The organism is Janthinobacterium sp. PC23-8 (genome assembly GCF_002250505.1).
Classification (GTDB): domain Bacteria; phylum Pseudomonadota; class Gammaproteobacteria; order Burkholderiales; family Burkholderiaceae_D; genus Janthinobacterium.
The window spans coordinates 2115878-2173548 of sequence record NZ_NJGY01000001.1 but is presented as its reverse complement, the minus strand read 5'-3'; the positions used below and the strand labels follow the sequence as shown (position 1 = coordinate 2173548).

Annotated in this window: 48 protein-coding genes (1 of these 48 cut by a window edge); 22 read left to right on the top strand and 26 right to left on the bottom strand. The window is 62.1% G+C overall.

The window, feature by feature from the left end; genetic code table 11:
• A protein-coding gene (locus CD932_RS09350) for a heavy metal response regulator transcription factor (protein WP_094442398.1) crosses the window boundary here: on the top strand, positions 1 to 34 show its final stretch. The gene continues 650 nt to the left of window position 1, outside the view; only the last 34 of its 684 coding nucleotides appear in the window; the start codon falls outside the window, past its left edge; the stop codon is at positions 32 to 34.
• Positions 31 to 1434, top strand: a complete 1404-nt coding sequence (locus tag CD932_RS09345) for a heavy metal sensor histidine kinase (protein WP_094442397.1) — start codon at positions 31 to 33, stop codon at positions 1432 to 1434. Before CD932_RS09350 ends, CD932_RS09345 begins: the two co-directional genes overlap by 4 nt.
• 91 nt (positions 1435 to 1525) lie before the next feature.
• On the opposite strand, the gene CD932_RS09340 is transcribed toward CD932_RS09345, so the two are convergent.
• On the bottom strand, positions 1526 to 4750 hold the full coding sequence (locus CD932_RS09340) for a DEAD/DEAH box helicase (RefSeq protein WP_254926538.1): 3225 nt from the start codon (positions 4748 to 4750) through the stop codon (positions 1526 to 1528).
• Here CD932_RS09340 and CD932_RS29305 point away from each other — a divergent pair.
• Positions 4736 to 5041 (top strand): hypothetical protein, encoded by a 306-nt coding sequence (locus CD932_RS29305; RefSeq protein ID WP_254926537.1) that lies wholly within the window; start codon positions 4736 to 4738, stop codon positions 5039 to 5041. The two genes, CD932_RS09340 and CD932_RS29305, sit on opposite strands and share 15 nt — an antisense overlap.
• Here the strand turns inward: CD932_RS29305 and CD932_RS09335 are convergent.
• Positions 5038 to 6732, bottom strand: a complete 1695-nt coding sequence (locus CD932_RS09335) for a methyl-accepting chemotaxis protein (protein WP_094443558.1) — start codon at positions 6730 to 6732, stop codon at positions 5038 to 5040. The genes CD932_RS29305 and CD932_RS09335 overlap by 4 nt on opposite strands.
• A 166-nt stretch (positions 6733 to 6898) precedes the next feature.
• On the bottom strand, positions 6899 to 7810 hold the full coding sequence (locus CD932_RS09330; protein WP_094442395.1) for a LysR family transcriptional regulator: 912 nt from the start codon (positions 7808 to 7810) through the stop codon (positions 6899 to 6901).
• Between the two features lie 108 nt (positions 7811 to 7918).
• On the opposite strand from CD932_RS09330, the gene CD932_RS09325 reads away from it, so the two are divergent.
• The gene (locus CD932_RS09325) at positions 7919 to 9097 is read left to right on the top strand and encodes a serine hydrolase (protein WP_094443557.1); all 1179 of its coding nucleotides are present in this window, start codon (positions 7919 to 7921) and stop codon (positions 9095 to 9097) included.
• The gene (locus CD932_RS09320) at positions 9094 to 10263 is read left to right on the top strand and encodes an MFS transporter (RefSeq protein WP_094442394.1); all 1170 of its coding nucleotides are present in this window, start codon (positions 9094 to 9096) and stop codon (positions 10261 to 10263) included. Before CD932_RS09325 ends, CD932_RS09320 begins: the two co-directional genes overlap by 4 nt.
• 142 nt (positions 10264 to 10405) lie before the next feature.
• Here CD932_RS09320 and CD932_RS09315 read toward each other — a convergent pair whose 3' ends face one another.
• From CD932_RS09315 to CD932_RS09305, 3 genes are all read right to left on the bottom strand, one after another.
• Positions 10406 to 10939: a DinB family protein gene (locus CD932_RS09315; RefSeq protein WP_094442393.1), complete on the bottom strand. Its 534-nt coding sequence runs from the start codon at positions 10937 to 10939 to the stop codon at positions 10406 to 10408.
• Between the two features lie 14 nt (positions 10940 to 10953).
• Positions 10954 to 11553, bottom strand: coding sequence for a MarC family protein (locus tag CD932_RS09310; protein ID WP_094442392.1), 600 nt, complete (start codon positions 11551 to 11553; stop codon positions 10954 to 10956).
• An 86-nt stretch (positions 11554 to 11639) separates the two neighbouring features.
• On the bottom strand, positions 11640 to 12443 hold the full coding sequence (locus tag CD932_RS09305; protein WP_094442391.1) for a helix-turn-helix transcriptional regulator: 804 nt from the start codon (positions 12441 to 12443) through the stop codon (positions 11640 to 11642).
• A gap of 101 nt (positions 12444 to 12544) precedes the next feature.
• Here CD932_RS09305 and CD932_RS09300 point away from each other — a divergent pair, with 101 nt between their 5' ends.
• A complete protein-coding gene (locus tag CD932_RS09300; protein WP_094442390.1) occupies positions 12545 to 13474 on the top strand; it encodes a DMT family transporter in 930 nt (309 codons plus the stop codon).
• Positions 13475 to 13496: 22 nt separating this feature from the next.
• On the opposite strand, the gene CD932_RS09295 is transcribed toward CD932_RS09300, so the two are convergent.
• Both CD932_RS09295 and CD932_RS09290 read right to left on the bottom strand, forming a co-directional pair.
• On the bottom strand, positions 13497 to 14645 hold the full coding sequence (locus CD932_RS09295; RefSeq protein ID WP_094442389.1) for an AI-2E family transporter: 1149 nt from the start codon (positions 14643 to 14645) through the stop codon (positions 13497 to 13499).
• A gap of 150 nt (positions 14646 to 14795) precedes the next feature.
• Complete coding sequence (locus CD932_RS09290) at positions 14796 to 15683, bottom strand: AraC family transcriptional regulator (RefSeq protein ID WP_094442388.1); 888 nt, start codon at positions 15681 to 15683, stop codon at positions 14796 to 14798.
• A gap of 159 nt (positions 15684 to 15842) precedes the next feature.
• On the opposite strand from CD932_RS09290, the gene CD932_RS09285 reads away from it, so the two are divergent.
• Positions 15843 to 16604, top strand: coding sequence for an SDR family NAD(P)-dependent oxidoreductase (locus CD932_RS09285; protein WP_094442387.1), 762 nt, complete (start codon positions 15843 to 15845; stop codon positions 16602 to 16604).
• A gap of 18 nt (positions 16605 to 16622) precedes the next feature.
• On the opposite strand, the gene CD932_RS09280 is transcribed toward CD932_RS09285, so the two are convergent.
• The 5 genes from CD932_RS09280 to dnaA all read right to left on the bottom strand — a co-directional run bounded on the left by CD932_RS09280 (position 16623) and on the right by dnaA (position 27250).
• The gene (locus CD932_RS09280; RefSeq protein ID WP_176460919.1) at positions 16623 to 17666 is read right to left on the bottom strand and encodes a diguanylate cyclase; all 1044 of its coding nucleotides are present in this window, start codon (positions 17664 to 17666) and stop codon (positions 16623 to 16625) included.
• Between the two features lie 400 nt (positions 17667 to 18066).
• On the bottom strand, positions 18067 to 21924 hold the full coding sequence (locus tag CD932_RS09275; protein WP_094442385.1) for a DUF3427 domain-containing protein: 3858 nt from the start codon (positions 21922 to 21924) through the stop codon (positions 18067 to 18069).
• A 65-nt stretch (positions 21925 to 21989) separates the two neighbouring features.
• Positions 21990 to 24488, bottom strand: a complete 2499-nt coding sequence (gene gyrB, locus CD932_RS09270; protein ID WP_094442384.1) for a DNA topoisomerase (ATP-hydrolyzing) subunit B — start codon at positions 24486 to 24488, stop codon at positions 21990 to 21992.
• Between the two features lie 92 nt (positions 24489 to 24580).
• Positions 24581 to 25687 carry a DNA polymerase III subunit beta gene (dnaN, locus tag CD932_RS09265; RefSeq protein ID WP_094442383.1) on the bottom strand — a complete coding sequence of 369 codons (1107 nt, stop codon included), beginning with the start codon at positions 25685 to 25687 and terminating at the stop codon, positions 24581 to 24583.
• A 165-nt stretch (positions 25688 to 25852) separates the two neighbouring features.
• Positions 25853 to 27250 (bottom strand): chromosomal replication initiator protein DnaA, encoded by a 1398-nt coding sequence (gene dnaA / locus CD932_RS09260; RefSeq protein WP_094442382.1) that lies wholly within the window; start codon positions 27248 to 27250, stop codon positions 25853 to 25855.
• 491 nt (positions 27251 to 27741) lie between these two features.
• Here dnaA and rpmH point away from each other — a divergent pair, with 491 nt between their 5' ends.
• From rpmH to CD932_RS09225, 7 genes are all read left to right on the top strand, one after another.
• Positions 27742 to 27876, top strand: coding sequence for a 50S ribosomal protein L34 (gene rpmH / locus CD932_RS09255; RefSeq protein WP_010401996.1), 135 nt, complete (start codon positions 27742 to 27744; stop codon positions 27874 to 27876).
• Between the two features lie 23 nt (positions 27877 to 27899).
• Positions 27900 to 28334, top strand: coding sequence for a ribonuclease P protein component (gene rnpA, locus CD932_RS09250; protein WP_094442381.1), 435 nt, complete (start codon positions 27900 to 27902; stop codon positions 28332 to 28334).
• A complete protein-coding gene (gene yidD, locus CD932_RS09245; protein WP_094442380.1) occupies positions 28331 to 28591 on the top strand; it encodes a membrane protein insertion efficiency factor YidD in 261 nt (86 codons plus the stop codon). The genes rnpA and yidD overlap by 4 nt, the downstream gene beginning before the upstream one ends.
• Positions 28592 to 28602: 11 nt before the next feature.
• Positions 28603 to 30327, top strand: coding sequence for a membrane protein insertase YidC (gene yidC, locus CD932_RS09240; protein WP_094442379.1), 1725 nt, complete (start codon positions 28603 to 28605; stop codon positions 30325 to 30327).
• Positions 30328 to 30526: 199 nt separating this feature from the next.
• Positions 30527 to 31906, top strand: coding sequence for a tRNA uridine-5-carboxymethylaminomethyl(34) synthesis GTPase MnmE (mnmE, locus tag CD932_RS09235; RefSeq protein ID WP_094442378.1), 1380 nt, complete (start codon positions 30527 to 30529; stop codon positions 31904 to 31906).
• Positions 31907 to 32045: 139 nt separating this feature from the next.
• A complete protein-coding gene (locus CD932_RS09230; RefSeq protein ID WP_094442377.1) occupies positions 32046 to 33224 on the top strand; it encodes an AAA family ATPase in 1179 nt (392 codons plus the stop codon).
• A 190-nt stretch (positions 33225 to 33414) separates the two neighbouring features.
• Positions 33415 to 33915: a hypothetical protein gene (locus tag CD932_RS09225; protein ID WP_217907247.1), complete on the top strand. Its 501-nt coding sequence runs from the start codon at positions 33415 to 33417 to the stop codon at positions 33913 to 33915.
• Positions 33916 to 34011: 96 nt separating this feature from the next.
• On the opposite strand, the gene CD932_RS09220 is transcribed toward CD932_RS09225, so the two are convergent.
• Entirely contained in the window at positions 34012 to 34452 is a 441-nt protein-coding gene (locus CD932_RS09220; RefSeq protein ID WP_094442375.1) for a DUF2267 domain-containing protein, read from the bottom strand.
• Positions 34453 to 34610: 158 nt separating this feature from the next.
• Between CD932_RS09220 and CD932_RS09215 the strand changes: the two genes are divergently transcribed.
• Positions 34611 to 34814 (top strand): hypothetical protein, encoded by a 204-nt coding sequence (locus CD932_RS09215; protein ID WP_094442374.1) that lies wholly within the window; start codon positions 34611 to 34613, stop codon positions 34812 to 34814.
• A gap of 17 nt (positions 34815 to 34831) precedes the next feature.
• Here the strand turns inward: CD932_RS09215 and CD932_RS09210 are convergent, their stop codons facing one another.
• Positions 34832 to 35461: an Hpt domain-containing protein gene (locus tag CD932_RS09210; RefSeq protein ID WP_094442373.1), complete on the bottom strand. Its 630-nt coding sequence runs from the start codon at positions 35459 to 35461 to the stop codon at positions 34832 to 34834.
• Between the two features lie 10 nt (positions 35462 to 35471).
• The gene (locus CD932_RS09205) at positions 35472 to 36443 is read right to left on the bottom strand and encodes a CAP domain-containing protein (protein WP_254926536.1); all 972 of its coding nucleotides are present in this window, start codon (positions 36441 to 36443) and stop codon (positions 35472 to 35474) included.
• Between the two features lie 220 nt (positions 36444 to 36663).
• Between CD932_RS09205 and pssA the strand changes: the two genes are divergently transcribed.
• Positions 36664 to 37449: a CDP-diacylglycerol--serine O-phosphatidyltransferase gene (pssA, locus tag CD932_RS09200; RefSeq protein WP_094443555.1), complete on the top strand. Its 786-nt coding sequence runs from the start codon at positions 36664 to 36666 to the stop codon at positions 37447 to 37449.
• Here the strand turns inward: pssA and CD932_RS09195 are convergent.
• The 10 genes from CD932_RS09195 to CD932_RS09150 form a co-directional block, all read right to left on the bottom strand.
• Positions 37446 to 38372 (bottom strand): aldo/keto reductase family oxidoreductase, encoded by a 927-nt coding sequence (locus CD932_RS09195; protein ID WP_094442372.1) that lies wholly within the window; start codon positions 38370 to 38372, stop codon positions 37446 to 37448. The genes pssA and CD932_RS09195 overlap by 4 nt on opposite strands.
• A gap of 117 nt (positions 38373 to 38489) precedes the next feature.
• Positions 38490 to 39635, bottom strand: a complete 1146-nt coding sequence (locus CD932_RS09190) for a D-alanyl-D-alanine carboxypeptidase family protein (protein ID WP_094442371.1) — start codon at positions 39633 to 39635, stop codon at positions 38490 to 38492.
• Between the two features lie 114 nt (positions 39636 to 39749).
• Positions 39750 to 40403 carry an alpha/beta hydrolase gene (locus tag CD932_RS09185; RefSeq protein WP_094442370.1) on the bottom strand — a complete coding sequence of 218 codons (654 nt, stop codon included), beginning with the start codon at positions 40401 to 40403 and terminating at the stop codon, positions 39750 to 39752.
• Positions 40404 to 40438: 35 nt separating this feature from the next.
• Entirely contained in the window at positions 40439 to 40756 is a 318-nt protein-coding gene (locus CD932_RS09180; protein WP_094442369.1) for a ferredoxin, read from the bottom strand.
• A gap of 39 nt (positions 40757 to 40795) precedes the next feature.
• On the bottom strand, positions 40796 to 41998 hold the full coding sequence (locus CD932_RS09175) for a VanZ family protein (protein WP_094442368.1): 1203 nt from the start codon (positions 41996 to 41998) through the stop codon (positions 40796 to 40798).
• Positions 41995 to 42618: an ABC-type transport auxiliary lipoprotein family protein gene (locus CD932_RS09170; protein WP_094442367.1), complete on the bottom strand. Its 624-nt coding sequence runs from the start codon at positions 42616 to 42618 to the stop codon at positions 41995 to 41997. Before CD932_RS09170 ends, CD932_RS09175 begins: the two co-directional genes overlap by 4 nt.
• A gap of 11 nt (positions 42619 to 42629) precedes the next feature.
• Positions 42630 to 43589, bottom strand: a complete 960-nt coding sequence (locus tag CD932_RS09165; RefSeq protein WP_094442366.1) for an MlaD family protein — start codon at positions 43587 to 43589, stop codon at positions 42630 to 42632.
• Positions 43589 to 44485 (bottom strand): ABC transporter ATP-binding protein, encoded by an 897-nt coding sequence (locus tag CD932_RS09160; RefSeq protein ID WP_094442365.1) that lies wholly within the window; start codon positions 44483 to 44485, stop codon positions 43589 to 43591. Before CD932_RS09160 ends, CD932_RS09165 begins: the two co-directional genes overlap by 1 nt.
• A complete protein-coding gene (locus CD932_RS09155; RefSeq protein ID WP_094442364.1) occupies positions 44485 to 45618 on the bottom strand; it encodes an ABC transporter permease in 1134 nt (377 codons plus the stop codon). Before CD932_RS09155 ends, CD932_RS09160 begins: the two co-directional genes overlap by 1 nt.
• Before the next feature lie 79 nt (positions 45619 to 45697).
• Positions 45698 to 47206, bottom strand: coding sequence for a B12-binding domain-containing radical SAM protein (locus CD932_RS09150; RefSeq protein WP_094442363.1), 1509 nt, complete (start codon positions 47204 to 47206; stop codon positions 45698 to 45700).
• Positions 47207 to 47342: 136 nt separating this feature from the next.
• Here CD932_RS09150 and CD932_RS09145 point away from each other — a divergent pair, with 136 nt between their 5' ends.
• From CD932_RS09145 to CD932_RS09120, 6 genes are read left to right on the top strand one after another with little or no spacing between them, the layout of a single operon-like run.
• Positions 47343 to 48986 (top strand): DUF2138 family protein, encoded by a 1644-nt coding sequence (locus tag CD932_RS09145; RefSeq protein ID WP_094442362.1) that lies wholly within the window; start codon positions 47343 to 47345, stop codon positions 48984 to 48986.
• Positions 48983 to 49657 carry a DUF1175 domain-containing protein gene (locus tag CD932_RS09140; protein WP_254926535.1) on the top strand — a complete coding sequence of 225 codons (675 nt, stop codon included), beginning with the start codon at positions 48983 to 48985 and terminating at the stop codon, positions 49655 to 49657. The genes CD932_RS09145 and CD932_RS09140 overlap by 4 nt, the downstream gene beginning before the upstream one ends.
• Positions 49654 to 54216: an alpha-2-macroglobulin gene (locus CD932_RS09135; protein WP_217907246.1), complete on the top strand. Its 4563-nt coding sequence runs from the start codon at positions 49654 to 49656 to the stop codon at positions 54214 to 54216. Before CD932_RS09140 ends, CD932_RS09135 begins: the two co-directional genes overlap by 4 nt.
• A 23-nt stretch (positions 54217 to 54239) precedes the next feature.
• The gene (locus CD932_RS09130; RefSeq protein WP_176460918.1) at positions 54240 to 55910 is read left to right on the top strand and encodes a DUF2300 domain-containing protein; all 1671 of its coding nucleotides are present in this window, start codon (positions 54240 to 54242) and stop codon (positions 55908 to 55910) included.
• On the top strand, positions 55907 to 56704 hold the full coding sequence (locus tag CD932_RS09125) for a YfaP family protein (protein ID WP_094442359.1): 798 nt from the start codon (positions 55907 to 55909) through the stop codon (positions 56702 to 56704). The genes CD932_RS09130 and CD932_RS09125 overlap by 4 nt, the downstream gene beginning before the upstream one ends.
• 1 nt (position 56705) lies before the next feature.
• Entirely contained in the window at positions 56706 to 57461 is a 756-nt protein-coding gene (locus CD932_RS09120) for a DUF2135 domain-containing protein (RefSeq protein WP_094442358.1), read from the top strand.
• Positions 57462 to 57671: the final 210 nt, after the last annotated feature.

Below are 57671 nucleotides of genomic sequence, written 5' to 3'. Positions count from 1 at the left end.
CATGGGCTATGTCTGCGAACTCCGGGCGCCATGAAGCTGGCCGGCGCAAGCCATTCATTGACCTTGCGCGTGACGGCGGTGTTCGTGCTGATCGTCGCGCTACTGTCGGCCGGGCTGGGCCTCCATTTGTACCGCTCGTTTGTGGCCGAAATCGAGCGCCGCGACGATATCCTGTTGCTGGGCAAATTGCGGCAGATCCAGCAACTGCTGGGCAATGCGGGCACGCTGGACATTATCCGCGAGCGGCCGCAGTATTTCCGCGACACCATGAGCGGGCAAGAAAATTCCCTGGTGCGCATCGTGCGCGACGATGGCACGCGCCTGATCGACGTCAATCCCCATGGCGAAACCTTGCCGCTGCCCACGCCGGTGGCGGTCGACGCACCGGTGGACAGCGAGGCGATCCACGGCTGGACCAGCCGCGACGGCTTTCCGGCCCGCGTGGTGGCGGCCAGCGCGCGCATCGGCCAGCCGGCGCAGATGGCCGATATCACGATTGCCAGGGTGTATGGCGACCGCAGCGCCATGTTTGCCGCCTACCGCTGGCAGATCGTCATCTCGGTGGCCGTCAGCGCGCTGGTGGCGGCGATCCTGGCCAGCGCCATGCTGCTGCGCGGCCTGCGGCCCTTGCGCGCGATCGCCGCCCACGCGGCGCTGGTGCGGCCCGGCAAGCTGGAGCAGCAACTCGAGGCGCGCGGGGCGCCCACCGAACTGTTGCCTTTGATTTACGCCCTGAACGCCATGCTGGCGCGCCTGCAGGAAGGCTATGCGCGCCTGTCGCAGTTTTCCGCCGACCTGGCGCATGAATTTCGCACGCCGGTGACCAATCTGCTGGGGCAAAGCCAGGTGATGCTGGCCCGTCCGCGCAGCAGCGGGGAGTATGAGCAACTGGTGTCGTCCAACGTGGAAGAGCTGGAACGCTTGTCGCGCATGATCGACAGCATGCTGTTTCTGGCGCGCGCGCAGCAAGAGGAAATGGTGCTGGTCAAGCAGGCCTTGCCGGTGCAGGACGAGTTCCTGCGCCTGGCAGATTTTTTCGAAGGGTTGGCCGAAGAGCGCGCGCTGGCGCTGGCCTGCCACGGCAGCGGCGTGGTCGAGGCCGAGCCGCAACTGCTGCGCCGCGCGCTCGGTAATTTATTGTCGAACGCGATACGCCACGCGGCCCCAGGCAGCACCATCGTGCTGCGTTCGCAGGCCACCACGCAAGGGGTGGAACTGAGTGTGAGCAACCTCGGCCCCGCCATCCCCGCGCGCCACCTGCCGCACCTGTTCGAACGCTTCTACCGTGCCGACCCGGCCCGCAGCGATTCGGCCGCCTCAACGGGCCTCGGCCTGGCGATCGTCACCGCCATCATGCAGCTGCATGGCGGCAGCGCCGGGGTGGCGTCGGATGCGGCGGCCACCACATTCAGCTTGCAGTTTCCGCTTGCGTAACCCCGGGGTCAGACCCTCAATGCCGCAAACTCAGAGGCTTGCGTTAACGGGCGAGGGGGGCTGACCCCAGCCTTTGCTTTTGGGGTGAAAATCACCCCATCTCCACCAAAAACTCCTGCATCCCCGTATGCGCGAGCTGGGCGCAGGCCGGCGCGAAGTGCGGCAATTGTCCCCAGACCAGCGGGCTGCCGACGATATACACGTAGTGCCGGGCGCGCGTCAGCGCCACGTTCAGCAAGTTCGGCGTGCTGGCCGCCCATTGCGCAGCGCCCGCCGTGCTGTCGTCGGCGCCCAGGATCAGCATCACCACGCTTTGTTCCTTGCCCTGGAAGGTGTGCACGGTGCCCACCATCTGGCTGGCCCATTGCCGCAGTTCACGCTGCGTCGGCGCCTTGCCGTAGCCCAGGCGGCGGTCCCAGTCCAGTTCGATAATGCGCGTACGCAATTCGTTGCGCACGGCCTTGAACGGCGTGATCAGATACAGCGACGGCAGCTTGCCGTCGCGGCGGTAGATCTTGAGCAACACTTCCAGCACGAAATCAAGTTGCAGCGGCACCACCTGCTTGTGGCTGATGGAGCCGATGGCGTCGATCCAGCGGCTGGGGCCGCGCGTCAGGCCACGGCTGGCGGCGGGCGGCGTGCGTTCCGCCAGGCCATACACCATCTTGTCTTCATAGGCGATGGCGTTGGCCAGCGAGAACATCGGTTCCACGCAACGGCGGTGCACGCGCAAGGGGCTGCCTATCCACAGCGGCTGCGGGCCGCTGGCGCCGACCAGCGCGCCATAGCGGTTGGCCCTGTCGGCCAGGGTTTGCACCGAAACATGGCTCGGCGCATAGCTGCCGTCCTGCGTGTGCTCCGACAGCGCCGACAGGCCATGCACCAGGCGCGGCGGCACCGTAAATACCGGTTCGATCTGCAGCGGGTCGCCGACGATCACGGCGCGTTTGGCACGCCACAGGCTGCCGACGGCCGCTTGCGGCACCGCCTGGCCCGCCTCGTCGATAAACAGCCAGCCCAGCGATTCGGCGCCCATGCCCCGGAACTGGCGCGCGAACGAGGCAAACGTGGTCGAGACCACCGGCACCACCATGAACAGGCTCTGCCACACCATGGCGATATGCGACTGGTCGTAGGCGCGCTTGTTTTTCAGCAGTTTTGACACGGCCAGCAAATTGCCACCAAAGCCGGGGCCGCCTTTCCTGGCCACTTCGGCCAGCCACGCTTCATGCAGCGCCAGCGCCTTGGCAAACAGGCGCGAGCGCAGGCGCGCCAGCGCCGGCTCGTGCCACAGGCCATTGACCTGCAGCGCGTCGCCGTCGAGTTCCTGCAAGGTGGCCGGCGCGGCGATGGTCGGGAAACGCAGGCGCGCGCGGCGCAGCAGTTCCGTGCTGTCGTCCCATTCGCGCTCGCGCGACTGCGCCGTGCGCAGCGCCACGTGCAGGCTGTTGCGGGCCCGTTCGCAGCGCGGCTCCAGCTCGCCTTTCAATAACAGCTTGATGGCCGACACGTCGCGCGCGGCCTGGCGCTGCGCTTCGGCATTGGCCAGCACCGCATCCTTGTAGGCGCGCGCCGGCGCGGTGCGCAACAAACGGGCAAAAAAGCCGGGTTCGGTCAACGCGACGACACGTTCTTCTTCCAGCAATTCCTTCTTGCTGGCCAACAGCGTTTCTTGCTGGGCCATCGCGCTGGCCAGCGCGGCGCTGGCCGCTTCCATCTCCACTTCGGCCGCGCGCAGGGTTTCCACGCTGGCCTGCAGGAACTCCTGCTCGCTGCACGTGCCCACCGCCTGCCACAGGGCGGCGTATTGGGCCTGTTCGGCCAGCGCTTTTTCCACCACGTGCTCCGTTTCGCGGAACTCGCGCGCGGCCTGGGCAAAGCCGACGCCCTGGTAGCTGCTCAGCCACTGGCGGATGTTCTGGGCATTGGGCGTCTTGCGCGCCGTGGTCTTGTCCCAGTCGTCGTCATAAAAATTGCTGACGAAGCGGCGGCGGTTGCTGCTGTTGCCCAGGGCGCAGGAAATCAGGCCCCACGGCCTGTCTTCCTCGGCCAGCAGGCGGTTGGCGCCATTGCCGTCGGCCGCCACGCGGCGCGCCACGCTGTCGAGGTAGCGCGTGCGCGCCCATTCCTTGCCCAGCTGCTGAGGTTTCGGCAAATCGCCCGATATATTTTCCACCGCAGCATTGTTCGACGAAGCCACCACCATTTCAAAGCCCGTCAGTTCGGGCCGCAGGCGGGCAATCGTGATCGGGTCGCGCACGCCCTCGAAGGCGACCGCCACCTTGCCGATAAAGGCATCGGCGGCGCGGTCCAGGCAGGCCAGCACGCTGGCGCGGCGCACGATATTGTCGGCGAACAGCTCGCGCAGCAAGGTGGTCTTGCCGGTGCCGGGCGGGCCGTTGACGGAAAAAATGCCGCGCTCAAGCAGGCTGGTGCGCGCGCCATGGATGGCGAACTGCTGCATCAAACTCATGGCGTAACTGGCGTCTTCCAGCCAGTGGCCGCGGTGCATATTGGCCGGATTGAGCATGGCGGCCAGCGCCTGGCGTCCGGCCGGGCTGTACAGGTCGATGCGTTCGGCCTGGGCCAGCGGCGTCAGATAGGCGGCCAGGGTGGGCGGCACTTTACCGCCACGCAAGGCGCGGATGATCTGTTCCAGGTCGTCCAGGTAAAAACTGTTGAGGATATCGACGGTGGGTTCGACCGGATCGCCGAAATCGAGCACGCGGTTGTCCACCGCATCGACTCCCGGCAACATCGCCTCCCTGGACGGGCGCTTCTTGCGCGTGCGAATTTCCAGCACCGCCAGCGGTTGCGCGGAGGAGGGATGGAAATGGGCCCAGTCCATGAACAGGTGCGCCAGCGCGGCGATTTCCATGCCGGACAAGGGCGTCGACACGTTGCCGGCCGGGTCCGTGATGGTGGCCGGCGTGCGCGCGGCGGCAAAGTTGCGCAGGCTGTCCCGCAGCGCCAGCTGGCTGTCGCTCCAGGCGTCCAGGTTCAAGTGCGACCAGTCGGCCGTGCGCGGCCGGCCCAGCGCCCACGGCAGGGTTGACACCGAGACCGGATCGAACTGCGGCTCGCCTTGCGCATTGAGCGTCAAACGGGCAAAGCACGAGCGGCCGGACAGTTCCGTCTTTTCCGCCTCGGCGATGGTTTGCGCGCCAGCGGCGGGCAGCAGCTGGTTGACCTCGGCCTTGTCGAATACGCCCAGGAACAGCGAAAAGCCGTCGACCTCTTGATCAGGGGCGACGGGCAATTGTGCAAAGCTGTGCGGCGTCCACTGCGCCAGCTGTTCACGATGAAGGAGACGCACAGTGGACGGGTCTTCAACTTCCGTGATTTGATTCAGGTCAAACGGTATAAAGAATTCAATCTTGTGCCAATACTCCAGGATAGCCAGGAGGCGCTGCTGTTCTGCCTGATTCATGATGACCAATATTTTGTAAAGCGAGCGGCGATTGTAAAGCGTATGCGCGGTGCGTGTTTTACGCTTTCGTGCATTTACGTCATTCGGTCACAAAAAAAAACGTTGTCCCGGACAAAAAAAGCCAGGCGGAAACTTCTTGCCTGGCTTTTGCTGGAGCGGCAGTGGAAAGGTGCTTAAAACTCTTCCCACTCGCTGTCTTTGGCGGCCGCCCCGTTCGCCACGGCCTTGCGTTGCGCCCGCGGCAATGGCGCAGGCACAGGCGCAAGTGCCACCCTGGCTGGCGCTGCGCGGCGCACCAAGGCCAGCTTCGGTGCCACCACCGCCTGGCCGGTCTTGAAGAAGCCCACCACATGGGCCAGTTCGCCGGCCTGCTGCTGCATGCTTTGCGAGGCCGCCGCCGCTTGCTCGACCAGCGCCGCATTTTGCTGCGTCACTTCATCCATCTGTGCGATCGCCATGTTGATCTGCTCGATGCCCAGCGTCTGCTCGTGCGTGGCCGAGGTGATTTCGCCCATGATGTCGGTCACGCGCACGATGCTGTCGACGATGTCGCCCATGGTCTGGCCCGCTTCATTGACGAGGCGCGAGCCGGTGTCCACATTGGCCACCGAAGCGGCGATCAGCTCCTTGATTTCCCTGGCCGCGCCCGCGCTGCGCTGGGCCAGGTTGCGCACTTCGCTGGCGACCACCGCAAAGCCACGGCCCTGTTCGCCGGCGCGCGCCGCTTCCACCGCCGCATTCAGGGCCAGGATATTGGTCTGGAAAGCGATGCCGTCGATCACGCCGATGATGTCGACGATTTTCTTCGACGACGCATTGATGGTGCCCATGGTGTCGACCACCTGCGAGACGATATTGCCGCCACGCACGGCCACTGCCGAGGCGCTTTGCGCCAGCACATTGGCCTGGCGTGCATTGTCGGCATTCTGTTTCACGGTCGAGGTCAGCTCTTCCATGGCCGAAGCGGTTTCTTCCAGCGAACTGGCCTGCTCTTCCGTGCGCGACGACAGGTCGAGGTTGCCGGCGGCAATTTCGCTCGATGCCATGGCGATCGCATCCGTGCCGTGGCGCACCTGCCCCACCACGTCCAGCAAGCCGTCGTTCATGGCTTTCAGTGCGCCCAGCAGGCGCCCCGTTTCATCGCTGGAGTTCACCACGATCTGCGACGACAAATCACCCGAGGCCACCGTTTCGGCCACGCCGACAGCCGCATTGATGGGCCGGGTGATCGAACGCGTGATGATCCACGCCACGAAAGCGCCCAGCAACAAGGCTGCGCTGCCCAGGCCCAGCATATAGACCTGGGCCTTATTGCTCAGCGCTTCGGCATCATTGGCCGCCTGCGTGGCCTGCTGCGCTTCATAGGCCAGCAAGCTGTCGAGCGCGACCAGCACATTGTTCAGGCCGGGTGCGGCCTGCTGGGTCAGGAAGGTGACTGCTTCTTCGGTCTGTCCCGCCTTGCGTAGTTCGACCACCTTGTTGTTCATCGGCGCGCCGGCTTTCAGGGCCGCGTCGAGCTGCGACATCAGGGCCGCTTCCTTGTCGGTCGAGACCATTTTTTGCAGCACTTCCTTGGCCGCGCCATATTTCTTGCGCGCTTCGACTATCTTGCTCAAGTGTTCCTGCATCAGCGCGTCCGTCGGCGCCACCACCACGCTGGTGATCGCCAGGGTAATGCTGCGCACGTTGTCGCTCATGGTGTTGGCGGCTGCCATCTTGACGTTCTTGTCGGCGACGATATCGTGGGTGCGCGAGCGCAACTGCCCCATGGAATAGAGGCCGACCAGCAGCACGGCCACCAGCAGGCCGAGAACGACGGCAAAGCCGATGCCGAGGCGGGTGCCGATTCGAAATTGTGTGAGTGACATGATTGCTTTCGTGTAGTCGGGAAAATAACCGCCCAGGCCGCTACGTAGTAACCCGTAGCGCGGCGCGGCAGTCATTGTTCTTCAAAATTCCACACGGCAATATAAAAAACTGTATCAGGTCAGAAAAAAAGCAGCCCGTGAGACAAGTTGTCGTACGGAAACAACGTCACACGGCTGGCGAGTGAACTGTGCTGTCAGGAAACAGATTTTCTACCAGAAAATCAATAAATACGCGCAGTTTTGGCGACATATTCCGGCTACCTGGCCACAAGATATGGAAAGGCGCCGCATGCTGTGTGTGCTCTGGCAATACCAATTGCAGACGGCCCGCCTGGCGCGCGGCGCGTGCGGCAAAGTCGGGCAGGGCAGCGATGCCCAGGCCGCTTTCGGCGAAATGCAGCAGGGTGTCCACGCTGTTGCAGCTGAGGCTGGCCTGCAGGCCGGCCGCCAGCAAGGCGCTCCACTGCGCCAGCGGCCACGCTTCGATCTTGCCGCTGCTGGGAAATTTATACAGCAGGCAGTGATGCCGCGCCAGATCTGAGGGCACGGTGGGCGCGCCATGGGTGGCCAGGTAGACGGGCGCCGCCACCAGTTGCAAATGAAACTGGCCCAGCCGCCGGCTCGTCAAGCTGCTGTCGGCGCTGTCGCCGGCACGCACCACGGCGTCATAACCTTCGTCGATCAGGTCCACGCGGCGGTTGCTGAAGTCGAGATCGAGTTCCACCAGCGGATAGGCGCGCGCAAACGCGGCCAGCACCGGATTGAGCAGTTCGCCCACCAGTGGCATGCTGATGCGCAGCCGGCCGCGCGGCACGCTCCTGCTGCTCGACAGCTCCAGCTCGGCCGCTTCGATCTCGCCCAGGATGCGCCTGCAGCGTTCCAGGAAAATCGTCCCTTCGCTGGTCAGCGCAATGCTGCGCGTGCTGCGGTGAAACAGGCGCACATCCAGGCGCTGTTCCAAGCGCGCAATACTCTTGCCAACGGCCGACGCCGAAATGCCCAGCGCGCGGCCGGCCGCCACGAAACTGCGCGTATCGGCCGCCTGCACAAAAGCCGTCACACCTGCCAGATTGTCCATAAGCTCTTTCGATTACGTACGCCAACGTCCGTTCAGACAGAAACTATAGCCTGTTTTTCTTTGATCCCGGCCGCCTTACGCTGGGCCTTTCCCTTCGAAAGGCTGAGCATGAACACTGATTTTCCCGTTGCGCCACTGGCGGCGCGTATCGATACCTTGTTGCATACCGTGCTGCGCGAGCAGCGGCTGGTGGGGGCGGTCGTGCTGGTGCGCTACCAGGGCCGCGACATTTACCGCCGCGCGGCCGGCCATCTGGACCGCGAGGCAGGCACGCCCATGCGCGACGACGCGCTGTTCCGCCTGGCCTCGGTCAGCAAACCGATCGTCTCGACAGCGGCCTTGGCGCTGGTGGGGCAGGGCCGCCTGCAAATGATTGATCCGGTGGCGCGCTGGCTGCCGTACTTCCAGCCGCGCCAGCCTGGCGGCCAGCTGGCGGCCATCACCGTGCGCCACTTGCTCACGCATACCGCCGGCCTCGACTATGGCTTTTTCCAGCCGCCGGGCGGTGCCTATGCGCAGGCGGGCGTATCGGACGGCATGGACGCCGCACCGGTTTCCATGCCGGACAATCTGCGCCGCCTGGCCAGCGTCCCATTGGCTTTTGCGCCGGGTGAGCGCTGGGCCTACTCGATTGCCACCGACGTGCTGGGCGCGGTGATCGAGCAGGTCACTGGTTTGCCGCTGGCGCAGGCTGTGCGGCAGTTGGTGACCGGGCCGCTGGCCATGCACGACACCGGTTTCGTGGCGGTCGATCCCACGCGCCTGGCGGTGGCCTATGCCGACCGCCAGTCTGGCTACGCGCGGCCGCGCCGCTTGCGTGATGCGGGCGAGGAGCATTTGCCTTTTCTTGATGGCATGGCCGGTTTTACCCTGTCGCCGGCGCGCGCGCTGGACGCTTGCGCGTATGCCTCGGGCGGCGCCGGCATGGTCGGCTCGGCGCCGGACTTCATGCACTTGCTGGAAACCCTGCGCCTGGGTGGCGCGCCGCTGTTGCCCCTGGCGCTGGCAAGCGAGATGGGCCGCAACCAGACCGGCATGCTGGAACTGCCCTCCTGGCCCGGGCGCAGTTTTGGCCTGGGTTTTACCGTATTGACCGATCCGCTGGCGGCCGGCACGCGGGAAAGCGTAGGTAGCTGGCGCATGGGCGGTACTTATGGCCACTCCTGGTTTGTCGATCCGGTCCGTGAATTGTCGGTGGTGGCGTTCACCAATACGGCCATCGAGGGCATGGCCGGGCCGTTCGTCGCGCAACTGTGCCACGCCGTGTATGGCGAGGCGCTGGCATGAAGCGCCCGCATCCCGTCGTCTTTCTCGCGCTGGGGCTGTTCGGCGTGTACTGCATCGAGTTTGGCGTGGTCGGCATCTTGCCCTTGATCATGCAGCGCTTTGGCGTGACGGCCGCGCGCGCCGGCCTGCTGGTGGGGCTGTTCGCGCTGGTGATCGCCGCAGCCGGCCCCTGGCTGGTGCTGCTGGCCACGCGCTGGCGCCGCAAGCCGGTGCTGCTGGTGTCGCTGTGCGTGTTTGCGCTGGCCAGCGTGGCGTCCGGGTTTGCGCCGCGTTTCGAATGGCTGCTGGCACTGCGCGTGGTGCCGGCCCTGTTCCATCCCGTCTATTTTTCGCTGGCGATGGTGGCCGCCGCCGCCCTGTATTCACCGCAAGACTCCGCCCGCGCCGGGGCGCATGCGTTCACGGGCACCAGCATGGGCATGGTGCTGGGTATTCCGCTGACTACGTGGATCGCCGACCAGTATGGCTATGAGGCATCGTTTTTGGCCTGCGCCGCCGTCAATCTGCTGGCCGCGCTGGGCTTGTATCTGTTCCTGCCCGACACGCCACACAGCGCGCCACTGGCCTATGGCCGCCAACTGGCGATCCTGCGCAAGCCTGCCCTGTGGCTCAATATCGCGGCGGCCATCTTGGTGTTTGCCGCCATGTTTTCCGTCTACGCCTACGCGGCCGCCTATTTGCAAGAAATAGCCGGCTTGACGGCGCGCCAGACGGGCATGCTGCTGGTGGTGTTCGGGGTGGGTGGCGTGGCCGGCAATCTGTTTGCGGGGCGCCAGCTGGGCCGACACCTGCTGCGCACGGTGTTGCTGCAGCCTATGTTGCTGTGCCTGGCTTACGGGCTGCTGTACCGCTACGCCGATGCGGCAGGCTGGACCGTTGCCGTGCTGGCGCTGTTCTGGGGCGCGGCGCACACGAGCGGGCTGATCGTCACGCAAGTGTGGCTCAGTTCCGAAGCGCGCGAAGCGCCGGCCTTTGCCATCGGCGTGTATATCGCCGCCATCAACCTGGGCGTCACCATCGGCGCGCTGGCGGGTGGCGCAGCGATTGCCCGTTACGGCATGCAAGGCAGCCTGGGCAGTGGTGTGCTGCTGGCCGTGCTGGCGCTGGCCGTCATCGCGCTCAAAGCCATGCTCTACCGCGCGACGATGCTAAGTAAGTACGCATAAATTCTTGTGGATTCTGACTTCCATAACCGGCGCTCTGCGGCGTTGCCCGCTGCTAGCAGTGCTCGCACTGCGTCGCATCGCGCGCCTTGCAGCGCATCCGGTTCTGTTCGTCATAATTTCACAATAATTTCTTGGTACTTACTTAGCTATGGTTGGGAATGCACACCAGCAGATCCGTGTCGCCCACGTCCACCCCGGCCTGCGACAGCAGGGTCGTCGCCTGGCCCCGGTGATGGGTCTGGTGGTTAAAGAAATGCATCAACAGCGCAAAGAACTGGCGCCGGTTCTCGCCACGGCTGTTGCGGTAGTCGAGCAAATGGTCAAGATCGCTTTCCGTGATGGCGGCGGCCCAGTCGATAATCACCTGGTCGAGCCAGCGGCGGTGCGCCTGCATGGCCGCGAAATCGTCGAACAGGGGCTGCGTGAGCGAAGCCGGCGGCGTGATGGCGCGGACCGGATCGAGCAAGGGAAACTTGGCCGGGTGTTTCGCGTAGCGTTGCAGCCACAGGGTGTCGCCGACCATGATGTGGTTGAGGGTAGCGAGCAGCGAGCCGAAGAAGGCGCCCCGCTCGCGTTGCAGTTCGCCGGGCGCCAGGCCCGCCGCCGCCGCATAGACCCTGGCGTTCATCCACTGATTGTATTCGGCCATCATGCAGATATGCGCGCAGCGGCTCATGGTGTGTCCTCCGGTCAGATTGATTTCAAAAAGGCCCGTATGCCGGCCAGCAGCATCTCGATGGCCATCGCCGTCAGTATCAGGCCCATCAGGCGTTCGAACGCCGTCATCACCCTCGGCCCCAGCGCGCGCTGCAGGCGCTCGGCGCAGAGGAACACCAGCAGCCACACCAATGCTACCGCAGTCAAGCCCGCCACATGGGCGATGACCTCATTGACTTCGTGCGAGGAAAACAGCAGCACGGTGGCCAGCGCCGACGGGCCGGCCAGCGCGGGTATGGCCAGCGGCACGATAAACGGTTCGCCGGCAATATCATGGTCGCTATTGCCGTTCGATGGTTGCGGAAACACCATGCGCATGGCGATCAGGAACAGAATCACGCCGCCGCCGATGCGCAGCGCGACTTCCGACAGTTGCATGGCTTTCAAGAAGTGGCGGCCGAAAAACATAAACAGCAGCAAGATGCCGAAGGCGATCGCGCATTCGCGCACCACCACTTTCCAGCGCCGCTCGACGGGCACGCTTTTCAGGGCGTTGACGAACAGGGAAACGTTGCCGAACGGGTCCGTCACAAGCAACAGCAGGATAAAAGTCTGGAAGAAATTCTGGGTCATGTCAGTGTGGGTCGGTTTGCCAGCCGGTATAGACAACTTCGGCTTCAGGCCGCGATGATAACAAGCCGTGCCGCAATCGCCCATGATTATTGATGCGTAGCAGCATTTTTCTTGAGCATCGCTGGCGCCGTGCGATAAAACTCGGTCGGCGTGGTGCCGAAGTGTTTTTTGAACATGGCCGCAAAGGCGCTCTGGCTGGTGTAGCCATTGTCCAGCGCCACGTCGATTACCTTGGCTCCATGGGCCAGCTGTTCCAGCGCCCGCAGCAGCCGCGCCTGCTGGCGCCAGTGGCCGAAACGCATGCCCGTCTGCTTCTGGAACAAACGGTGCAGGCTGCGCTCGGTGATGTCCAGTTGCTGCGCCCAGTGCGCCACCGTCAGCTGTTCGCCGGGTTCTTGCATCAGGCGCTCGCAAATGCCGCGCAGGCGCGCGTCCTGCGGCAGCGGCACGTACAGGGGCAGCACCGGCAGGCTGTCGAGCTCATGCAGCAGCAGTTGCAGCAAATGCCAGTCGCGCCCGCCGTCAGGAAAATCGGGCGCGATATCGACGGCCGCCACGATCAGCTGGCGCAGCAGCGGGCTGATCTCGAGCACGCAGCTGTGGCGCGGCAACAGCGGCGAGTTGGCGCAGTGGATGAACACGGTGCGCATCCTGACGGCGCCGCTCATGCGGATCTGATGGTCGACGCCGGGCTGCAGCCATACGCCGCGCGTGGGCGGCACCACCCAGCGCCCGCCTTGGGTGGCGATGGTCATCACGCCGTCGATGGCGTAGATCAGCTGGGCGTGCGAGTGGCGATGCACGGAAATCACATGGCCGTGCTCATAGTCGACGGCCAGCGCCATGGCGCGCGCGGTGACGGGCAGCAGTTCCTGATAGTCGGTTTGCATGATGGTTGCGTCAGTTTTGCGACAGGTATAGTCATCTTAGCGCGAGAAAGCGCAGCGTGCCTGCTGCATCATGGTTGCCCCTGTCACCACCGGAGCCCTGCATGCCTGCGCGCGAACCTGTCCACCCGTCGTACTACCTTTACCCCTTGGTCGCCATGCTGTTGTGGGCCGGCAATGTGGTGGTGTCCAAGCTGGCCGCCGCCAGCATCGCTCCCACCGCCATCACCTTTTACCGGCTGGTGCTGGTGCTGCTGGTGATGACGCCGTTCGTGGCCCGCCCGTTGTGGCGCAACCGCGTGGCGATCCGCCGCCACTGGTGGCAGCTGGCGCTGTGCGGCGTGATGGCGATGGCGCTGTTCCAGAGCCTGTCGTACCGCGCGGCCGAGACCACCACCGCCACCAATATGGCCATCGTCACGGCGCTGGCGCCGTTGATGACGGCGATCCTCAGCGTGCTGCTGCTGGGCGAACAACTGACGCTCGGCATGGCGGCGGGCGGCGTGCTGTCGTTTGGCGGCCTGCTGTACCTGGTCGGGCGCGGCGACGTGCTGGCGCTGCTGCATGAAGGCATGCACGCGGGCGACGCGCTGATGCTGCTCGCCTGCCTGATCTTTGCCCTGTACGGCGTGCTGCTGCGCCGCTGGCGCCTGGCCGTGCCTGCCTGGCAGTCGATCTACTGCCAGGCCTGGGCGGCGCTGCTGTGCATGCTGCCGTTTTTCCTGCGCCTGCCCGCCGGCAGCGCGCCCCTGAACGGCGCCACCTTGCCGCTGATCGCCTATGCCGGCATCGCCTCGTCCATCGTATTGTCGTATTTGTGGATCGAAGGCGTAAAGCGGCTGGGGCCGAACCGCTGCAGCATTTTCGTCAACCTGCTGCCGATCCTGACGGCGCTGCTGGCGATAGGCTGGCTGCATGACACCCTGCATGCTTTTCACTTGATCGGCGGCGGTGTGTCGCTGCTCGGCGTGTTGCTGGCGCAGACGGTGCCGCGGCCCTTGTTCGCGCGCGGTGCCGGCGCGTCGCGGGCCTGATGATGTTTCGAGCCGGAGAGTATTACAGATCGAGCGCGGGCGGGGTGCGCTGCGCCTGCAGCAGCGCTGCTTCCTCGGCCGCCTTGACTCTCGCCGCCTCGGCCGCCAGTTCCGCTTTCTCCAGGGCGTCATGGCGTGCCTGCAAGGCCGCCTTGGCGCGCACGAACACGATCTTGATGGCCGCCATCACCGGCACCGACAAAAAGATGCCGACCACGCCACCCAACTGGTCGCCTGCCAGCAGGCCGACGATCACCATCAGCGGCGACACTTCCACGCCTTCGCTCATCAGGTAGGGATTGAGCACATAGTCCTGGAACAGGCGGTAGGCGGCGATAAAGCCGATCAGCCAGAACACGTGCTCGTAACCGCTGAAGCCGGCCACCACCACGGCGATCACGGCCGCGCCCAAAGGCCCCGCAAACGGGATGAATTCCAGCAAGGCGGCGGCGCCCGCCAGCAGCAGGCCATACGGCACGCCCATCAGCGAAAACGCCACGCTGTATGAAATGAAGGTGGCGATCGACAGCAGCAGCAGGGCGCGCACATAGCGCGACAGCAGCACGTCGAGGTCGTCGATGATGGCGCCCCACAGTTTTTTGTTCGGGCGGTTCAGTAAGGCCAGCAAGCCGTCGCGCATGTCCGGGCCTTCCTTGATCAGCAAAAAGCTCAGCACCGGCACCAGCACCAGGTAGATCAGGTTGCTGGCGGCATGCATCACCGTCAGGCCCAGCTCCTTGGCCAGCGGCATCGCCTGGCCGTTGTCGCCGCCCAGCTGCGTCTGCATGAAGGCCAGCAGGCGCGCGCGCAGCGGCTCCATGAATTCCGGCAGCGGGATGCGTTCGGCAAAGTTGTTGCCCTTGAGCAGGGTCGGCAACTGGTCGCTCAGTTTCACGGCTTCATCTTCGATGCGCGCGCCGAAAATCGAACCCAGGATGGCGACCAGCACAATCACCACCAGGAACACGAGGCCGATGGCGGCCGTGCGCGGCAGGCGCTTCGGACCATGACGCTCCAGCAGCCCGATCAGCGGGTACACCAGATAGCTGAAGAACACCGCAAACACCACCACGATCAAGGTCGACGACACCTTGTAGATAAGAAACAGCAAGAAAGCGACGACAAACGCCGTCCACACCATCTTGGCGACGCGCAGATTAAAACCGAACATGACAGGTCCTTGGACAAAAGCTGGCCGCGCCAGGCGAGGCGAGGCCAGGAATAAAGAAGTGCGCGTGGCGGTGGGCAGGGCGTGGCGGCACGGCGATAAATCATACCGCAAAGTAATAAAATGCCATTTTCATTTGTGCCAGGGAAATGATCAGCTGGCCGTGGCCTCGCGGCTCGGTGGCGTGCCGAACATGCGCGCGTATTCCCGGCTAAATTGCGACGCGCTTTCATAGCCCACCTGGTAGGCCGCCTGCGACACATTGGCCGCGCGCGCCTGCAACAAGCGCCGCGCCTGCAGCAAGCGCAATTGCTTCTGGTATTGCAGCGGCGTCACCGACGTGATGCTCTTGAAGTGGGCGTGGAAGGACGAAGCGCTCATGCCGGCGCGCGAGGCCAGGCGCTCGATGCCGAGCGTGGCGGCAACGTCGGCCTGCATCAGATTGATCGCCTCGGCAATGCGCAAGGCGTGGCTGTCGGGCGCGACCAGCCGTCGCAAGGCCTGGCCCTGTTTGCCCTTGAGCAGCCAGTAGTACAGCTCGCGCACGATCGACGGCGTCAGCATGGCCAGGCCGCGCGGGTCGTCCAGCAACTGCATCAGCCGCAGCAGGCAGTCGGCGGCCTGGGTGTCCAGTTGCCCGACAAAGACGCCGTGCGCGGCATGGTCCGCCGCGCTCATTTCCGTGCCGGCGTCCAGCTGGGTGATCACTTCCTGCAGCAGCTTGATATCGAGCGACAAGATCAAGGCCAGGAAAGGCACCTCGCTGCTCGCCTGCGTGACGCGGCCCAGTATCGGCAGGTCGACGCTGACGATCAAAAATTCCATCGCGCTATAGTTAAACAGCGCGTCGCCCAGCATCGCCTGTTTCGCCCCTTGCACGGTCAGGCACAAAGTTGGTGTGTACAGCGCGTATTGCGGCAAGGTTTGCCCGGCAACGCGCATCAGCCGCAGCGGCGCAAGCTCCGTGGCGTAAAAGCCATCGGCGCTGTGGCGCCCGCGGGTGTAGGCGTCGATGGCGGCGGCAAGGGGAGAAGTCGGCATGCTGATCCTGACGGTAGGAAGTTGATTCAATGCTAGCGCGCCTGGCGACGCGCCGCCAAGCGGCTTGGAGTTTTAGGCATGAAATGTGGAGTTTTTCCGCTTCACCGCGTGCCCGGCCACGGCCACACTGAAGCCCTTATTCAACGCAAGGAGATATCCATGACCACCGAGCAAACCATTGCCCTCGTTACCGGTGCCAGTCGCGGCCTGGGCCGCAACGCCGCCCTGCACCTGGCCCGCCAGGGCGTCGATGTCATCATCACCTACCATGCCCAGCGCGCCGAAGCCGAGGCCGTCGCCGCCGAAATCACGCAGCTGGGCCGCCGCGCCGCCGTGCTGCAGCTCGACAGCGCGCAAGTGGCGTCCTTCGCGCCGTTCGCCGCCCAAGTGCGCACGGTGCTGGCAGGTTGGGGCCGCGAGCAGTTCGACTATCTGGTCAATAACGCCGGCATCGGCCTGATGGCGCCGTTTGCCGAGACCAGCGAGGCGATGTTCGACCAGCTGATGAATATCCATTTCAAGGGCGTGTTCTTCCTCACGCAAACCTTGCTGCCGTTGATCGCCGATGGCGGACGCATTCTCAATATATCGAGCGGCCTGACCCGCTTCAGCATGCCCGGCATGTCGGCCTATGCGGCCATGAAGGGCGCGGTGGAAGTGCTGAGCCGCTACCTGGCCAAGGAACTGGGCGCGCGCGGCATCGCCGTCAATACCCTGGCGCCCGGTGCGATTGCCACCGACTTCGGCGGCGGCGACGTGCGCGACAATCCGCACATCCAGCAGTACCTCGCTGCGCAAACCGCGCTGGGCCGCGTGGGCGAGCCCGACGATATCGGCCCGATGATCGCCGCGCTGCTGTCCGACAGCCACCGCTGGGTCAACGGCCAGAGGGTGGAAGTGTCGGGCGGCATCTACCTGTAAGGCGGGTGGCGTAGCGGCTCAGGACACATACAGCACATAGCGGTTCTTGCCGTTCTTCTTGGCCAGGTACAGCGATTCGTCCGCGCGCCGGTAGGTGTGCGACAAATCCGCTTCTTTGATCAGCTCGGCCATGCCGATGCTGATCGACAGCACCCTTTCCTGCCGGAAGGCCGCTTCCATGCTGCACAGCAGCTTTGCCGCAAACGCACAGGCGGCGTTTTGTTCGCCCTGGTAAATCACGGCAAACTCCTCGCCGCCCAGCCGGCCGCACAAATGCCCGGCGGACAATTGCGCGATCACCGCAGCCGTCTTTTGCAACACCTCGTCGCCCACCTCGTGCCCATCGGCATCGTTGATCTTCTTGAAGTCGTCGATATCAATCATCAGGAAAAACGCCGTGCCCTTTCCCCGCGCCTGCAGCGCGCGTGCGCATTGCGTAAACATGCGGCGGTTGTTCAGGCCCGTCAGGCCATCGGTGTACGCCATCACCGTCAGGTCGCGCCGTGCGCGGTAGTTATGGATGCGCAAGAACAGGAAATAAATATTGAGCGCCAGGCCGATCAGCGCGCTGACCACCACCGCCAGCGCCGGCCAATAATGGTCGGTTTGCTGCGCATGATCGGGAAACTGCCCCAGCCCCAGAGTGAGCCAGACGCACAGCGAAATGCCCAGGTAATACGCGATGCCGCTGAAAATGGGGGCGATGGTCAGCGTGATCATCACGCCCAGCGGCAAGACCCAGAACGCTGGGTCGTCCGTCGCCATGATCATCACGCGAAAACCGAAGGTGATGAACAACACGCTGGCCGCGCCGTGGACGACGATGGTGCGCAGCGAGCGCGACATCACCGTCAGCCCCAGCCCCGCCAGCATGCCCGCCAGCGCCAGTACCGCTTGTGCCTGGTCGAGCATCTGCCGATGCCGCATCAGCCCCACCGTGGCCAGCCAGCTGAGCACGCCAAAGACCAGGATGGAGATCGCAATAAAACGCAATTCCTTGAAAAAGCGCCGCTGCTGCTCCGCTTCGCCGAGAGAGAACAGATAATAAACGGCGGCAGACATGTCGCGCTGGTTAAACATGGCAGACATCCACACAGATTACAGGCCTTGCGGCAAAACGCACCCCGTCCACCAGGGGCAGCATGGCATGCGCATGATCAATTTGCATCTTGGAATGAGTGTACTGGTTTATAGGCGAAAATGGGGTGCCGAAGGAAGGAAATAGGGTGCGTTGTACGACGCGCGCCACAAGCTTGAGCCCGGCTGCTCAGGTGCTGCGATACGCTCAGGTATTCATCCATGCACAACGCAAGAATTGCTGTACCTCTTCTTCGCCAAGCTTGCCGCCTGACAGTTCGATGCTCGCGCGTGCATGCGCTGGAACGCGGCAGCGTCGTTTTCCTTGGCAGTGGTGATTATTTTTCTCTCGGTGTTAGCGTTCCCGCTGCGATAGATCAGATGCTTATAGCGTAGCCAAGCTAAATACGACACTCATTGGACTGCTGCCTTCGTGGCTTACGTAGCGTACCGGACCGTGATAAACGAAGGGCGCACCTTTGCCGTTGTGTAGCTTAGATTCACGCACAAACAGATGGATTGTGAGTCCTTTTTGCTCGTGCTCGATAATATCGCGTCCCTTTTTATTGGTCGGCGATGTGGAATTTTGGCTTTGCCAATGGAAGGTGCTGTCATCGATCCAATGATCGAGATAGCGATGATCTGCAGCTTTTCCTTGCTTATTGAGCGTTACCAGCAACACCATCGCATTCTTGCTAGCGACCGTCACATGCCCGACATTCCAATTGCCGATGCTATAGGTTTCGCCAAATAGTGGCGCAATATCCTCGCGCTTGAATGCCTGGCCGATGGCCAAATCGAGCGGACTGACAATGGCTTTGAAACGCGCCAAGGTGTGCATATCCTCGGTGGCATCCATATCTTGATAGTCTGGATTGGCGGCTCGCAGCACATAGCCGCCGTCAGGTGTCTTGACAATATGGCGCAGTAAATACTGGAAGCCATCGCCAGACTCATCTTGACGCTCGATCGCCATCACCGAGCCAGTAATCGAGCCCGCATTGGTGGGCGTAATATGTTCCAGCAGCAGGTAGTCGCCATCTTGAATCGGGTGTTTGCCACCGTTCATGGAATTGCCCGATGCGCGGGCGATAAAGTGCCGATGCGGATCGATATTTCCGTAGCTGCTAGGCAGGCTGCGGTACTCTTCCGCATCCACAGTCCCGGTCTTAAAGTGGCCGCAAGCGATTTTCAAATTCGGAAAATAGGGTAAGGGCGTCAGATTGTTCGCCTTTTCGCTACGAACAAACGGAATCACATTATTTGGTAACTCTGCTTGGATGCGACGGATTTCATAGGCGGCCAAGCGGTAGTCAATAATCTCTTGCACCATCAGTTCGAAGTTCGCCCGATGGCCGTCATGAAGCGTAAACACGGCTTCAAATCGCCCATCTTTCATCCGGAAATCACTATTTTTTCCAGTGCTGTTGCCGCCTATCCAAGCGTTGATGGGATTGCTAGACCAGTAGCGCAGCCATGCTTCGCTTTGACCATTGCCTGCGCGCAGTGGCTCTGGAAGATCTGCCAGCAGCGCGCGCCGGCGTTGCAGCACTTGCCATGAGCGCTCAGCCAGTGCTGCTGCTGTTGGTGGCGTATGCCAACCATCCATTTCCTGTAATGCCTCAAGCAATACCATCTTGAAGCTCTTGTTCATCGAGGTTATTTCCAATTCGCGCAAGAAGCTGCGATGCTTGGCCGCGATGACTTGCTCGTTTGCGTCGAGGTCATCCATTGCCTGGACGAGAGCGTACCAATCACCGTACTCCTTGCGCATCGCTGGCATGCTGGCGCCAGCCCGGTAAAACTCGGCCAAGGTCGGGCGCCGGCCTAAGCTATCGCGCAAGGCGATGTACTCGTTTTTCGTTCCTTCGCTGTCCAAGGACTTGAGAAACTCGATCAATTTCAAATCGTAGTTGACGAAGCATCCCTCGGGCAGATCAAGCTGGTTCGCCTCTGCCTTGCGTGCGAAATCCGCCAATTTTTTATAGCTGGCGTCGATCTCAAACAAGGCCTCGGGTTTATGCAGAAAGCTTTTGTGATTGCCGATAAAGTCCAAAATAACCAAGCGTTCCTTGCCTTCGCTTTTGCGCAAGCCTCGGCCCAATTGCTGGAGAAAGAGGATTTTGGACTCGGTAGGGCGCAGCATCATGACCGTATCGATGGCCGGCAAATCCACGCCTTCGTTAAACAGATCAACAGAGAAGATCACCGCGAGCCGTCCGTCACGCAGGCGCTCCAGCGCATCGGCACGGCTCAGCGGCGAACCGGCATACACCGCAGCACAAGCGATACCGGCTTTGGCAAACTGGGCTGCCATAAATTCGGCATGCGTGACCGAGACACAAAATGCCAGCGTGCGTTGCTGCTTATAGCGCTGCCACTCTGTCAGCGCATGCTTAGCACGAGCCAGCGTCGCCAATTTATTGCTCAATTGCTCAAGATCGAATCGGCCGCTGCGCCAAGGAAGTTCAGCGTAATCTACCGAACTATCGAAGATGCCGTAGTAGTGAAACGGCACCAGAAGCTTGGCTGTGATGCCATCGAAAAGACCACGCGTGAAGACAAGATTGTCATCGCAGAGTGACAAAATATCGGATTGATCTGAGCGATCCGGCGTCGCCGTCAAACCCAGCAAAAACTTCGGCGCAAAATAGGCAAGTAGGCGGCGGTAGGTCGGTGCCGCCGCATGATGAAATTCGTCAACGACGATATAGTCGAAATGCTCTGGCGAGTATCGCTCCAAATGGGCTTCTTTCCCCAACGTTTGGATCGAAGCGCATAAAATATCGGCCTCGCTGTCTCTGGTTTGGCCAGCGTAAAAGCCGACGCGTGCATCGGGCCGAATGCGTAGGAAAGTCTCGGCGGCTTGATTCAAAATCTCCTCCCGGTGAGCGACAAACAACACCCGTCGCGCTCCGAGTTGTTTGGCGTCGAAGGCGGCAAGCCATGTTTTTCCAAGGCCGGTTGCCAGCACAACTAAACCGCGTCGAAACCCTTCATCGCGTGTCGCTCGTAGCGCGAACAATGCCTCGATTTGGACGGTAGTTGGAACGGGGGGCGCATCTTGTTCCAGGCTGCCTGGCGCTACAGCCATCGGCAAGGGGATGCGGCGGGCATCATACTGGGCGATCCACTCATCCGTTAGGGGGGCGCAGCGAGGATGGGCGAACAACTCCTCAAATCTGGAGCGCGCTTCAAGATAGCCATTGTCACCCGGATAATTGATGCGATAGTTCCACTCAAGGCCATTCGTTAGCGCTTGCCGGCTGATATTGCTAGAGCCAATAAATGCCGTGCCGCTTAGAACGCTCTGGTCATTGAGTTGAGCGAACAGATAGGCTTTGAGGTGAAAACTGCTGCCAGCCGATTCGTATACTTTGACCTGCGCCCCTTGCGCCTGCAGCAGCATCAACAAGCGCAAAGCTTCGGTGTCGGTCACGTCTAAATAGTCGCTCGTCAGCACACGTACACGCGCCGGCTGGCGATTCGATTCCTTGTCACCTTTGAGTGCGCTTTGCAGGTCTGGCAGCAGCAAGCGCAGTCCCGTCGTCTTAACGAAAGCGACAGCTAAATCGACCTCGGACGCTTGGTTAATGGAACTGCTCAGGTGCGGCAAAAACGGATCGCTGCCGCCCGTAATCAGATGATTTTGCGGCGCGACTGCACGGCGTACCAGAGCGTTGAGCCATTGCTCATTGCGGCCCGGCCGCTGATCGATGGATTGCCAGCATTCGATCCGGTCAACATCAGGCAAGCCATCAAACCATGCGCGCAATTGCGGTTCTTCAACGTCCGTGAAATGACGGCCATCCTGAACCCGCTCGCTGGTGCCAAGCTTAAAACTCAGATAAAACGCACCGCCGGGTTTCAACGCATTCCATAGGCTGGCGAGTGCGGTCGGCAACTCTGCTTGCGGGACGTGCAGCAAACTAGCGCAAGCCCAAATGCCGTCGTAGCAGGCCTGCTCTTTGACATCGGTGAAAGTGCGCAATTGAACGTCAAGGCCCGTATGCTTCTTGGCTAACTGTACAAGCTCTTCTGACGCATCGAAGGCGGTAACACGATATCCTTTGTCGAGAAAAGCCTTGGCATCTCTTCCTGATCCACAGCCAGCGTCCAACACGCTTCCACCGGGGCTCACCGCAGACAAAAATCGATCATGTAATACAGACATATCGACATTGGCGGTATTGCTAAAAAAAGCGGTCGCGTTTTGATTGTAGTAGCTGAGGGTGGATGTCATCGTGCTATTCAATATGATCAAAAAAAAGGCGACACATCGTGTCGCCCCTCTATCAACAATACCGCTTAAACGTCGATATTGCCTGCACGCAACGCATTATTCTCAATAAACGCCCTACGTGGCTCCACATCATCGCCCATCAGGGTGGTAAAGATCTGGTCCGCCGCAATCGCGTCCTCGATCTGCACCTTCAGCAAACGGCGCACGGTCGGGTCCATGGTGGTTTCCCACAGCTGCTCCGGGTTCATTTCGCCCAGCCCTTTGTAGCGCTGTTTCGAAACTGTCCGTTCGGCTTCGTCGCGCAGCCATTGCATGGCCTGGTGGAAGTCGGTGACGGCGATTTCTTTCATGCGCTCGCCTTCGCCACGGCGGACAAAAGCGCCTGCGCCCATCAGACCTTCGAAGGTGGCGGCGCCCGTGCTCAGCACGGCGTAGTCGGGGCCTTGCACGAAGTCGGCGTCGATGGCGCTCACTTTCACGTTGCCGTGGTGCATGCGTTCGATGCGCAGCATGTGTTTTTCTGACAAATCATCCGAGCGCACCAGCACTTTGACGGCCGTGTCGTTGATCGCCGCTTGCAGGGCCAGGGCCGAGGTTTCGGCCAGCTCCAGGGTCGACAGGTCGAGCTGCACGCCGGTCATGATGGCGGTCAGGGCGGCGCGGTCGATCACGCGGGTCAAACGGGTCATGATGGTGTTCGACAGGTTGAACTTGCGCACCAGTTCGGCCAGGGTGTCGCCGGAGATGCCTTCGGCGCCTTCTTTCGGCACCAGCACGGCCGTGTTCAGGGCCACCGTCATCATGTAGGTGGCTTCTTCGGCGTCGTCTTTCAGGTAGCGCTCGTCGCGGCCCGACTTCACCTTGTACAGCGGCGGTTGCGCGATGTAGATATGGCCGCGTTCGACCAGTTGCGGCATCTGGCGGTAGAACAGCGTCAGCAGCAGGGTGCGGATGTGGGCGCCGTCGACGTCCGCATCGGTCATGATGATGATGCGGTGGTAGCGCAGCTTGTCGGCGTTGAATTCGTCCGGGCCGATCGAGGTGCCCAGCGTGGCGATCAGGGTGGTGATCTGCTCCGACGACAGCATTTTCTCGAAGCGCGCCTTTTCCACGTTCAATACTTTGCCGCGCAGCGGCAAAATCGCCTGGAACTTGCGGTCACGCCCCTGTTTTGCCGAGCCACCTGCCGAGTCACCCTCGACGATGTACAGTTCGCACAGGGCGGGGTCTTTTTCCTGGCAGTCGGCCAGCTTGGCCGACAGGCCCAGGCCGTCCATGATGCCTTTGCGGCGGGTCAGGTCGCGCGCCTTGCGGGCCGCTTCGCGCGCGCGCGCCGCTTCGACGATCTTGCCGCAGATGATCTTGGCGTCGTTCGGTTTTTCCTGCAGGTAGTCGGCCAGGGTCTTGGCGACGATCTCTTCGACCGGGCCGCGCACTTCAGAAGAGACCAGCTTGTCCTTGGTCTGCGACGAGAACTTCGGTTCCGGCACTTTCACCGACAGCACGCAGGTCAGGCCTTCGCGCATGTCGTCGCCGGTGATTTCCACTTTCGCCTTCTTGGCGAACTCGTGTTCATCGATGTATTTGTTGATCACGCGCGTCATCGCCGCGCGCAAGCCCGTCAGGTGGGTGCCGCCGTCGCGCTGCGGGATATTGTTGGTAAAGCACAGCACCTGCTCGTTGTAGGCGTCGTTCCACTGCATCGACACGTCGACCGTGATATTGGTGTGCTGGTCCGACATGCGTTCGCCGGTGGCCTGGAAAATGGTCGGGTGCAACACCGATTTGGCCTTGTTGATGTATTCGACGAAGCCGCGCGTGCCGCCTTCGAAGGCGAATATTTCTTCCTTGCCGGTGCGCTGGTCGGACAGGCGGATATTGACGCCATTGTTCAGGAACGACAGTTCGCGGATGCGCTTGGCCAGGATTTCGTAGTGGAATTCCACGTGCGTGAAAATCTCTTCGTCGGCCCAGAAATGCACGTCGGTGCCGCGCTTGTCGGTGTCGCCGATCACGGCGATAGGCGAGGTGGCCACGCCATCGACCGTTTCGATGATGCGGTTTTGCGGCACGCCACGCACGAATTCCATGTAATGGACTTTGCCGTTGCGGCGGATGGTCAGTTTCAGCAGTTTCGACAGGCCGTTGACGCACGATACGCCCACGCCGTGCAGGCCGCCCGAGACTTTATACGAGTTCTGGTCGAACTTGCCGCCGGCATGCAGTTCGGTCATGACGATTTCGGCGGCCGAGCGTTTCGGGTCGTGCTTGTCGTCCATTTTCAGGCCGGTCGGCACGCCGCGGCCGTTGTCGGTGATCGAGATCGAGTTGTCGCTGTGGATGGTGACGTGGATCTCGGTGCAATGGCCGGCCAGCGACTCATCGATGGAGTTGTCCAGCACTTCGAACACCAGATGGTGCAAGCCGGTGCCGTCCGAGGTGTCGCCAATATACATGCCCGGGCGTTTGCGTACGGCTTCCAGGCCTTCCAGGATCTGGATGGAGGAGGCGCCGTATTCTTCCGTTTTGGCCTGGATCGGGGTGTCTTGTGGATTCTCGGACATGGACTGCTTTCTCAAATAGCGATTGCTGATTGGGAGCGGACTTTTTGGGTCCGCCCCCAGTTTTTGCATTGGGTCTGGTGACGCCTGGATCCTTAGATCCGCATCGGCATGACAACGTACTTGAAGTCGGCGTTGTCAGGGATGGAGACCAGCGCGGACGAGTTAGAGTCGCCCAGCGCGATGTTGACGTGTTCGCACTTCAGGTTGTTGAGTACGTCGAGCAGGTAGGTGACGTTGAAGCCGATGTCGACCGAGTCGCCGCCGTAGTCGATTTCCAGTTCCTCGACCGCTTCTTCCTGGTCGGCATTGGTCGAGCTGATCTTCATGCTGCCCGGGGTGATAATGCAGCGCACGCCCTTGAACTTGTCGCTGGTCATGATGGCGGCGCGTTGCAGCGAGCGCAGCAGTTCATCGCGGCTGATCGTGAAGTCGTTTTTGTAGCCTTTTGGAATCACCCGCGTGTAGTCGGGGAACTTGCCTTCGACCAGCTTCGAGATCAGTTCGATGTCGGCAAAGGTCAGTTTCACCTGGTTGGCGGCGATGTCGAGCTGCACCGGCTCGTCGTTTTCTTCCAGCAGGCGCTGCAGTTCGATAATCGTCTTGCGCGGAATAATCACTTCCTGGCGCGCGAAGGTTTGCTCGGTGGCGACCTGGCAGAAGGCCAGGCGGTGGCCATCGGTGGCCACGGCAATCACATTATTGCCATCCAACACCAGCAGCAGGCCGTTCAGGTAGTAGCGGATGTCTTGCTGCGCCATCGAGAAATGCACCATGTTGAACAGGTGCTTCAGGGTTTTCTGGGGCAGGGTGACGGAGGCGTTATAGCTTTCCGCCTGTTGCACGGTCGGAAATTCTTCGGCCGCCAGGGTCTGCAGGGCGAAGCGCGACTTGCCGGTTTGCACCGTCAGGCGCTTGTTGAGCAGGGTCATGGTGACGTCGCCCGATTCGGGCAGCGCGCGCAGAATGTCGAGCAGCTTGCGCGCGGCCACAGTGGTGCCGGTAATATCAGCGCCAGAGCCGATCTGGGCGTGCGTGGTGATCTGCACTTCGGTGTCGGTCGACAGGAAGGAGACATTTTCGCCGTCTTTGCGGATGAGGATATTGGCCAGAATCGGCATAGTGTGCCGACGCTCGACAATACCGCTCACGATCTGCAGTGGCCGGAGAAGCGTATCTCGGGTGGTTTTGACCAATTGCATAGTTATCCTCAGGTTGGGTATGAAGTTGAAGGTAATTAAGTTGAAAGTAATTATGCACAATCATTGCAAGGGGAACCGGCAAGACTCGCTGATCGCTGTCGCGGGCGCCCTATCAGATCATAAGGCCAAAGCACGTTTTGAGCCAGCTTTGCCAAGATGCCGTGCTTACCCCTTCAATGTTTGCTCCAGCACATGCAACTCGTGGTTGCATTCCGGGTTTTTAGTGCGGTCCAGGGCGATCTTGCGCACCGCGTGCAGCACGGTCGTGTGGTCGCGCCCGCCAAACAGTTCGCCGATCTCCGGCAAGCTCTTCTGCGTCAATTCCTTGGCCAGGTACATGGCGATCTGGCGTGGCCGCGCGATATTGGCGGGGCGGCGCTTCGAATACATGTCGGCGACCTTGATATTGAAGAAGTCGGCCACGGTCTTCTGGATGTTTTCCACCGAGATCTGGCGATTCTGTACCGACAGCAAGTCCTTCAGGGCTTCCTTGACGATATCGATGGTGATATCTTTGCCGTGGAAACGCGAGTACGCCAGGATCTTGCGCAGCGCGCCTTCGAGTTCGCGCACGTTCGAGCGCAGGTGCTTGGCGACAAAAAACGCCACGTCATCCGAAAACGTCACGCCTTCCTGCTTGGCTTTTTTCAGCAGGATGGCCACGCGCATTTCCAGTTCCGGCGGTTCGATCGCCACCGTCAGGCCGGAATCGAAGCGCGAAATCAGGCGGTCGTCCATGCCGGTGATTTCCTTCGGATAGGTATCCGAGGTGATGATGATCTGTTTCTTGGCTGCGATCAGCGCTTCGAAGGCATAGAAGAATTCTTCCTGCGTCCGGCTCTTGCCGCCAAAGAACTGAATATCATCGATCAACAGCATGTCGAGCGAGTGATAGTAATGCTTGAAGTCGTCGAAACCCTTGCGCTGGTAAGCGGTCACTACGTCGCGCACATACTGTTCGGCGTGGATGTAGCGAATCTTCGCGCCCGGGTTGTCGGCCATCACCTGGTTGCCGATGGCGTGGATCAAGTGGGTCTTGCCGAGGCCCACGCCGCCATAGAAGAACAGCGGGTTATACGACACGCCCGGGTTGTTGGCCACCTGGATCGCGGCGGCGCGCGCCAGCTGGTTGGCCTTGCCGGTCACGAAGCTGTCGAAGGTCAGGTCGGTATTGATGCGGCTTTGCTCGCGCCGTGGCGCCGCGCCGATGCTCATTTCCGGCACGCTCGGCTGCGGCTCGGCCGGGCGGGCACTGGGCGCGCCGCCGTTCGGGTCGCTGGCCGGCGCGCTGGTGGCGGCAACCGGCTTTTTAGGCATGGCCAGGCGCGGGTCGAGCACGAACTGCACTTCGGTCGGCGCTTCGAAATACTGGATCGCGAGGGCGGTGATGCGGCTGGCGAACTGGGTCTTGACCCAATCGAGCTTGAATCGATTGGGCGCGGCGATGCGCAACTTGCCCTCTTCGTAGTCGAGAGGGATAAGCGGTTTTATCCACGCACTGAATTGTTGCGGTGTCAGCTCCAGTTCCAACTGCGCGGAACAGGCCTGCCAGAAATTGTCCATGAATCGTCTATGTGAAAAGGTGTGGGAGGGCGTATCGATCAGCCCTGCGTGCACCGTGTTGCAAGGCCGGCGTCGCGCGAGGGCTCGCCACACGTAACGCGCTATTCTACTCCCGACCGTCAAAGTTATCCACAGGCACGACTGTTATTTTTGCGACCGGGGGCTGGCCGGGCATGTGTACAAGTCGGCACTTATCCTCTGCCACGCAGCGGCAATGCGGCATTGCGGACACATGAGGACGGCTGCGAAAATTTCCACCCGATCACGGCAATCCTTGACAGCGGGGGGGGTTATGCTGAATAATTCAGGGTTCCCCGCCCGTATTCCGTGTTTATTCATTTGGAACGACAATATGGACTAAGCGTGGATTAAGCGGGCGATGAGATTGGCCAGCTTGTGCCTTGGCATAAGTGCGCGATTGTCATTGGCACCAAAAACTGACGGGACGTCAGACCCGATTTTGCATTTTTTTTGTTTTTAGCGAGACCAACATGAAACGTACTTACCAACCTTCCGTCGTTCGCCGCAAGCGTACGCACGGCTTCCGCGCTCGTATGGCTACCCGTGGTGGCCGTGATGTGCTCAACGCACGTCGCGCAAAAGGCCGCAAACGCCTGGCCGTCTAGGCTTGTCGTTGACAGCTGATCGCGTGGCTAGCTGTACTCCAGTCGGCAATCAACGCGAAGGTTCACACGACTTCGCGCGCGTTCGGCGTATCGTTAAAACGGATGAATTTTCATCCGTTTTTCGTTTGCGCCCTTCGCAAAAAACAGCGCATTTTGTGCTGTATACCCGACACAATCTCTTGCCGCACGCGCGGCTGGGCGTCGTTGTGGCCAAGCGTTTCGCGCCACGCGCGGCGACCCGCAACACGATCAAGCGCGTCACGCGCGAGCTGTTTCGCAACAGCGCGCTGCCGCCGGTCGACTGTGTGGTGCGCCTGTCGCGCCCAGTCAACAGCAAGGACGGCCCGGCCACCACGGCCAGGCTGAAAGCCGAGCTGCGCGATGAACTCGGCCGGCTGTTCGCGGCGCAAGTGGCCGCGCAAGCGCGCTCTGTTGCGTTTCCACCGTCCGCGCCATGAAAACCGTGCTGCTGTTCCTGTTGCGAGCTTATCAATTGCTGATCAGCCCCATGCTGGGACAGAATTGCCGCTTCTATCCAAGTTGTTCGCATTACGCGATGGAAGCGTTGCGCGTGCACGGCGCCGCCAAAGGCAGCCTGCTGGCGGCCAAACGCGTGTGCCGCTGCCACCCCTGGAATGATGGGGGCGTCGATCCGGTGCCACCGGCCGACGGCAAATCATCTTCAACGACCGCTTGCGGTTGCAACCACTCCTGACCAATACCCTAATGGATATCAATAAACGTACCATCCTGTGGATCGTGTTCTCCGTCTCGCTGGTAATTCTCTGGAACGAATGGATGATTTCGACGGGCCGCCCATCGATGTTCTCCGCCAATACCGCCCAGACCGCCACGGCGCCGACCACTCCCGCACCGACCGCCCTGCCGGCCGCCGGCGCGGCATCCTTGCCTGGCGTGAATGCCGATCCGGGCGCTTTCAAGAGCGAGCGCATCACCATCACCACCGATGTCATCAAGGTCGATATCAACACCTTGGGCGGCCAGGTCAAGCGTCTGGAATTGCTGAAATTTAAAGGCGCGGGCAATCCGGGCTGGTTTGGCGGTTGCTTCGGCCTGTTCAAGTGGTGCCAGCCTGACGAAGGCAAGCAAAACGAAGTGCTGTTCGACGAAGGCGTCAACCACACTTACCTGGCGCAAACCGGCCTGGTCGGCGGTCCTTTCCCGACGCACAACACCGGTTTCACGGTGCGCCCTGGCGTGCGTACGCTGGCCGACGGCAAGCAGATCGAGCTGGTAATGGAAGCGGTGCAAGGCGGCGTCAAGCTGACCAAGACGTTTACCTTCAAGCGCGGCGACTATGTGATCGATGTGCGCCATGACGTGGCCAACGTCGGCACGGCGGCGGTCACGCCTCAGCTGTACATGCAACTGGTTCACGACGGCAACAAGCCGGTCGGCGACTCGTTCTTCAACAGCAGCTACACCGGTCCGACCCTGTACACGCCGCAAGACAAGTACCAGAAGATGACGTTCGAGAAGATCGAAAAAGCCGCTGCCGAAGATGAAAAAACCGGCAAGGATACGGCCATGAAAAGCCTGCATCCGGTCAAGTCCGATGGCGGCTGGTTTGCCATCTCGCAGCATTTCTTTGTGTCGGCTTTCGTGCCGCCAGCGAATATCTCGCGCGACATTTTCACCAAGAAGCTGGCGGCCAACACCTACGCCATCGGCAATCTGGTGACCTTGCCGTCGCTGGCGCCTGGCGCCTCGGCCGCGATCGACGCCAGGCTGTACTCGGGTCCGCAGATCGCGCATCTGCTCGAACCGGTGTCGCCTGGCCTGGAACTGGTCAAGGATTATGGCTGGCTGACGATTATCGCCAAGCCGATCTTCTGGGTCATGGAACAGATCCACAGCGTGCTGGGCAACTGGGGCTGGACGATTATCGCCTTCACCATCCTGATCAAGCTGGCCTTCTTCCCGCTGTCGGCCGCCGGTTACCGCAGCATGGCCAAGATGAAACTGGTCACGCCGAAGATGCAGGCGATCCGCGAGCGCTACAAAGGCGATCCGCAGAAGATGAACCAGGCCACGATGGAGCTGTACAAGACCGAGAAGATCAACCCGCTGGGCGGCTGCCTGCCGATCCTGATCCAGATGCCGGTGTTTATCGCCTTGTACTGGGTGCTGAACGCGTCGGTGGAAATTCGCGGCGCGCCGTGGATCGGCTGGATCACCGACCTGGCCCAGCATGACCCATGGTGCATCCTGCCCGTGCTGTACGCGATCTCGATGTTCATCACGACCAAGCTGAACCCGGCGCCTGCCGATCCGATGCAAGCGAAGATGATGCTGTTCATGCCACTGGCGTTTTCGGTAATGTTCTTCTTCTTCCCGTCGGGCCTGGTACTGTACTGGGTCGTCAACAACGTCCTGTCGATCGGCCAGCAATGGGTGATCACCAAGAAATACGCGCCGTCCACTGTGTAAAACCGGCCAGCGCACCGAAAGCCCGCCTCGCGCGGGCTTTTTTTTGAAATCGGTCCCTGTGGGACCAGGCGTCCCCGTCCGATTTCAAAAAAAAGTGGGTTTGCCGGCATCCTGCGCAACTCCCCCTTCCTGTGCATCGGCTTGTCGCTGAAAATATCGCGGCTCCTGCCGTCTTCCCCGAATACACTACAATTACTCCATGAAACTCGACTCCTCCCCTATCGCCGCCATCGCCACCGCTCCCGGACGCGGCGGCATCGGCGTGGTGCGCGCCTCCGGCAAGAATCTGGCGCCGTTGATGGCCGCGCTGTTCGGCGACCAGGCGTTGAAACCGCGCCACGCCACCTATGTGCCGTTTACCGAAGCCGATGGCGCCATCATCGACCAGGGCATCGCCATCCATTTCAAGGGCCCGCATTCGTACACGGGCGAAGACGTGCTGGAGCTGCAGGGCCATGGCGGCCCCATCGTGCTGCAACTGTTGCTCGCGCGCGTGCTGGAAGCGGGCCGCGACAGCGGCTTGCGCCTGGCCGAGCCTGGCGAATTCACGCGCCGCGCCTTTTTGAACGACAAGCTCGACCTGGCGCAGGCCGAGGCGGTAGCCGACCTGATCGACGCCTCGACGGAGGCGGCCGCCAAGTCCGCTTCGCAATCGCTGTCGGGCGCGTTTTCCAACACCATCCATGCACTGGTGGAACAGGTGACGGGACTGCGCATGCTGGTCGAAGCGACCTTGGATTTCCCCGAGGAAGAAATCGACTTCCTGGAAAAATCGAATGCGCGCGGCCAGCTGAAAGCCGTGATCGAGGCCCTGAATAAAGTGTTTGCGCAGGCGGCGCAGGGCGCGCTGCTGCGCGAAGGCTTGAATGTGGTGCTGGCCGGCCAGCCCAACGTGGGCAAGTCGTCGCTGTTGAACGCGCTGGCCGGCGCCGACGTGGCGATTGTGACGCCCATCGCCGGCACCACGCGCGACAAGGTCAGCGAAACCATCCAGATCGAGGGCATTCCCCTCAATATCATCGACACGGCAGGCATCCGCAGCGCCGGCGACACGGTCGACGCCGTCGAGCGCATTGGCATCGAGCGCACTTGGGGCGAAATCGGCAAGGCCGACGTGATATTGCATTTGCTCGATGCCGATCACGGCCCGACCCTGGCCGACGAAACCATCGTCGCCGCCTTTCCCGAAGGCGTGCCGGTGGTGCGCGTGTGGAACAAGATTGATCTTTCAGGCCACCAGCCCGGCGTCGACATGCTGCCCGACGCGACCCATGTCTACCTGTCGGCGCACGAACATCTCGGCATCGACCTGCTGCGCGCGGAGCTGTTGCGTATCGCCGGCTGGCAGCAGACGGGCGAATCGCTGTACCTGGCGCGCGAACGCCATCTGATCGCGCTGAAGTCAGCCGGCAAGCATCTGAATGTTGCCGCCGAGCACGCGGCCCAGGACGACCAGTCGCTCGACCTGTTCGCCGAAGAGCTACGCCTGGCGCAGGTGCAGCTGTCGAGCATCACGGGGGAATTTTCGCCCGACGATTTGCTGGGGGTGATTTTCAGCCGGTTTTGTATCGGCAAATAGACTATAGTGTCACACGCTTGCTAATGAAGAAAAAAAAGTAGAGGTGCGCTATTCCTTTCTTCCTTACAACAACTGCGGCATAAGCGAACAACGATAATAGTTTTATAGCGGATATACGCAAATTTTTTTCGGAAATTCCATGATAAAAAAAATACATATAGACGGCTTTAAATCTGTTGTTGCCCAGTCCCTGGATTTGGGACGAATAAATTGCTTTATTGGCGCAAATGGGGTTGGCAAGAGCAATATATTGGAAGCGATTGGCGTACTGGGTGCTGCCGCGAGCGGCAAAGTTGATGATGAGTCTCTCTTGCGCAGAGGTGTTCGACCTGGCGTTCCAAGACTGTACAAAACATCTTTTGCATCGGTAACTGTGCCAGGACACATTGGACTTTCCGCTGAAAGTACTCGTAATGCCAGTTATAAGGTATCGCTATTGAACCCTCTGGAAAATCCGGATCCCGCCTGGTCATTCAAGACCGAGAGGCTGGTAGAGGGCGATATTGAGATTGTATCTGATGGCGTCAGAAATAAACGCAATTTAACGCCATCGGCGGGCCTCGCTGCATTGAAAGCTGTGGAAATTGAAAGGGATAGCGCAGCTGCTGATTTAATGGAGCGCTTGCAGAATTTTGCCATCTATTCTCCGAATACTCCTACTCTTCGGGCCATGATCAGCGATCCGCAATCGCGTAATCCATTGGGGCTGGCCGGAGGGCGGTTGGCGGAAGCGTTTGCCGATTTCCGAAAGCAGGTACTTGAAGACGACGATGATTTGATGGACAGTGTGTATGAGCTTGTCGATTGGGTGGCCGATATACAAACGACTTCCTCCGCTGGCTCCCTCCTGTCGCCTTCTGTGTCACGCACGCAGGTAGTGCTGAAGTTTACCGATCGGTTCATGCGCAAGAGCCGTAACAGTCTGACTGCCTATGATGCCAGTGAAGGTGCGCTGTATGTGCTGTTTTGCGCCATCTTGTGCATATCGCCTCACTCCCCGAAGATTTTTGCCATTGATAACCTGGACCAGGCCTTGAATCCGCGATTAGTTGGTCGCTTGACGGCGAAGTTGTCGGATTGGCTGGAGAAAGGTGGAAGTGGACGGCAATTGCTGTTCACCGCTCACAATCCAGCCGTCCTCGATGGTTTGGATCTGGATGATCCTGATACGCGGCTGTTCGCAGTGGAGCGTAATAGCGAAGGCCATACTGTGGTTCGACGTATCGAACTCAATCCTGAGCTGGCAAAGCTCCACGCGACTTACCCATTGTCTCGTTTATGGTTGATGGGGAATTTAGGGGCTATGCCAAATGTCTGAGCCGAGGATTGCTTTGGTGGCGGAAGGAGACACAGACTACGTTGTGATACAGGCAGCATTGAAAGCGATATTGCAACGGCCATTCTTGCTTGATCAGTTGCAGCCCGAGCCTAGCAGGCCCAAGCTTGGCACCGGATGGGGTGGCGTCTTCAAGTGGTGTCATGAATTTCGTCAGAGGGCAGCTCCAGGCATGGAAACCGACCCAACGTTAAGCGACTATGACCTGGTCATTGTCCATATTGATGCGGATGTCGCGGATAAAAGCTATGCCGACTGCGGTGATGCGGTGGTGCAAGCCGCTGTCAATTTGCATGCACTTCCTTGCTCGCTTGCGTGCCCGCCTCCCGCCGACACTGTCGGAAATATGGAAGCGGTGTTGTCAAGCTGGTTAGGTATTCCGGGGACTGGCGCAAAAAGCATTTTTTGTATTGCGTCGAAAGCTACTGAGGCGTGGCTTGCGGCGGCAATCCTTCCAAACGATCATGCTTTGTTGCAAGGTCTGGAATGCAATCTGAATCTTGAAGCGCAATTGGCGAGACTGCCCAAGCGCTTACGGGTCAGAAAAAGTGTCAGGGCATACAGAGACTTGGCTGATGTCGTGACCTTGCGGTGGGGCGCAGTGACGCAATTGTGTACTCAGGCCGATCTGTTTGATCAACGTATGCAGGTGATGAAGGCCGCTTGGCCATAATGGATATCTGATGCATGTGACATGGCCGAAAGCAGTGCTCGTTTTGCTGGGAGCGGTGAGTTGTCGGTCTTTGGCGGCAGACTGAATACTGACGCCTCAGCTTTGGCCAACATTGCACTCAGATAACCAATAGTCCTGGGCTGCCGGCGGCAGTTGCTTGAGCGCGCGAAGAAAGGTCACCATGTCAATATTGTTACGCAGTGCAGTTGCCACTGCCGCAATGGCGTCAGGCGTGGAAAAGTTATGCCTGCTGCGCACGCTGCGTACATCAGCCAGCATGGATTGAACCGTGCCAAATTCTTTCGTTGGCAAGGTCGGGTCCCAATTCTCGACGAAGATGGCTCTCGCCACAGGAGGCAGGGCATCGGCGAAGATCAGCGCCTGCTCCAGCGATAGCCTGCTGCGAAAAGCGTGGAACACGCCGACGACCATATTCCAGGTCATGTTTGTCGTCGCCAGGCCTGCATTGTCCCGGCTTTCTATCATGAACTGATCAAATTGCCTGGAGGCATTCTGATATTCAAAAGGAATCGGCATCAGGTCTCCGGCCAATGAAAGATGGATTAATCATACTTGGCAGCAACAGATACTGTCCAGACGGTAACGTGCCTGATTGAGAATTGTCATGGACTCCAGATTACGCTGAAGTAATCTTGCTTAGCGGCCATAAGGCGCCGCTGGCAAAGGAGGCATGCATGGACAGCAAACAGCCGCAAGGGCAGCCGGCGCCAGGCTTGATGGTCGCGCCCACGTCCTTGCCAGAGGGCTTGCGCCTGACCGCGAGCTTGCCGCCCAAGGGCGCTTGCTGGTATTGCGACAAGCCGCTCGATGCGGTGCGGCGCTTTTGCTGCAAGGGCTGTAGCGAGGCCTATGCGGAAGAGGCGCAATACCATCGCTAAATTGAACTTGTCGGCGCTTATCGGCGCTTCAGCAGCGCTTGCAGCGCACTGTCAAAATCGAATTCATGGGCGGCAGCCGCCACTTCCTGGTACACATGCACGCCCAGGCTGGCGGCGAGCAGGCTGGCCGAATTTTCCAGGATATCGATGGCCGCGCCGTCGCCTTCGCGCAAGTGGCTGGCCAGGCGCGCCAGCAGCAGCTGGATGGCGGGCGCGGCAGGGTCGGGCGCCATGTCCTGCGCGGCCGTATGGCGCTCTTCCGGCGTGCCCAGCATGGCGCTGATGGCGCCCAGCAATTGATCCTGCGCCAGTTCCAGTTGGGCGATCTGCTGCGCCAGGCCGGGGGCGTGGGCGCGCAGCGCCATTTCCAGCGTGGTGGACAAACCATGCACCCGGGCCGCGCCTATCATGCCGGCCGCGCCCTTCAAGGTGTGCACGCGCAGGCGCGCGCCGGCATAGTCGCCGCTGTCGAACTGGCTGCGGATCTGGCGCGGCGTGGTGCCGTGGTCGTGCAGGAAGCGGCGCAGGATTTTCAGGTACAGCGGGCGGTCGCCCATGATGCGGCCCAGTGCGCTGTCCACATCGAGCACGCACTGGTCTTGCGCCGCGGTGGCGGCCTGGGCATCGGTGGCGTCAGGTGTGCTCATGCTGTCGCCGCTAGCGGGTGGCAAACGACCAGCTGCGCGTGACGGCCGTGCCGTTCACGCGGCCGTTGAAGCTGACGTCATAGGTGGTATTGGCCGTCAGCGGCGCCAGCGGAATGATGGCGGCGGCGGACAAGGGCGTTTGCGCATCGGTGGCGCGCTGCATCAGCAGTACCGTCAGGTCGCTGGCGGCGCCGCGCTGGCGCACGGTAAAGCCTGTGACGGCCAGCACGTCGTTGATATTGGCGTGCACGCTGATCGGATAGCCGACGATATCCTGGTTCGGCACCGGATCGGGTTCCTCGTTGTTGCTGGAAAAGCTGGTCGCCACTTTGGCCTGGCCGTTGACGGGATAGGTGACGATTTGGCCGGCACCCAGGCCCGGGCCATAGCCATTGTTGGCGGCAAAGTCGGCGGTAAAGTAGGCATAGCCGCCGTTGCCCATGGCGGCGCCGGCGCCCGCTTCCTTGAAAATCGGTTCAAGGATGGCGAAGCGGTGATAGATGGCGGTGACCAGTTCTTCCGCCAGGTAAAAGCCGGAGTTGCTGGCCGCGCCAGCGATTACTTCGCCATAGGCATAGGAATTGGCGCGGTTCAGGATATAGCCCGCATTGACGAAGCGGTCGGCCAGCGTGGCGCCCGTAAAGCCGCTCTTGCCGGCGACCTGGTCATGCGACACCGTGCTGTTCGCCTTCAGGTAGTCGGAATGGCCTTGCGCCGCGGTGTCGATCAGGCTGTTGCGCCCCAGGCTGGCCAGGCCGGCCTGGCCGCGCCGGTAGTTGATCCAGTTGTAGCCATCGGTGGCCATATTGCCGGTCAGGGCGGGCGCGCCCGGCTCCTGTACCAGTTGCGGCCCCGGGGTGGCCGTCGAGGGCGTGGAGGTGCTGCTGCTGCTGCTGCTGCCGCCACCGCCGCAAGCGGCGAGCAGCGCCGCGAGCAACAGGGCGGGAATCCATGATGTGCGATGCTGAAACGAGGCGATCAAGCTGACTCCTGTAGGAAAGGCAACGGCTGCTCGGTTGACGATGGCGCCTGTGGACCGATTCTAAGGTATTTTTGCCCCCGGTAGCACACGCAATTTACTGCCGTGTGCACTTGGCCGCCGTTAGGGTGCACCGCCGGAGCAGGGTAGAATGGACGCCATGCTTGTTTGCCATGCCACTGTTTTTTCACCGATTTTTTTGATTGCCCATAATTTGAACACCTTGCCCAAGTCGCGTTTGCAGCGCGCCAAGTACGCCTTGCCCAGTCTGGTGACTTTGCTTTCGATAGCATGCGGCTTTGCCAGCATTGTCATTTCCGTCGATAACGCGGGTACCGGTGACCCGCAAGACTACCGGCTGGCGGCGGCGCTGCTGGTGCTGGCCGGGGTGTTCGATGCGCTCGATGGCTACGTGGCGCGCCTGACCAACACCGGCTCGGACTTCGGCATGCAGCTCGATTCGATCGCCGACGTGATGAATTTCGGTTGTGCCCCGGCCGTGCTGCTGTACTGCTATGGCTTCGTGCAGATGGGCGTGCATGATCCGCTGCTGCTGCGCTTTGGCGGCATGGCCAGTTTCTTTTTCGTTGCCTGCGGCGCCATGCGCCTGGCGCGCTTCAATGTGAATGTCGGCAAGACCGACCCCATGTATTTTGTCGGCATGCCGATCACCGCCGGCGCCGCCTGCGTGGCGGCCGTGGTGGTGGCCTGGCCGGCGCCCATCGACAGCCAGCTGCACAGCTATCTGCTGATGCTGCTGCTGGTCGGCGTGGGCAGCCTGATGGTGTCGACCCTGCGTTTTCCAAGCTCCAAGCAAAAGAAAAGCCTGGCCCTGCTGCTGGTGGTGGCCGTCGCCATCGGCATGCTGGTGTGGCTGAAGACCAGTTTCTTTGCCTTCTTCTTTGCCGCGTATATTGGCGCCACCCTGGCGCTGAACCTGGCCTGGCACCTGGGCTGGCGCGGTATTGCACTTCCGCAAGTATTTACGGACATTGACGAAATGGATTAGGCCACTTCGTGCCCTCTTGCCGCGCGCAGGATGGCAAACCAGTCGCTGCGGCTGAGCGTGAATTGCGTGCCTTCGACGGCCACGGCCACCGCTTCGATGCGGCCGGTGCCCGTCAGCGGCAGCGGCTTGCACGGCACTTGCATGATCCAGGCGAATACCACGCTGGCAAACGGGCGCTGCAGTTCGTCGGCGATCTCCTTGATGACATTGCGCAAATTCTCCACGTTCGCGTCGCCCCCGTGGAACAAGCGGCCGCCGGCCAGCGGCGACCAGGCCATCGGCGCCACGCCCAGGTCCTGCAAGCCATCGAAAGTTTCATCGAACATCGGCGCCGCATGCAGCGGCGAAAATTCCACCTGGTTGGTGGCCAGCGCAAAGCGCCGATTCAGGCACTCGAACTGGTGGCGGCTGAAATTGGATACGCCAAAATGCAGCACCTTGCCCGCCTGTTTCAGTGCGGCAAATGCGCCAGCGATCTCGTCGAACTCCATCAGCGGATCGGGGCGATGGATCAGCAGCAGGTCGAGGCGGTCGGTGCGCAACTGGCGCAGCGACTGTTCGACCGAGCTGGTGAGGTGCGCCGCGCTGGTGTCATAGTGCTGGATGGCATGGCCGGGACGGTGCGGCGACAGCAGCTTGATGCCGCATTTGCTGACCAGCTCCATCTTGTCGCGCAGGCCCGGCTGCAGTGCCAGCGCTTCGCCGAACAGCCCTTCGGCGCTGTAGTCGCCATAGATATCGGCATGGTCGAAACTGGTGACACCCAAGGCCATGCATTGCCCGATAAAGGCGAGGCGTTGCTGCGCCGTCATGTTCCATTCGCCGATGCGCCACATGCCGGCGACGATGCGCGACAGTTCCGGGCCGTGTGGCGCGAGGCGGCTGCGCGGTGCTTGCAGGCTGGCGGGGAAAACATGATTCATCGATAGGCTTTCTGATTTTTTCGAGATGGGCGGCGGCTTGGTCCGAATGATTATAGCCTTGCCGAAAGCAAAAAAAAGCCCGCATCGCTGCGGGCTTCATGTTGCCAGTTTTGCTGCTTATTTCAGCCACAAGCGCATCGAATCCCAGGCGCGGCCGAAGATCGAGGCTTCGGTGATGGGTTCGAGCGCCACCACTGGCAGTTCCAGCAGGGTCTTGCCGTCGACCACCATTTTCAGCTTGCCGACCGGGGCGTTCTGCGGCAGCGGTGCGACCAGCGGGTCCTTGCGTTCCAGCACAGGTTTCATTTTGGCGGCCATGCCTTTCGGTACGGTAACCAGCACGTCGTTGGCAAAGCCGATTTTCACGGTGCTCTTCGAGCCTTTCCACACTTCCGGCGTGGCTACGGCCTGGCCTTTCGAGTACAGCTTGACGGTGTCGAAGTTCTGGAAGCCCCAGTTCAGCAGCTTCTGGCTTTCTTGCGTGCGGGCCTGGTCGGAACTGGTGCCCAGCACCACGGAAATCAGGCGGCGCTCGCCGGAGGCGCTCGGGCGGCGTGCCGAGGCGATCATGCAGTAGCCGGCCGCTTCGGTGTGGCCGGTTTTCATGCCGTCAACGGTCGGGTCCAGCCACAGCAGGCGGTTGCGGTTAGGCTGGGTGATCTTGTTGTAGGTAAAGCTTTTCACGGAATCGATCTTGTAGAATTCCGGATAGTCGGCGATCACGCGCTTGGCCAGCACCGACAAGTCTTGCGCCGTCGAATAATTGTCTGGGCTGGGCAAGCCATGCGGATTGGCAAAACGGGTGTTTTTCATGCCCATGCGCTGCGCTTCGCGGTTCATCAGCACGACAAACGTGCCTTCGTCGCCGGCAACGGCTTCGGCCAGCGCGACGGCGGCGTCGTTACCCGATTGAATCATCAGACCATGCAGCAAGTCGTCGATCGACACCGGCGTGGCCGGGTCGATGAACATTTTCGAGCTGCTGGCGTCCACTTTCCAGGCGCGCACGGAGACGTTCACTTTCTGGTCCAGCGACAATTTCTTTTCGCGCAAGGCGGAAAATGTCAGGTAGGCCGTCATGATCTTGGTCAGCGATGCCGGTTCGATGCGCGCATCCGGATCTTGCGACGCGATGATCTGGCCACTGGTGGCGTCGAGCAAGAGCCAGGACTTGCCGGCGATGGTCGGCGCCGGAACGGTCTGCGCCATGGCGGCGGATAGGAAAAATACACTGGAGGCCAGTGCCGCTAGGAGTTTTTTCATGGAGGCTGGTCTGCGAAAAAAAGTGAAGGCTGAGGGCCATGCCGCTGTGACATGCATGGCCGCGTGGAAAAAACGGATCAATTATAGCCGCGGAAACGGCAGTAAGCCCACACTTCAAGCATCGTCGAGCGCGCTGGCGGCTTTGTCGCCCTGCCATAGCGCGATCACCAGTTGCTTGATGTGATTGAGCTTGCGGTGGAAAAAGTGGTCGGCGCCGGGGATCACGATCACGGGAACGTCCTGTGGCCGCGCCCAGTCGAATACGGCCGACAGGGGAATGGTGTCGTCGAGTTCGCCATGGATCAGGATGGTGTCGGCCGGAATGTCGGCCATCGCCCATTTGCCGGCCGCGCTGCCGATCAGCGCCAGGCGCTCGGCCGGCGTACCGGCGGCGCTCAAACGCTCATTCAATTTCGATTGCACGAAGGTGCCGAAGGAAAAGCCCGACAAGGCCACCGGCAAGCCTGGATACAGGCCGCGCATGTGTTCGTAGAGCAATTGCATGTCGTCGGTTTCGCCGGCGCCATGGTCGTGCACGCCTTCCGAGGCGCCGACGCCGCGAAAGTTGATGCGCGCCACCACGTAACCGAGGGCGACAAAGGCACGCGCCAGGGTTTGCGTGACCTTGTTGTCCATCGTGCCGCCGTACAGCGGGTGTGGATGGGCCACCAGGGCGATGCCACGCGGCGTGTCGGCAGGAAAGTCGAGCAGGCCTTCCATGCTGCCCGCATGGCCGGGCAGGGTAAATTTTTCGGAATGTCGGTTCATCAGGCTCATGTTGGTGCTTGTCGCTTAAATTGAGATTAAATCTTGAGGCGGTCGACCACCTTGCCGCCCACCAGATGCGTATCGATGATGTCATCGATATCGCTGTTGTCGACATAGGTGTACCAGGTGCCTTCCGGGTAGATCACCAGCACCGGCCCTTCTTCGCAGCGGTCCAGGCAGCCGGCCTGGTTGATGCGGATCTTGCCCGCGCCACTCAGGTTCAGGTCCTTGATGCGGCGTTTGCAGTGCTTTTGGGCCTTTTCGGCACCATGGTCGCCGCAGCTGTTGCGGCCGTCTTCACGTTTGTTCATGCAGAAAAAAACGTGGCGTTCAAAATAGGGGGCGTCGCTCATTGTGTGCTCCTGCGGTTGTGCTATGCGTCATGATACCGCTTATGGTGGGTCTTCGCGCCGATGGCGCTGCAGTTCTTCCTGCCGGTTCAGCTTGTGCGACGGCAGCCACAGGAACCACAGCGCCATGAACGGCCACAGCAGGGCGAGGAACTGGGCCGCGCCGTTGAAGTTGAGAAACTTGCCTTGCACCCAGCCTTGCAGGGTGGACATGAAGTAGGGATTGATCGGCGTGATATTGACGATTATCAGGCTCAGCAGCAAGGTGGCGACGGCGATGCGGCGCTGCGCCACGTGCGGCGCGAAGGCCAGGCCACCGAGCATGAGCAGGCCGATCAAAAAGCCGCCCTGGGCGCCCGGCGTGATCCACACAAAGGCGTTTTTCGGCGAGAACAGCAGCGCGCTGGCCATGGAGCGCACCACCAGCGCGGCGGCGATCAGTATCACCACCATCAGCACGCGCGGCGCGGAGCGGCGCATCAGGCACAGCAGCGACAGCACGGCGCCCGTCATGCCGCAGGCCGTGATGATGGTCTCGGACAGCCAGTATTGTTCCACCGTCAGCACCGCATCGGGCCGCAAAAAGGAGGCCAGGTCGATCTCCATGCCCATCAGCGCCGACAGCCAGTCCGACAAAATGGGCAGCAGCTGGCCCAGGCCGAACAGATAGCCTTGCGGATAGATTTGCGCCAGCGGCCACAGCGCAACGAGCACCAGGCCCTGGCTCGCATGCTGGACGAACCAGCGCTGGCGCACATGCATCAGGCGGCTGTGGTCGAGCAGCTTGCGCGCCGACAGGGCGCCAAAGATGGCCCCCAGGCAGCAGCCGGCGGAATTGGTATAAAAATCGAGGTTCGACGAGACGCGGCTGGGCAGATAGGTTTGCACCGCCTCCATGCTGCCGGAAATAAACATGCCGCACAAGGTGGCGATCAGCACGGCGAAAAAGCCGCTGATGCGCGGAAACAGCGAATACACGATCAGCGTGCCCAGCGGCATATAGCCGACGATATTGACGCCCACGTCAAAGCCCGTCCAGTAACGGGGCATCTTGGTGTTTTCAAGAAACAGCAACGGCGACAGACCATTGCTGTGCCAGCCAGTAAACGGAAACCAGCTGGCGTAGATGATCAGGAACACATACGCCAGCAGCGTCGCGCGCGAGACGGGCGAAGAGTGACGAGGCGCAGGCGCAGGCGGTGGTGGCTGTGGCGCCGGGCCGGCGTGATTTGCGTCTGCCGTCATTCTTTCGGTATGTTCAGCGTGCCCAGCCAGGCCAGCAGGTCGGCGGCGACGGCGTCCGAGGCCAGGGCCAGCGCCTGGGCGCCGCCTTGCGCATCGGCGCTGGCGGCCTGGCTGTTGCGGCTGAAGGTTTTCTGGTCCAGCAGCTGGTGGCCACGGAACAGCGAGGCGCGCACGGTGACCTGGCCGCTGCTTTTCTTCTCGGTATCGAAGTTTTGCGAGAAATCATCGACATCGATACGCAGCAGCGGTATGCCGGCCGCCGCGTCGGTGGTCGACAAGACCTTCACGCCGCCCTGGGCGATGCGGGTTTTCAGGCGCTGGCTCAGCAGTTGCAGCGGCGGCGTGTTCCAGCGGTTGTAGGCGTAGGGCCGCGATTGCTGGGCGTCGGCGTACAGCAGGCGGTAATACATGCGCTGGGAATCGAGCCAGGACGGGCCGTTGACGTCGGCGATTACCAGCACCGGCAGCGGTGCGGCAGTCGTTTGCGCCACTGGCGCCGCTGGTGGGCCGAAATCATAAAAGGTCGGCAGCGGGCTGCGGCTGGCGCAGCCGCCCAGCAGCAGCGCCGCCGCCAGGGTCACTACGCCGGCGCTGGTGCGCCAGGGACGGGGAAAATGCATCGTGGATCTCCTTATTTTGCCGGTGCCGCGAAGCCGGGCTCGCCCGGACCGGGTGGAATATCGGGGGCGCCGAACAGGATGCTTTGCGGTTGTTCGTTCAGGGTGCTCATGGTGGTTTTCAGGGCGCGCATCGACGAGCGCGCTTCACCGCTCAATTCGATCACTTGCGGCAGCACTTCCAGCGACACGCCACTGGCGACCGTCTCGACCGAGCGGCCCACGCGCGCCACCGTGCCGTTGACATTGTCGAGCATGCCGCCCGGCGCCTGCAGGTCGGTACCGAGTTTTTTCCAGGTGTGCGACAGCGCCGTCACGTTTTCGCCGGCATCCTTGATGGCGGCGATGCTCTTGCGCGTTTCGTCCGTCAATTGTGGCAGTTGCTGCAAGGTCGGCTGCAACTGCTTCGGTATTTCACCGAAAGCCTTGGCCGTCTTGCCCACTTCCGTGAAGGCGGCCAGCATGGCGGCCTGGTTGTCGGTGCTGAGCAAGCTGTTGACCTTGCTGGTGATCTGTTCGGCCTGGTCGAGGATGCGCTTGCCGCGTTTTTCCAGTTGATCGAGCAAGCCCGCGCGCAGCGGGATCAATGACGGCTTTTCCCTGGTCGTGCCCAGCAGTTTGGAGCCCACCTGTTCATCGTCGAGCTGGATATAGGCGATGCCCGTCACGCCCTGGTAGCCGAGGGTGGCAAAGGTGGTGTTGGTCACCGGCGTGTCGGGCGCGACGCTGATATGCACGAGGATTTGCCCGGCTTTTTGCGTATCGAAGTCGATCGCGTCGACCTTGCCCACTTCCAGGCCCCGGTAGCGCACGGCCGCCTGCGGATTGAGGCCCGGCACCGACAGGGTGGTGGCCAGCAAATAAGGCACGCGCTCGACGCGGTCGCGGTTGAACCAGACGCCGAACAAAATGGCGGCAACCAGCAGGGTGAGCGTGAAAAAGCCCGTCAGCAGGGCGTGCGATCTGTTTTCCATTAATTCTCCGCTTTCTTGTCAGTGCCGGGGCTGGAGCCCGGCGGCGCCTCGGCAGCCTGTTTTTCATCGAGGACGGCCAGCGCGCGCTTGCCGCGGTCGCCCAGGAAAAATTGTTTGATGAACGGGTGATCGACCGCGATGACTTCGCGCGTCGAGCCGAGCGCAATCACATGTTTTTCCGCCAGCACGGCGATGCGCGTGGACAGGGCGAACAGGGTGTCGAGGTCGTGCGTCACCATCACCACCGTCAGGCCCAGCTCGCGGTGCAGCGACTGGATCAGGGTGACGAAACTTTCGGACAGGTCCGGGTCCAGGCCGGCCGTGGGCTCGTCGAGAAATAATAGCTTCGGTTCCAGCGCCAGGGCGCGCGCCAGGGCCACGCGCTTGATCATGCCGCCCGACAGGTCCGACGGCATCTTCAAGGCATGTTCCGGCCCCAGCCCCACCATATTCATTTTCAGCAGCACCGCGTCGTAGATCAGCTCTTCGGGCAGCACGCGCAGTTCGCGCATCGGTTGCGCCACATTGTCGAATACGGTCAGCGCCGAATACAGCGCGCCTTGCTGGAACAGCATGCCCCAATGGTTGCGCAACAGTTGCAGATGGTCGCGGTCGGCCTTGTTGATGTCTTCGCCAAACACCTTGACGCAGCCGCGCGAGGGATGTTCCAGGCCCAGCATCTGGCGCAGCAGCACCGTCTTGCCGGTGCCGGAGCCGCCGACGATGGACAGGATTTCGCCGCGTTCGATTTCCAGGTTCAGGTCCTGGTGCACCACGGTGCGGCCGAACTTGGTCCACAGATTGCTGATCTCGACCACCGGCGTATCGCCGTGGAAGTCGAGCTTGCTCTCGCCATCGTTTTCCCTGAGGCCGCAGCTGGCGTTTGTTTCACTCATCAGTAGCCCACTCCATTGAAGACGATGGCAAACACGGCGTCGGCCAGGATCACCACCGTAATGGCGGTCACCACGGCGGTGGTGGTGCCGCGCCCCAGGCTTTCCGTATTGGCCTTGATGCGCAGGCCGAAGTGGCAGGACACCAGTGCGATCAGCATGCCGAATACCACGCCCTTGCCCAGGCCGATCATGTAGTTGGCCAGCGGCACGGCGTCCGGCAGCTTCTGGATAAAGTAGCGCGCCGACAAATTCAGTTCGACCTTGGCCGCCACCATGCCGCCGATCAGCGCGGCCGTATCGGTCCAGATCACCAGCAGCGGCATGCAAACGGCCAGTGCCAGCACTTTAGGCATGATCAGGCGGAAACCGTGTGAAATACCCATCACCAGCATGGCGTCGAGTTCTTCGGTCACGCGCATCACGCCCAGCTGGGCCGTGATTGACGAGCCCGAGCGGCCGGCCACCAGTATCGCCGCCAGCAGCGGCCCCAGTTCGCGGATCACGCTCATGCCCAGCAGATTGACCAGGTAGATGTCGCCGCCAAAGGCGCGCAACTGCTGCGCCGACAGGTAAGACAGCACCACGCCGATCAAAAAGCCGACCAGCGCCGTGATGCCCAGCGCCTGGAAGCCGGCATGGAAGATATTGGCGGAAATTTCGCGCCACGGCCCGCGCAGCGGGTGGCGGGCAAAGCGGCCCACGTCCTGGGTGACCTGGCCGACCAGGGCGATAAAGCCCTTCAGATGCTCGAAAAACACCAGAATCGCCATGCCCAGCTTCATCACGGGCGTCAAGCGGTTTGCGCGCGACTGCGCCGTTTTCAACGGCCCGGTCTCTTCGATACGCTTGAAAAATTCTTCCTGGCCTGGCGCCAGCGTCAGTTTGGCCGGGCGCTGCTTGCCCCAGGCATTCCAGAACAACTGGGCGCCGATATGGTCCATGCTGTCGATGTTTGATAAATCCCAGCGGACACTGGCGTCATCCTTGAGCGGCTGGAGCTGGGCGTTGATGGCCTTGATCGCATTGTCCTGCGCCAGCGCGTGGACCTGCCAGGTGCCGCTGGCGGCGACCACGGTTCCCTGCCGGGAGTCGGCCTGGTCCAGCTTCAGTTGGGGCGATTGTAGAGTGGGCATCACGCCAGTTTAAGGGAGAATGGCCCTGACCGCCACAGATGTTCCATTCTGGCGGCCCTGCTATGTGGGCTGGCGCGCTCTAGGAGGCCAAATGGCGGGCCTGGCGCTGTGGCAGGGTGGCCAGGGGCGGTACTTTTGGATGTTCGGCAGGGCTGGCGTGATGTGCCGCTTTCGCGCCGCCCGCATAGTCGCTGGCGACCAGGGCGTTGGCCTGCTCGGCGGTGAGGCCGCGCGTTTGCAGCCACTGCGCCACCAGCTTGGCCAGCTTTTCCATGGCGATGCGGTGGGTGGCGTCGGTATTGGCGTACAGCCAGTTCGAAAAATCCATGAAGTTCTCGAACGGCGCCTCGCCCAGCATCCATTGCACCGTATTGGCAAAGCGGCCCGAGTTGGCCACCAGGTCCCAGTAGCGGGCAAAGCGCACCAGGCGCTGCATGCTCATGAAGTCGAGGTGCTTGTTGGCCAGGATGGTGTAGGGCGGATGCGGGTCGAACACCATGCCGAAGTTTTCCGTGTGGCGGATGATGGGCGTGCCGCGCAGGCGCTTCAAAATGCCGAACTGGATTTCATGCGGCTTTAACGCCACCAGCTTGTTGAAGCCGGCCGCAAAACTGGCTTCATCCTCGCCTGGCAGGCCGGCGATCAGGTCGACGTGCAAATGGGCGTTCGATTCTTCACACAGCCAGCGGATATTGTCGGCCGCCTTCTGATTGTCCTGCCGGCGGCTGACCAGCGCCTGCACTTCCGGATTGAAGCTCTGGATGCCGATCTCGAACTGCAGCGCGCCCGGCGGAAACTTGCTGATGCCCTCTTTCAGCGCGTCGGGCAGGTGATCGGGCACCAGCTCGAAGTGGGCGTAGACCGGATCGTCCGGGTTCGCCTCGATTTTATCGAGAAAAAACTGCATGATCTTCAGGCTGGTCTTGATATTGAGGTTGAACGTGCGGTCGACGAACTTGAACAGCCGCGCGCCGCGCGCATGCAGGGCCTCCATCTCGGCCAAAAAATTGTCGAGCGCGAACGGCCAGGCCGTCTTGTCCAGCGCGGAAAGACAAAACTCGCACTTGAACGGGCAGCCGCGCGACGCTTCCACATACAGGGTGCGGTGTTTGATGTCGTCGTCTGTATACAGCGAATACGGCGTTTGCAGTTCGGCCAGCGGCGCCTGCACACCGGCGTGGATCTTCATGAGGGGCTTGGGGCCGTTGAGGATCTCGCCGCACAGCTTGGGGAAGGTGACGTCGCCCCAGCCCGTGATCAGATAGTCGGCCAGTTTGACGATTTCCTGCTCGCCCGCCTCGTGCGACACTTCCGGCCCGCCCAGCACGATGATGACTTCGGGCGCCACCCGCTTGAGCATGGCGACCAGCTTCGTGGTTTCTTCGACGTTCCAGATATACACGCCAAAACCGATGATGCGCGGCTTGTTGACAAGGATGCGTTCGACCAGTTCCGTGGTTTTCGCGCCAATCACGAATTCCTGCAGCCGGGTCTGCGCCTGCAGCGGCCCCATGTTGGCCAGCAGGTAGCGCAAACCCAGCGAGGCGTGGGTGTAGCGGGCGTTCAGGGTGGAGAGCAGGATGGTCATGGCGGCGATGGAAACGGCGAAACCGCTATTTTACGCTGTCGTGTCAGCGGTGCGCTGCGCCCGCAAACGTCATGTTACCATTTGTCAATAATTACCAACTTGGCAATGCTACGGCAAAGTAACAAGGGGATACACGGTGCTGGCAAAAAAAGGTTTCAATAAAAAAGTCCTGTTCGGCGCACTTGCCGGCGTGGCGGTGGTGGCGGCCGCGCTGGTCGGCTATCGCGTGTTTGGCTGGGGTGCGATGGGACCGGTCAACAGCCTCAAGCTTGACTTGTCGCGGCCCGATGCACTGGTGCGCACCAACAGCCTGTCGACCCTGCCGCGCGACCTGCTGACGGTGCCGCTGGCGCGCGACGTGCTGCGCGAGGAGTTCCTGTTCTATTACGAGCAAAGCGAAGACCGGCTGGGCCTCAAGGGCAGCCTGCGTCGCATCGCCTATGAACATCAACTGGGGTGGGGCGACCAGCTGCTGCGCATGGTGCTGGACCAGCCGGCCGAAGTGGCCCTGTGGCGCGACGCCGACGGCTCGCTCAAGCACTTTGCGATTGCCGTCTCGCGCAAGCAGTTGACCCGCATCCTGGAAGAAGCGGCCAAGGTGGCTCTCAAGGATACGCAGATGAGCGTGGCCGGCAGCCTGCGCGTCGATGGCGACAGCGTGCCCGTCTACGCGCTCAATTACGCCTGGCAGCGCACTTTGCTGTTTGCCGCACACGGCCAGCGCCTGGTGATTTTGTCCCATCCCGGCATGCTGTATGGCGGCGCAGACCACAAGGACGGCGACGGCACGGCCGAGAAGACCGTGGTCAGCCTGCTGGGCAAGGATGCGGACAAGCAGAACGTGTTTCATCCGCAATTTCATCTCGACAATGCCGCGCCCGAAGGCCACAGCATCGCCGTCAAGGCGGACTTCCTGTCGTTTGGCTACCAGCCGTTCTTTGGCGCCTTGGAGGCGCTGCGTTTCGATTTTCAACACGGCGCCTGGCAGTCAAAAGTACTGCTCAATGGCGACAAGCTGAAAAACGGCGGCAAGGATGGCTATGACAGCAGCGCCCTGTGGCCGGTGCTGCCGCACAATCCGAGCGCCTGCTTCAGCGTGCCGGTGGACTGGTCCGCGCTGCAGCCGGTATTGAAACGCCTGGGCAGCAAGACCACCGAACCGGTGGCGCCGCTGGCGGAGCATCTGCAAGGCCCGGCCGCCGCCTGCTGGTATGGCAATTCACGGCTGCATACGCCCGTGTTTGTCGCCACCCGCAAGCCCCAGGCGGGCGATGATGCCGCAGTTGTCAATATCTATGGCAGCCTGTTCGAGGCGGCCATCGGCGGCAAGGACCCGGTGCGCAAGAGCACCGGCAAGGACGGCGCGGGTGAGTTCGTGCGCTGGGAACGCACGATTGCCACGGCGCTCGGGCCAACCACGGCGGCGCTGGCCGTGGCCGGCAATACCGTCGTTTTCTCGGCCGATGGCAAGCTGGTCGACCAGGTGCTGGCGGTGCGCCGCAAGCAGGCGGCAGCGGCCAGCGACCTGCTGCCCGATGGCGCGCACACGGTTGGCCTGATCGCGCCCGCCTCGCTGGCCAGATTGATCCAGTTTGAAGCTTTTGACACCCTGCCGGCCAATAACGAGCCGGTCTTGCGCGCGGCTGCCAACGAACACCTGGTGCCGCGCCTGGACGCGCTGAAAAAATACCCGCCGCTGCGCATGGTGCTCAAGCGCCAGCCGGCCAGCGGCACAGGCATGGTATGGGAAGCGCTGGAATGGCAGGAGGCGGCGCGATGACGCAGTTACATGGTCGACGTGCCTGCCTGCGGGTGATGGCCGCTTGCGCCGCCACGGCGAGCTCGCCCCGGGCCTGGGCCCTGCGCGAACTCGCCGAGCCGCAAGTGCAGCTGTCGCAGGCGCAAAGCCGCGCCTTCCAGGCCTGGATGCTGCGCATCGTCAACGCGCAGATCGAACGGGGGCCGTCGCCGCGCTGGACGCACCGCGATTGCGCCGGCCTGGTGCGCTTTGCCGTCAATGAAGCGCTCACCGTACACGATGCAAAATGGCTGCATGCGAACGGCATCGCCAGCGACCGGCGCCTGCCGCCCGAGCTGGAGCTGACTGCGGCGCAGGCGGCTTTGCGCAACCGCTGGGTGCAAACGGGCGGCAGCGTCGGCCACTTTGTCACGGCGCTGGCGCTGGTGCAGCACAACAGCCGCTTTATCGCCCGCGAAATCAGCCAGGCCCTGCCCGGCGACCTGCTGTTTTTCGACCAGGGCGACGAACAACACCTGATGGTCTGGATGGGGGCGCGCATCGCCTACCACACCGGCACGGTCAGCCCCGACGACAATGGTCTGCGGACCGTCGATATCCAACAACTCACGACCTGGAAGGACACCCGGTGGCAACCTGTGCCCAACAATCCGAATTTCGTCGGAGTGTTCCGGCTGGCGTTCCTGTCATGAAGCCGATTTCCATCATGAAGATGCTCTTTGCCGGCCTGCTGGCGTTACTCATGCTGGGCAGCGCTTCGGCGCAGGAACGCGAACCGAGCAACTACGCGCCCTTCAAGGGCGAACCGTTCTTCCTGCTGTCGGACGCCAGCTACGGCAGTGTCGATGAAGCGCGCGTGCGCCTGGAAGTGCCGGGCCGCGACATGGGGCGCATGAACCTGGAAGCGTATTCGGGGGCCGATATCGTCGTCTACCGCGTGCCCGAACCGATGGAGTTCTTGAAAAAGCAGCGCAATCTGCACCGCATCGAGGTCGAGGGCAATTACCAGGGCGAAGGCCTGGCCAATACCCTGAGCTTTTTGTGGGACAGCTGGTGGAAGCAGTCGCGCCTGGCCTGGCGCAAGCTGTTTTCGGGCGAGGCGCGCCTGGCCGTCACGAAAGAACAGCCGCAGCTGGCGACCAACGACGCGATCCGCCGCCGCACCGTGTTCGCCAACCATCCGCAATATAAACCGATCAAGGGCATGGAGCTGGTCGACAGCTTCCGCTATCCGCTGTGGCAGGCCAAGGCCATCGAGCCGCCCAAAGGCGTGAAACTCGACGGCTCCAGCAGCGAATTTATCGTTGCCGGTGCCGGCAATGTGATGATCCCGCTGGGCAAACGCAAGCCGGGCCTGTACCTGATCGAAGCGATCATCGGCGAGCACCGCGCCACCACGCTGGTGTTTGTGTCCGACACGGTGGCGGTGACCAAGGTGTCGTCCGGCCAGATGCTGGTCTGGACCGCGCGGCGCGACACCAGCGCCGCCGTGGCCGGCGCCAATGTGGCGTGGACCGATGGCACCGGCGTGCTGCAGTCTGCGGTCACTGGCGCGGACGGCGTCGCCTCGCTCGAGCGCGGCAGCCCCGAACACACGTATGTGCTGGGCCAGGACCGCGCCGGCGGCGTGTTCGTGTCCGAGAATTTTTACTATGACAGCGAGATCTACAACACCAAGATCTATGCCGTCACCGACCGGCCCCTGTACCGCCCGGGCGACGAGGTCAACGTCAAGTTTCTGGGCCGCGAATTTACCTCCGCGCGCAATTCGCAAGCTGCCGCAGGTGCGCCGCTGAGCCTCACCGTACTCAATCCCAACGGCACGCCGCTGCTGACGCAAACGCTGCAGCTGTCTGGCGACACGGGTGCCGACACGCGCTTCCGCCTGCCTGCCGAAGCGACGGCCGGCGGCTATGAGCTGCGCTTCAACTACAAGGACGGCGTGTATGGCGCGGCCTTCCGCGTGGCCGACTATGTCAAGCCGCACTTTGAAATCAATGTCCAGCCGGCGAAACCGGAATTCAAGACGGGCGAAGCGGTCAAGGGCAGTATCGCGCTGCGCTACCCGGACGGTAAACCAGTGAAAAACGCGAAGATGACCCTGTCGCTGCGCAGCCAGCAAAACACCATGGTCGAGGGCGAGCTGCGTTACAGCGGCCTGTTTCCGGTGGCTTTGAAAACCGAGGAAGTGACCAGCGACGGCAGCGGCAATGTGGATTTTGCGCTGCCGCCGGCCACCGATCCGTCGCGCTACATCTTGACCGTGCTGGCCACCGATGGCGCGGCCTACCGCGTCAAGGCGACGCGCGAACTGATGATCGAACGCTCGACCAGCAGCTATCAGCTGAAGGCGGCGCGCCAGTTTTCCGACCCGGGACAAAACGTGCATTTCGACCTGCTGGCCGATGGCCAGGGCGCGGCCAAACCGGTGCGCTGGGAGATGGTGCAGCTGGAAAAACAGAGCAAGACCGAAGGCGCTTTCGACCCCGCCGCCAAGGGCTGGGACGTGACATTCCCGGCCTCGGGCTCGTATCAGCTGACCCTGCGCGACGAGCGCGGCAACCTGCTGGCCGCTGCCAGTCACTGGGTCTCGGGCGACGGCGTGCAGGCCACGCCGGGCAGCATCGAGATCGTGCTTGACCGCGCCCGCTATCGTCCCGGCGACACTGCCGAGGCCCTGATAACGTTTTCCGACAAGGTCGACCAGGCGCTGTTCACGCTGGAGCGCGACAAGGTGGAACATTATGGCCTGATGGCAGGCGGCGCCGACTGGTACAAGGCGCAGCGCGTGGCGCCGCGCCAGTGGCGCGTGCGCATTCCCGTGAAAGAAGAGCATGGCCCGAACATGACGTTCTCGGTGGCCTACACGCGCAATGGCGACTTCGTGTTCGAAAATGCCGGTCTGCAGGTGATCGAGCCGCGCATCGCGCTGCAGTTCAAGGCTGACAAGGAGGTCTACCAGCCGGGCGAAAAAGTCACGCTCGATGTGAAGGCGACGCTGGACGGCAAGCCCTTGAGCACCATGGTGGCGCTGGGCGTGGTCGATGAAATGATCTATGTGCTGCAGCCTGAAATCGCCCCCGACATCGGCGACTTTTTTTATCATCCGCGCCGCAACAATGTGCGTACCACGGCCAGCCTGTCGTTCATCAGCTACGACATGGCGCAGGGGCGCACTGCCGGCGCGCCGGCACGCCACAATTACAACGAGCGCGGCGTCAAGGTGCTCGAGCGCCCGCGCCGCGACAATATCGATACCGCCTACTGGGCGCCGTCGCTGAAGACCGACGCCAATGGCAATGCGCGCGTGAGCTTCACCATGCCCGACGCGCTGACGCGCTGGAGGATTACCGGCCGCGCGATGGACGAGCAGGGCCGCGTGGGCCAGCGCACCGGCTATCTGCGTTCCGATAAAAACTTCTATGCCAAGTGGACCGCGCCGGACTGGATGCGCGCCGGCGACGCCCCGCGCGCTTCGGTGGCCGTGTTCAACCAGACCGGCAAGGAGCAGGCGCTGGAGGTTACGCTATCGGGTGGCACGCAGCCGAAAACGGAAAAACTGTCGGCCAGGCCCGGTGTCAACTACGTCGAATTCCCGCTTTCAGCCGGCACTGCAGGCAGTGGTCCGCTGCGCCTGGAAGTGAAACAGAACGGCAAGCTGGTCGACGCGCTCGATACCTCCATGCAGACGCTGCCTGCCGCCTGGAGCAGCCCGCGCTCGCTGGTGCTGCCACTCGATGGTACAAGCGGCGAGCTGGCGCTCAAGCTGCCGGCGGACGCGCGCAATATCCGCGTCTCGTTCGCGCAAGGGGCGGCCAGCCAGTTTGCGCGCATCGCCGACGACCTGATCGACTATCCGTATGGCTGCGTCGAGCAGACGGCCAGCCGTTTGATTCCGCTGGCGCTGGCCACGCAAAGCCTGGGGCCGGACGCCGGCGCGCCGTATGAACGCTTGCAGGCGACCTTGACCGCGCAGCGCTTGCGCCTGGTCTCGATGGCCGGCCCGAAAGCCGTCTTCGGCTGGTGGGGCAACGCCACTGCCGGCAATGCGCTGATGACGGCCTACGCCTATTACGCCGACTGGTACGCTTCGCGCGCGCTGCGCATCGAGCTGCCGGCCGAGCATTGGAACAAGCTGCTGGCCGTCTACAGCGAAAGCGGCTTGAAGGACCCGATGGGCGAGCGCGCGCTGGTGCTGTGGATGGCGCACGAAATGGGCCTGCCCACGCAGACGCTGGTCTCGGGCCTGGTCGACGACAGCGCGATGGCCACCCTGGGCGGCAAGCCGCGCCAGCCTGGCGACAGCGGCAGCCTGCTGCTGGGCGGCGCGCTTGACCGCGAGGCGCAGGCGATGAGCTTTGGCCTGGTGGCGATGGTGGCCGGCCAGAATGGCGTCGCCTTGCCGCACTCGCTGCAGCTGCAAGTGGCCAGCTCCTGGCAGGTGCTGAGTGTATCGAAAGCGCCGGTGGCGCAGGCCCTGCTGATACTGGCCGGCGAAGTGCCGCCGGCCCAGGCCGAGGCCGTGCTGGCCAGCGTGCGCGCCGAGATGCCGACCCTGGACCGCGCGATGACCTTGCTGTGGGTGCAGAAGAAACTGGGCGGCCCGGCTTTCGGCAAGGGGCCGGCCGTGGCGCTGGAAGGCACATGGCAAAAACGTGACAGCCGCAGCGGCCAGCCGGTGTGGCGCTGGACGGACACCAAGGCAGTACCGGATCGCCTGCGCATCGGTGCCGCTGGTGCGCCGGCCGGCACGCTGGCCGTGGTGCAGTACGACAGCCACGCCGTCGAAGCGCAGACGTTGCCGGTCACCGTCGAGCGGCGCATCCTGCGCATGAAGGCGGGCAAGGGCGGTTACACGACGGAGCTGGTCAAGCCGGGCGAGACCATCAGCACCGACGCGCTGTACCTCGATGAAATCACCTTGACAGCGGCGGCGGGCACGAAAAACCGCTTTGGCTTGCTGGAAGTGGCGCTGCCGCCAGGCGCCATGGTCGAGTCGACCACCTGGGGCATGGTCATGGCCGGTGACAAGCCGGCCGCGCTGGAACGCGCGCGCCACACCGAGCGCCGCGACGGCTATGCGGTGCCGATCGAGCCTTTGGACGGCGAGGTGACGGTGCGCCATCTGATCCGCTTTGGGCAGAAAGGCAATTATGTACTGCCGCCGGCGCGCTTTTACCGCATGTACCAGCCGGAGCAGAAAGCCTTCGAGGGCGGCGGCAAGACCATGCGCGCGCTGAGAATCGAGTGATGGGCTGCGCACGTCCAGCGTTGATGTTGGCCACGCTGCTGGCTACGCCTGCCTGGTCGGCCTCATTGGACGTGGCCTGGTGGCGCGACGGCAAGATCGAGGTGCGCCAGTTGCGCCAGGGTGGCGCGCCGCCGCCGTTTGACGGCGCGCGGCAAGTGCCGCTGGCCAGCCTGTGGAAGCTGTTCGTGTATGTCTACGCGAGCGACAACAAGGTGGCGATGCCAGACTACCGCTGCGGCGGCCGCGATCCTGAAGAGGCGTATTGCTGCGATGCCGGCCAGAGCGTCGACCACGACGCCGCGCTGGCGCAGTCCTGCGGCCTGTTCTTTTCGCCCAAGCGCCTGATGATCATGGCGGCGCCGTGGCGCAAATACTGGACCGCCCGCTTGGGCGGCGCGCCGGCGGGCGACTTTGCCTGGCTGGCTGATCCCGCGCAGCTGGCGCCAAAGCGCACCGTGCGCCTGGATAGCCTGCTGCGCGCGCTGGCCAGCATCCCGGCCGCCAGCCGCCAGGACGCCGAAGCGGCGCTGCTGCGCGTGGTGCTCGATGGGCGCGCGGGGCGCGGCACCGGTACTGCCCGCTGGTTCGGCAGCCAGTTGCGCGTCAAGACGTATTCCTGGCACGAGCAGAAAAAGGGCGGGGGGGACGAGCGGATCGGCGGCGCGGCCGGCTGGCTGGCCGACGGCACGCCGATCTGGTTTGGCGGCGCCGGTGGCAGCAGCAATGTGTTCGAACAGTGGGCGCCAAAACTGGCCGCCAGCTTGCCGCCGGTCGGCGCGGCCGACGATGGTGGCTGCGTGGTGGTCGATTACTTCCAGCGCTATCCGATTCGCGCCGTGCGCGGTGAGCGCGGTATTGCCACACCCGGCCCGCTCAATGGCCGCTATCACGTGCGCTTTGACAATGGCCAGAACCTGGCCTTGCGCAGCAACGGCGAACTGATGCTGGTACAAGAGAAGGGCGGCCGTCCGCAATTGCGCGGCCGCTTCGGCGTCAATGAATATGTGGCGCGCGTGCTCGACCGCGAAGCCAATGCCGGCGAGCCGGAAGCGGCCAAGGCTTTGGCGATCGCCGCGCGCACCTATCTGCAGCAGAACGCGGTGACCGTGGCCGGCTGCCAGCAGATCGCCGACAGCAGCGCCACCCAGCGCGTCAGTCCCAGCCCCGCCACGCCGGCGGCGCTGGCGATTGCGCGCTGGACCGATCAATTGATCGTCGATGGCGTGACCGTGCGCTATCACAGCACCACGCCGTCCGAAGGCACCATGGCCTGGAGCGAGGCAGTACGGCAGGCAAAACAGGGCAAGCACTATGATCAATTGCTGGCGGCGGCCTATCCGGGCGGCGCGCTGAGCACCTTTGGCAATGCCGGCGCGCGCTGCCAGCGCCTGGCGCAAAATGAGGACTGGCTGGCGCGGTCCATGCCACGCTGGCGGCGCGTGCTGCTGCGCGAGGCCGGCTACGAGGCGCCATCGCAGGCGCCGCTGGTGTGCGCCTTGCAGAACGGCGCGCCGTATTCGGAGCAGTCGCGCAACCGCATCTACATGCGGCCCTTGGCCACGCGCGAAGACCGCATCACCCTGGCCCATGAATACCTGCACCTGGGCTTGCGCAACCATCCGCGCGGCCAGGATGAAGAATACGTTGAGCAGTTGGCGCGCCGGCTGGTCGATCTGAACCTGGAGGCGATATGAATGTATTCTTCCCGCTCGCGGGCGCAGTCGTGCTGGTACTGGCCGGATCTGGTGCGCAGGCCGCCGACAAGAGCATGAGTACGCCCATTGGCGGCTGGAACCGCGCGGGATTGACCGACAAGTCCGATGAACTGGCGGTCAACTATCCGTATTCGCTGATCGATCGTGGCGCGCAGAGCGGCCGGCGCATGATACGCGGCGAGCTTGAAAAGGCGGGCAAGGAACGCGGCGTCCACAAGCTGGTGGTCAATGGCAATCCGACGCCGCTGTACACGGACGATGAGGGCCGCTATGCGCGCGCCTATTCCTTCGGCTCTGGCTCGAACAGCATCGAGATCCGCTCGCCCGACGGCAAGCTGGTCAAGCGCGTGCAGTTTTATGAAGCGGACCGCAGCCGCCCGCAGCCCATGATCCGCATTATCGCCGCCTGGGACGACAGCCAGGCCGAGGTCGACCTGCATGTAGTCACGCCCGATGGCCAGCATGCGTTCTGGTCGCATCCGGCCCTCTCCAACGGCGGCGGGCTCGACGCCGATACGGTGGACGGCCCGGGGCCGGAAAATTTCATGATGACCTCGTCCATGCACGGGCTGTACCAGGTGTGGATCAATTACTGGGGCAATTTCAGCGGCGACGGCTATCACTTCGACGAGAAGACGCGCCAGCGGCCCGTCATTACCAGCCGCATTACGCTGGTATTCAACGAAAACACGGCGCGCGAGCGGCGCGAGGAGTTTGTCGTGCCCTTGCGCGGTATCGGCGAGCTGACGCTGGTCAAGACTTTCAAGTATTGAGATGATGAAGACACTGCTGATTCCCTTGTTGTTGCTGCCACTGTGGGCCCAGGCCCAGGTCACCATCGACGCGCCCAGGAGCGGCTGGCGCAATTCGGCCGGTGCGCAAGAGGACTATACGCAAGCGGTCAATTACCCGGCCGCCTCGGTCAACCTGCAACCGGGCCAGGCCGAAACGGCGCAGATACGGGGCCGCATCGCCGGCGCCGTCAAGGGCAAACCCGCCACTCTGGTGGTCAACGGCGTGGCCATGCCGATGGAAGTGGGCGAGGACGGCAGCTACGCCCGGCCCTATGGTTTCGGCAGCGGCTCGAACAGCGTGGAAGTGCGCTCGCCCGACGGCAAGAGCCGCGCACGCACGCAGTTTGTCGATAGCTACCAGGGCAAGACCCAGGCGCGCTTGCGCATGGTGCTGTCGTGGGACAGCGCCGGCACCGACCTCGATCTGCATGTGATCACGCCCGACGGCGGCCACGCCTGGTATGGCAACCGCGTGTTGAAGGATGGCGGCGCGCTGGACGTGGACGTGACCACTGGCTACGGCCCGGAGATCTTCTCCAGCACCGCGCCCGTGAAGGGCAACTATCACGTCTATGTCAATTACTACGGCAGCGGCCAGAACACCGCCGTGCTGACGGTGGCCAGATTGTCGATCATTACCAACGAGGGAACGCCGCGCGAAAAGCTGCAGAGCTTCCAGGTACCGATGCGGGCCGCCGGCGAGCTGACGCTGGTGAAATCTTTCGTCCTCCCATAAATGGCTCTTGCGCAGCTGCATTTGCTTGGCTATAATTCGCCCCTCGCTGAACTATGCATGCAAATGCTGAGTAAGGTAGGGAAAGTTTTTAAGCGCAATGCGCTGAAAAACGGGGTTGACAAAATGGCCGAAATGCTTCATACTCTTCCTTCTTCGCAGCTGACAAACACAACGCTTTGTCGATAGCGCGAAACGTAACACCGAATACCG

Coding starts and splice junctions, on each gene's coding strand:
- CD932_RS09175 (WP_094442368.1), bottom strand. CDS start 41,998: ATGACGGCAGACGCAAATCACGCCGGCCCGGCGCCACAGCCACCACCG.
- yidD (WP_094442380.1), top strand. CDS start 28,331: ATGAAAACCGTGCTGCTGTTCCTGTTGCGAGCTTATCAATTGCTGATC.
- CD932_RS09185 (WP_094442370.1), bottom strand. CDS start 40,403: ATGAACCGACATTCCGAAAAATTTACCCTGCCCGGCCATGCGGGCAGC.
- rpmH (WP_010401996.1), top strand. CDS start 27,742: ATGAAACGTACTTACCAACCTTCCGTCGTTCGCCGCAAGCGTACGCAC.
- CD932_RS09155 (WP_094442364.1), bottom strand. CDS start 45,618: ATGCCCACTCTACAATCGCCCCAACTGAAGCTGGACCAGGCCGACTCC.
- CD932_RS09300 (WP_094442390.1), top strand. CDS start 12,545: ATGCCTGCGCGCGAACCTGTCCACCCGTCGTACTACCTTTACCCCTTG.
- CD932_RS29305 (WP_254926537.1), top strand. CDS start 4,736: ATGAAGGAGACGCACAGTGGACGGGTCTTCAACTTCCGTGATTTGATT.
- yidC (WP_094442379.1), top strand. CDS start 28,603: ATGGATATCAATAAACGTACCATCCTGTGGATCGTGTTCTCCGTCTCG.
- CD932_RS09275 (WP_094442385.1), bottom strand. CDS start 21,924: ATGACATCCACCCTCAGCTACTACAATCAAAACGCGACCGCTTTTTTT.
- CD932_RS09215 (WP_094442374.1), top strand. CDS start 34,611: ATGGACAGCAAACAGCCGCAAGGGCAGCCGGCGCCAGGCTTGATGGTC.
- CD932_RS09140 (WP_254926535.1), top strand. CDS start 48,983: ATGACGCAGTTACATGGTCGACGTGCCTGCCTGCGGGTGATGGCCGCT.
- CD932_RS09320 (WP_094442394.1), top strand. CDS start 9,094: ATGAAGCGCCCGCATCCCGTCGTCTTTCTCGCGCTGGGGCTGTTCGGC.
- CD932_RS09330 (WP_094442395.1), bottom strand. CDS start 7,810: ATGGACAATCTGGCAGGTGTGACGGCTTTTGTGCAGGCGGCCGATACG.
- CD932_RS09285 (WP_094442387.1), top strand. CDS start 15,843: ATGACCACCGAGCAAACCATTGCCCTCGTTACCGGTGCCAGTCGCGGC.
- CD932_RS09315 (WP_094442393.1), bottom strand. CDS start 10,939: ATGAGCCGCTGCGCGCATATCTGCATGATGGCCGAATACAATCAGTGG.
- CD932_RS09135 (WP_217907246.1), top strand. CDS start 49,654: ATGAAGCCGATTTCCATCATGAAGATGCTCTTTGCCGGCCTGCTGGCG.
- CD932_RS09170 (WP_094442367.1), bottom strand. CDS start 42,618: ATGCATTTTCCCCGTCCCTGGCGCACCAGCGCCGGCGTAGTGACCCTG.
- CD932_RS09335 (WP_094443558.1), bottom strand. CDS start 6,732: ATGTCACTCACACAATTTCGAATCGGCACCCGCCTCGGCATCGGCTTT.
- CD932_RS09310 (WP_094442392.1), bottom strand. CDS start 11,553: ATGACCCAGAATTTCTTCCAGACTTTTATCCTGCTGTTGCTTGTGACG.
- CD932_RS09305 (WP_094442391.1), bottom strand. CDS start 12,443: ATGCAAACCGACTATCAGGAACTGCTGCCCGTCACCGCGCGCGCCATG.
- CD932_RS09195 (WP_094442372.1), bottom strand. CDS start 38,372: ATGAATCATGTTTTCCCCGCCAGCCTGCAAGCACCGCGCAGCCGCCTC.
- CD932_RS09150 (WP_094442363.1), bottom strand. CDS start 47,206: ATGACCATCCTGCTCTCCACCCTGAACGCCCGCTACACCCACGCCTCG.
- dnaN (WP_094442383.1), bottom strand. CDS start 25,687: ATGCAATTGGTCAAAACCACCCGAGATACGCTTCTCCGGCCACTGCAG.
- CD932_RS09160 (WP_094442365.1), bottom strand. CDS start 44,485: ATGAGTGAAACAAACGCCAGCTGCGGCCTCAGGGAAAACGATGGCGAG.
- CD932_RS09120 (WP_094442358.1), top strand. CDS start 56,706: ATGATGAAGACACTGCTGATTCCCTTGTTGTTGCTGCCACTGTGGGCC.
- CD932_RS09220 (WP_094442375.1), bottom strand. CDS start 34,452: ATGCCGATTCCTTTTGAATATCAGAATGCCTCCAGGCAATTTGATCAG.
- CD932_RS09125 (WP_094442359.1), top strand. CDS start 55,907: ATGAATGTATTCTTCCCGCTCGCGGGCGCAGTCGTGCTGGTACTGGCC.
- dnaA (WP_094442382.1), bottom strand. CDS start 27,250: ATGGACAATTTCTGGCAGGCCTGTTCCGCGCAGTTGGAACTGGAGCTG.
- CD932_RS09230 (WP_094442377.1), top strand. CDS start 32,046: ATGATAAAAAAAATACATATAGACGGCTTTAAATCTGTTGTTGCCCAG.
- CD932_RS09180 (WP_094442369.1), bottom strand. CDS start 40,756: ATGAGCGACGCCCCCTATTTTGAACGCCACGTTTTTTTCTGCATGAAC.
- mnmE (WP_094442378.1), top strand. CDS start 30,527: ATGAAACTCGACTCCTCCCCTATCGCCGCCATCGCCACCGCTCCCGGA.
- CD932_RS09165 (WP_094442366.1), bottom strand. CDS start 43,589: ATGGAAAACAGATCGCACGCCCTGCTGACGGGCTTTTTCACGCTCACC.
- CD932_RS09290 (WP_094442388.1), bottom strand. CDS start 15,683: ATGCCGACTTCTCCCCTTGCCGCCGCCATCGACGCCTACACCCGCGGG.
- CD932_RS09295 (WP_094442389.1), bottom strand. CDS start 14,645: ATGTTCGGTTTTAATCTGCGCGTCGCCAAGATGGTGTGGACGGCGTTT.
- CD932_RS09225 (WP_217907247.1), top strand. CDS start 33,415: ATGGAAACCGACCCAACGTTAAGCGACTATGACCTGGTCATTGTCCAT.
- CD932_RS09280 (WP_176460919.1), bottom strand. CDS start 17,666: ATGTCTGCCGCCGTTTATTATCTGTTCTCTCTCGGCGAAGCGGAGCAG.
- gyrB (WP_094442384.1), bottom strand. CDS start 24,488: ATGTCCGAGAATCCACAAGACACCCCGATCCAGGCCAAAACGGAAGAA.
- CD932_RS09210 (WP_094442373.1), bottom strand. CDS start 35,461: ATGAGCACACCTGACGCCACCGATGCCCAGGCCGCCACCGCGGCGCAA.
- CD932_RS09325 (WP_094443557.1), top strand. CDS start 7,919: ATGAACACTGATTTTCCCGTTGCGCCACTGGCGGCGCGTATCGATACC.
- CD932_RS09345 (WP_094442397.1), top strand. CDS start 31: ATGAAGCTGGCCGGCGCAAGCCATTCATTGACCTTGCGCGTGACGGCG.
- CD932_RS09190 (WP_094442371.1), bottom strand. CDS start 39,635: ATGAAAAAACTCCTAGCGGCACTGGCCTCCAGTGTATTTTTCCTATCC.
- CD932_RS09130 (WP_176460918.1), top strand. CDS start 54,240: ATGTTGGCCACGCTGCTGGCTACGCCTGCCTGGTCGGCCTCATTGGAC.